Here is a 57,671-nt window from a genome sequence, read left to right as displayed (position 1 = left end):
CTTGGCGTAGTGACGTTCGACGTAGTACTGGAGGACGGAGAGCACGGTGGTCAGCACGACGTACCAGACGGTGGCGACCATCAGCAGGGGGACGACCCGGCCGTTGCGGCCGTAGACGACCTGGACCTGGTAGAAGAGTTCGCCGATCGCCATGACGGAGACGATCGAGGTGCCCTTGAAGAGGGAGATGATCTCGTTGGCCGCGTTCGGCAGGATGGAGCGCATCGCCTGCGGCAGCACGATCCGGCGCAGCTGTCGCAGCCGCGGGATGCCGAGGGCGGCCGCGGCCTCCAGCTGCCCCGCTTCCACGGCCAGTACGCCGCCCCGGACGATCTCCGCCGCGTAGGCCGCCTGGTGCAGCGCGAGCCCGAGCACCGCCGCGCTCATCGCGCCGACGAGGTTCATCGTGTCGAAGGTGAAGAAGCCCGGCCCGAACGGGATGCCGAACTGCAACTCCTTGTAGAGATAGGCGAGGTTGAACCAGAACAGCAGCTGCACGATGAGCGGGATCGAGCGGAACGCCCAGATGTACGCGTACGCGACCGCCCTGAGGAAGGGGCTGGAGGACAGGCGCATGAAGGCGAGGACGATGCCGAGCGCGAAGCCCAGGGCGGTGCCGTAGAAGGTCAGCTGGAGGGTGACCCAGACGGACCTGAGGATGGTCTCGGTGGTGAAGAACCGGGCGAAGACGTCCCATTCCCAGCCGGGGTTGGTGACCAGCCCGTGCAGGAACTGGGCGAGCAGCACGGCGGTCGCGGCGACGGCCGCCCACCGCCAGGGATGGCGCACCGGGACGACGGTCAGCCGGCCGTATTCGGTGACGGGATCCTGCACGGTCTCTTTGTCGATGGGTGGATCGCTGGTGAGCGACATGGGGGTTCCTTAAGCGACATGTATACGTACGGGAGGAGGGGCCGCGGTCAGGCGCTGAGGCGGCCGCGACAGGAGAGGTCGCGCAGGAACATCAGCGCGGTGCGTGCGGTGGCGTCGTTCTGGCGGAAGGCCGGGCCGCCGGTGCGGGGCCGGGTGAAGGCGCCGCTGCTGCGGGCGGTGGTGTACGGGCCGAGCGCGAAGCGCCGCGGGTGCGCGAGACCGTCGCGGTCCATGATCCGGCCGTCGGCCGGGTCGACGGAGAGCAGGCCCGTGCCGGTGGTGGCGGCGCCGTCCTCGTACAGCCCGCGGAGCAGCGGGCTGCTGGTGTGCCGGAGCGAGGGGTCCGGGAGTCGGGCCTCGACCAGCGCCCGCGCCTCCACCCGTTCGCCGGGGACGGTGGCGCTGCCGGCCCGGAAGAGCCCCGCCTCCTCGTCGGCCTCCACGGTGACCCCGGCGCCGAGGAAGCGGACGACCCCGGCCCGGGAGAGGGCGAGGAGCTGCTCCAGCCGGGGGCCGGGCGGGCCGGAGGCCAGGTAGCTGAAGAAGCCGTGCCACCAGTCGCCGATGTCGCCGAGCCTGATCAGCTGCCCGTACGCGGAGAGCAGTCCGAGGAAGACCGCGAGGTCGGGGCTGTGGGCCGGGTCGTGACGGCGTGTCAGGTAGGCGCTGATGTAGCCGCGCAGGCCGTCCTGGAGCGCGTCGTGGGAGGCGTGGCGCACCCCGTCCAGCGGGTGGTCGAGCGCCGCCAGGTCGAGCCGGTCGGCGGGGTCGGGCACGGACGCGGCGACGAGGGCGTCCAGTTCGGGGCTGCCCGGCCCGGCGGCGGCGTACTTGTCCTCGAAGACGTCCCGGTCGAGGGTGGTGCGCTCGGGGTGGGCGGTGAACAGCCGGTGGTAGTGGGCGTGGCCGAGCTCCTTGGCGACATGCGGCCACACATCGCGCCGGAAGTCGAGCGGTCCGGGCCCGCTGAGCAGTTCCGCGGTGAGACCGGGGCCGAGGAAGCGCGGCAGGGGCGGCCGTTCGCCCTCCCATCCGTAACCGATCTTGGAGTGGTACGGGACGCCTCGCCGCGATCCGACGTGCAGGACGGGCTCCCGGCCCGAGGGCAGGTACTCCCCGTTCTCGTACCGGCCGCCGCGGCCCTCGGTGAGCAGGACCATCAGGTCGATGAAGGCGAGCCCGAAACCGCGGACGATGACGGGTTCGCCCGCGCGCAGCGCGGTCAGGTCGCTGTCGGCGGTGAAGTCGGGCGGCAGGTGGGTGAGCCCGTGCCGTCCGGCGAAGGCGCTCAGCTCCCGCTGTCCGGCGTCGGGCTCGGCGTCGAGGTGGCCGACGGTGAGGAGGACGAGGTCGGCGAGGAGGGGTTCGCCGCGGCCCTGGAGCCGGACGCGCTGCCGGCCGCCGCGCGGCCCGGTGATCCGCAGGGCCCGGGTCCGGTGCTCGTGCACGGTGATGCCGGGCGGGAGCGCGGCCAGCGCCCGTTCGTACACCCACCGCAGATAGGCGCTCTGGAGCCGGCGGCTGGGGAAGTCCTGCCCCGTGAGCTGCCGTATCTCCGCCAGTACGGCGGGTGCGGCGTCGACGGTGATCCGCCCGGCGCGGACGTCGTCCGCCCAGGCGTCCAGGGCGGGGCCGGGCACGACGGGGCCGTCCTGCTGCACCGTGTCGTCGGTGAACATCGTGACGTCCTCGGCCATGGAGTTCATCCAGAGCAGCGGCGACTGGTCCTGTCGCCATATCCGGCCGCCGCCCGGCGGGTGCGGGTCGACCAGGTGGATGTCGAGCCGGAGGCCGGGCGACAGGCCGGCCGCGTTGGCGGCGATGCGCTCGATGACACCGGTGCCGCGCGGTCCTGCGCCGATGACGACGAGGGCGGGGGTGGTTCCGGGAGCGGGGGTGCCGGTCACCGGGTGCCCGCCGTGCCGCGTGCGTAGTGCCGTTCGACGTAGTGCTGTCCGATGCCGAGGAGCGAGGTGACGGCCACGTACCAGAGGGTGGCGACGAGCAGCAGCGGGATGACCTGGTAGGTGCGGTGGTAGACGAGCTGCACGGAGTAGAGCAGGTCCTGTACGGCGATGATGCTGACGATCGAGGTGCCCTTGAGGGTGCCGATCAGCATGTTCCCGGCGGGCGGCACGATGGAGCGCATGGCCTGCGGGAGCACGATCCGGCGGAGCCTGCGCCAGGGTCCCAGCCCCAGTGACTGGGCGGCCTCCACCTGTCCGCGCTCGACGGAGAGGATGCCGCCGCGCACGACCTCGGCGGCGTACGCGGCCTCGTGCAGGGTGAGTCCGACGACGGCGACGGTGACGGGCCCGAGGAGGTTGACCGTGCTGACGCCGAGGATCTGCGGGTACAGGGCACCGATGTTGAACCAGAACAGCAGCTGGACCAGGATCGGAGTGGACCGGAACAGCCAGACGTACCCCCAGCCGACCGCCTGGAGCACGCGGTTGCCGGAGAGCCGGAGGACGGCGAGCAGGGTGCCGAGCGCGAAGCCGAGGACCATCACGAGCGCCGTGAGCCAGAGCGTGAGGCCGAGTCCGCGCAGGACGGAGGCGGTGGTGAGGTACTGGCCGACGACGTCCCACTGGAAGGCGTCGTTGCGGATGACGGAGCCCAGCGCCAGTGCGAGGAGCACGAGGACGGCAACGGCCGCCGCCCACTGGCCTGTCCGGCGGACCGGGACGACGCGCGGCAGGGCGGCGGCACCGGTCTTGGCGGGCGGTACGGGAAGAGGAGAGGGAGGCAGGACATCTGTCTGCGCGGACATGCGAAGGCTCCGTGGATGCAGAGATCGAACACGGGGCGTGCCTTCACACCGGACACAACGTGGACCGGGCCCCTCAGCGCCGGTCCGCCTCCGAGGTAAGCGGTGCACGAGGCCTGTTGTCAAGGCTGTCCACACTATGAGCCGTACGTCTCATGTCAGTTGACGCGCAACCGGATGACTGCTCCACTTGGGCCATGCATTCGCAGCAGTGGCTGGTCACCCGCTCCCACATCGACTTCGGTCGCGTGTGGTCCTCTTCCTGTTGAGCTGACTCCCTGCGTTTCGTTCTCATCCGCTCGCGCCCCTGTCCGCGTTCGAGCGCCCCTTCCCGCGTGCCCTCACGTACACAACGCCGCGTCACCCTCCCCTCGCACCGCTGATCTCCCGCCCCGACTCCGAGCCGCTTCCGGCACCGGGGTCCCGGAGGCGTACCCGCACCCGGTCCGGCGTACCCGCCGCATCCGATGAATCCGGAGAAGCCCCGCCATGCCCCGAACCCGCCATACCGCCGCCTTCGCCCTGATCACCGTCGCCGCGCTCACGCTCACCGCGTGCGGATCGGACGGTCCGGCGGCCGCGCCGGGCGGTGGTGCGGGGGCGGCGGACGCCGGCCGGGGGAAGATCCCGACGGCCGACGTGGTGTCGGCGGTGAAGAAGGACGAGGCCGCGGCGGCGCTGCTGCCCGCGGACGTCCGCTCCTCCGGCACGCTCAGGATCGCCTCCAGCGTCGGCGCCCCGCCCGGGGCCTTCTATCCGGAGGACGGCAGGACCGCCGCCGGCGCGGACATCGACTTCGCGGACGCCGCGGCCAGGGTGCTCGGGCTGAAGCTGAAGCGCGAGGTCGCCTCCTTCGAGGCGATCCTGCCGGCGCTGGGCAGCGGGAAGTACGACCTGGGCACGGGGAACTTCGGGGTCACCGACGAGCGGCGCAGGACGATCGACTTCGTGACGTACATCAATGACGGCCAGGGCTTCGCGGTCCGCGACGACAGCGGGCTGAAGAAGGTCACCGACCTCACCCAGCTCTGCGGTCTGACCGTGGGCACCGGGGCGGGCACCACGTTCGAGGTGACGCTGGAGGAGAACAAGCACCTGTGCGGGAAGGCGGGCAGGAAGCCGTACGAGGTGAAGACGTACAACGACCAGGCCGCCATCTGGATCTCCCTCCAGCAGGGCCGCAGCGATGTGGTGATGTCCACCATCAACGGGCTCCGCTACGCGGTGACCCAGCAGGAGGGGCTCCGCTTCCTCAACGAGTACAAGCGGCTCGACGTCGGCTTCGCCTTCAGGAAGGGCACCCCGCTGGCACCGGCCTTCCGGGCCGCGGTCAACAGCCTCCGGGCGGACGGCACGTACGACCGCATCCTGAAGAAGTGGGGCACCACCGAGTCGGCGATCACCAACCTCGCGGATCTCCCCGCCCGAGCTGAAGTGACCCGCGGCGGCGGGGCCGCGGTCACCGGCCGTCCCGGCGGCCGCGTCCCGCCCGCGTCCTCAGCAGTCGCACCCGCAGTCGCAGTCGCAGCAGCAGCCGTCGCCGCAGGAACTGCAGCAGTTGCAGGCGTCGCAGCAGCCCCCGCAGTCGCACTGGCGGCAGAGCCCTTCGCGTTCCTGCCGGGACCAGGGGTCCGAGAAGGACCCGCAGCACATCTGGCAGGTGCAGGCGAGCCCGGCCCACACCAGGCATCCCGCGATCAGCCCGCGCCGGTCGCGCGGCGGCTCGGGCGGGGGCTGCGGCGGGGAGGCCGGGCCACCGGGCGCCGGTGCGTACGGATGGCCCGGCGGCGGCCCGAACGCGCCCTGGTGCGAACAGGACGAGGAGCCGAACGCCCGGTCCACCGAGCGCCGCAGCTCGTGCGCGAGCAGCACATGGACCAGCTGGCCGTCGGCGAACTCCGCGTCGCGCAGCGCCAGCCGTACGCCGTGCAGCGCGTCGTCGCAGAGCCGCCGGGCCTCACCGAGCGGGGTGCCGGTCGCGGTGAGCGGGTTCCAGGCTCCCGACGCCGCGTCAGCTTCCCGGTCCTCCACGGCATCCAGCAGATGCGCGAGCCGTCCGAAGAGCCGGCCGGCCTCCGCGAGCGGTTCGGCGTTGTGCGGCTTTCCCGCGAGTACGGCGGTGTGCGCGAAGGCCGCGGCGGTGGCCGTCTCGGTGGGTTCGGTGACGGTCAGCAGCGGGGTGCCCGGCCCGGCGAGCGCCTCGATCCCGGTCTGCCGGTCCACCGCGTCGACCAGCAGCGAGGTGTCGAACCCGAGCGCGGCGCCGGTGCGTGCCCCGGCCCGGTCCCAGCTCGCGGCGACCCGGCGGGCGGCGGCGGCGACCGGCCGGCGGGCCAACAGGCCGTCCCGGTCGGCGACGTGGTCGCGGACCTTCGCCGAGGCCAGGACGAGCGAGACGGCCGCGGCGAGCCTGGCTCCCTCGCCCCGGGCGACCGGGGCGGTCCGCAGGGAACGCAGCGGACAGGGGCCCGCGGTGCGCCGCCCCGCCGGGGTGCGCACCGACTGAGCCTCCGTCAGGACCGAGACGATCAGGCCGTCATAGTTCGTCACGATTCGGGCGAACTGTCCGTGGTCCGCGCGCAGAGCGAGGCAGAGCCCGCACAGATGCGCCATCCACTCCGTCCTGAGTCCCTCGGAGAGCCGATGGGTACAGGGCCTGACGATTCCGAACACGACGATCCCCCGAGAGCCGTTCAGCGGGCGCGCGCCACTCGTGCACCCGCGCGTCGTGCATCGTATCGAGTGCGCAGTTCACCCGTACGTCCCCCATGTCACCCGTACGGACCGGTGCATCATATTTTCCTTCCGCAACCGTCCGCATGCAGGAGGAACCCTGACGAACCGCCACATGTTCTGCACCAGTACCGTCACGAATCCCCTGCGCGCCGACTATCCACTTGGCGCGGTATCCGCATCATGGACGACCATAGGGATACGAAAGAGATGCGGAACGCCAAGGAACCGCGGTGAGAGGAGGCGTCCATGGGATCGGTGCGCAAGGCGAGTGCCTGGCTGGGCCTCGTAGAGGACAACGACGATCGGTACTACGACGACGAGTACGCCGGGGGTGCGGAGACCGGGACGGGCGGCCAGGCCTGGGTGACCGACCCGCGGGTGCAGGTGGCCGCCGAGACGGCCGACGAGCAGGACCGCCGGATCGCGACCGTGACCCCGGACAGCTTCCGGGACGCGCGGGCCATCGGCGAGCTGTTCCGGGACGGCGTCCCGGTGATCGTGAACCTCACGGCCATGGACCCCGCCGACGCCAAGCGCGTCGTGGACTTCGCGGCGGGACTGATCTTCGGTCTGCGCGGCTCGATCGACCGGGTGGCCACCCGGGTCTTCCTGCTGACCCCGGCCGACACACAGGTACTCAACGGCGAAGCCGCCGGCCGGAAGGCCGACGGCTTCTTCAACCAGAGCTGAGCAGGGCGCTCGCCGGACAGGTCCGGCGGCGTCCCGTTTACCGGAACGCGTCCAGACCGGTGAGCGCCTTGCCCAGCACCAGCTGGTGCATCTCCACGGTGCCCTCGTAGGTGAGCACCGACTCCAGATTCGTCGCATGACGCATCACCGGGTACTCCAGAGAGATCCCGTTGGCGCCGAGAATCGTGCGCGAGGTGCGGCAGATCCCGATCGCCTCCCGCACATTGTTGAGCTTTCCGAAACTGACCTGTTCCGGGCGGAGCCTGCCCGCGTCCATCCGGCGGCCCAGATGGTGGGCGAGCAGGATGCCCTTGTGCAGTTCGACGGCCATGTCCGCGAGCTTGGCCTGAGTGAGCTGGAAGCCACCGATCGGCCTGCCGAACTGTTCCCGCGTCCTCGCGTAGTCGAGGGCCGCCTCGAAGCTGGCGCGCGCCGCGCCCATCGCCCCCCAGACGATTCCGTAGCGGGCGTGGCTGAGGCAGCTGAGCGGGCCGCGCAGACCCGCGGCACCCGGGAGCACCGCGTCGGCGGGCAGCCGTACGCCGTCCAGGACCAGCTCGCTGGTGACCGAGGCGCGCAGCGACCACTTGTGCCTGATCTCCGGCGTGGTGAAGCCGGGGCTGCCGGCCGGCACGACGAAGCCGCGGATGCCGCTGCCACCGTCGTCGTCGCCCGTCTGCGCCCAGACGATCGCGACCCCGGCCACGGAACCGTTGGTGATCCACATCTTGCGGCCGGTGAGGATCCAGTCGTCCCCGTCGCGCTTGGCGTACGTACGCATCCCGGCGGGGTCCGAGCCGTGGTCCGGTTCGGTCAGGCCGAAACAGCCGATGATCTCGCCCGCCGCCATGCCGGGCAGCCAGCGCCGCTTCTGCTCCTCGGATCCGAAGCGGTGGATCGCGTACATGGCGAGGGAGCCCTGGACGGAGACCAGGGAGCGGATCCCCGAGTCCGCCGCCTCCAGCTCCAGACAGGCCAGCCCGTACTGGACGGCGGTGGCGCCCGCGCAGCCGTATCCCGTCAGGGACATGCCCAGCGCACCGAGCGAGCCCAGCTCGCGGGCCAGCTCGCGGATGGCGGGCAGCTCGCCGTTCTCGTACCACTCGGCGATGTGCGGCAGGACCCGGTCGGCGGCCCAGGCGCGGACGGCGTCCCGGATCGCGAGGTCCTCGGGGTCCAGGAGATCGTCGATGCCGAGGGGATCACCCGCGTCGAACGGCGGAAGCTTCGACGGCTTCTCCCGCTGCGGCGGGTTCGCGGACTCGGTGGTGGACATCAGGATGCCTCCGGCGGCTCGCACGGTGCCCGGAGGGCCCTCGGGACGCCCGCGGGCCCTCCGGAAAATAGTGCCGCGTCAGGCAACCTTCGCCTCGTCGCGACGCCCGGCACGCACTCTCGCCGCACCGGTCGAAAGTCCAAGTACGTCCAGTACGAGGACTTCCGTCCGGCACGCCGAGAGCACGCACCAAACGCCGCTCCTTGACGGCAAAGGTTGTCTGACGCGGCACTAGCAGTGATAGTCAGGGCGTCGTGCGCTGACGTTACGGCTCAGTGTGCCGCGCGTCCAGAGCCGGTGGCCTCGGCCGGTTCGCGCCGCGCGGGCAGCGCGATCCGCCGTCCCGGACGGTCCTGGGCACCCGCCGCGGCGGGCGCGGGAACACGGGGCTCCTCCGCCGGGCAGGCCTCCCGCGCGGTGCAGTCCATCACCCTGGGCAGCCGCAGCGCGGCCAGCGCCCCGAGGAGCAGCAGCCCCGCGCTGACGAACAGCGTGATGTGCAGCCCGTCGATGAAGGCATGCCGGGCGGTGGACCGCAGCAGGTCGCCCAGCGGGCCGCCCAGCTGCGCCGACACATGGTAGGCCTCCCCCAGGGAGTTCGCGGCCGCCGCGCCCGCCTTCGCGGGTACGCCCGTGTCGCGCAGCGTGGCCAGGCCGGGGGCGTACGCGGCGTTCATGACGCTGCCGAGCAGGGCGATCCCCATGCCCGCGCCCAGCTGGTAGGACGTCTCACCGATCGCCGCCGCGCCCCCCGCCCGGTCGGCGGGCGCCTCGCTGAGCATCGATTCGTACGCCCCGAAGAGCGTGGACTGGAGCCCGAAGCCGAGCAGGACGAAGCCGGCCGTCAGCAGGACGGGCCGGTCGTGCTGCCCCATCAGGGTCAGCAGCAGGACGGCGGCCGCGGTGAGGACGAAGCCCCAGCCCACCATCCGGCGGGGGCCGACGCGGCGCAGGGTGTACGAGCCGGTGACGCCCGCGGCCATCGCCGCGAAGGTCAGCGGCAGCAGCCGCAGTCCGGTCTCCAGGGGGCTGAGGCCGAGTACCAGCTGGAGGTACTGGACGGCTATCAGCTCCAGGCCGACCAGGGCCAGCATGGCGAGCACGATGCAGCCGACGGCCGTGCTGAAGGCGGGCCGGGCGAACATCCCGACATCGATCAGCGGATGCGTGCGCCGCTTCTGGCGGCGCACGAACACGATCAGGAGCGCGGCGCCGGCCATGAGCGGGACGAGGGTGGCCGGGCCGATGAGGCCCTCGCCGCCGCCGACCCGCTTCACCCCGAGGACGACGCCGAGCACACCGGCCGCCGCCATCAGCGCGCCGACCACGTCCCACGGACCGTCGTCACCGCCGCGCGACTCGGGGAGCAGCCAGCGGCCGATCGGCAGGATCAGCGCCATCAGCGGGATGTTGATCAGGAAGACCGAGCCCCACCAGAAGTGCTCGACGAGGAAACCGCCGATGACCGGTCCGGTGGCGGCCCCCACCGCGGCCACCGCGGTCCAGACCCCGATGGCCGTGGCGCGCTCCCGGCGGTCGGGGAAGACCTGGCGGAGTATCGACAGCGTCGCGGGCATGATCATCGCGCCGCCGACACCGAGCAGGGCGCGCGCCGCTATCAGCACGGCGGGGGTGTCGGCCATCGCGGCCATCGCCGAGGCCACGCCGAAGAGCGCGTACCCGAAGAGCAGGACCCGCCGTCTGCCGATCCGGTCACCGAGAGTGCCGAAGAGGATCAGCAACGAGGCACAGACCAGCGGATAGGCGTCCACGATCCACAGCAGGCCGACGGCGCTGGGCCGCAGGTCCTCGGTGACCGCGGGCACCGCGACATGGAGCACGGTCGCGTCCAGCGCGACCAGCAGCAGACTGAGACAGAGAACGACGAGGACGACCCAGCGGTTGGCGCCGTCGGCAGCTGCGCGCAGCCGGACCCCGGCCGTGGTCGTCGCGGACATCTACGTACCTCCCAGAGAGTCCCTCGCGCTCGGCAGACCCACCGGGGACCCGGTGCACGGTGTCCCGCAGGCCCGGCATCGACGGGCGAGTGAGCCGTCAGCGTACGCGAGTTCGCCGTGGTCACACGTGGTCCACCTCATACGCCGGTGCGCCACCGAGTGTGGCGTACGCCACCCCCGCGCCCCGCGGCGCCCCCTCCGCGAGCCCGCCCCGGGACCCTTCCGGGGCGGTGCGGGACGGCCGCCGGCCGCGGGCCCGGCGGATGAACCGCGCCTCCCGTGACCGGCCGGACGCATTCCCGAAAACCCCGAAGCGGAATTGCCGGGCCGTTCAAACACCCTTACGAAGCGGACGCGCGGGCAATTGATCACAAGATCACGGATATTCTCCGCCGTGCCGCGAATACCCGCCGCCCCGAGGCACGGTCCACATCACATCGTCATCACAAAGCGGCCGGATCGGCCTGGTCACACACTCACTCGCTGTAACGTCGATTGGGTGCGTACCGACATCTTTGCCCGGCTGGACCGGGAGCCGGAACCGCCGAAGATAGAGGCACCGCGGATGAGCCGTCACCGCATCGCCCTCTTCGGCGGGACGTTGGCGTTCTATGTCGCCATCGTCGTCGCGGTGCTGGTCTCGTCCGGGCTGGTGGCCCTCGACTGGAAGGTCATGCTGTTCCGGCCCTATCAGCAGTGGCCCGAACTCCACGCCTTCCTCGACTACTACGTCGTGCTGGGCCAGCGCGGCCCCACGGCCGTGATGATCGCCAGCTGGCTGGGCTGGCGCTCCTGGCGGCAGCACACGATCCGGCCGCTGCTCACGCTCGGCTGTTCACTGCTGCTGCTCAATGTGACGGTGGGTGCGGTCAAGCTGGGCCTCGGTCGGCTCGGACCGCACTACGCGACCCAGATCGGCTCCGCGGAGATGTTCGCGGGCGGCGATATATTTCCTTCCGGACACACCGCCAACGCCGTGGTGACCTGGGGAATCCTCGCGTACCTGGCCACCACGCCGCGGGCCAGGCGCTATCTGTCCGCCCTGTCGGCGACGGTCTCCCTGGGCGTGGGCCTCACCACCGTCTACATCGGCACGCACTGGCTCAGCGATGTCCTGCTGGGCTGGGCGGCGGGACTGCTGATCCTGCTGGCCCTGCCGTGGTTCGAGCCGCTGATCACCCGCGCCGAGCTCTGGATCTTCTCGGTGCGCGAGCAGTGGCGGCAGCGCCGTCGCTCCGGCGCGCCGGCTCCGGCGCCCGCGCCCGTCGCGGCCGGCGCCCCGCGGACGGTGCCGCTGCCCCAGCCGACAGGCTGCGAGAGCGTCGCCGCGGAGGACGGGAGCGCCGCGACGGTCCCGGCAGCCGGAGCGGTAACCGCCGCCGGACAGGGCGCCGCGCACCCCGGCGTGGGGGCACGGGCGCGGGCGCACGCCTCGCACCCGGCGCACCCGGCCCGTTCGGAGCGCACCCCGGTCACCCCGGCGGGCACCCGTCGCCCGCCGCACGCGGACCGCACACCGCGCGGCAACACGAGCCCGGCCCGCCCGATGACGGGCGGCTGAGCCGCCCCCGGACCGCGGGGACGGTACGCACCAGCCTCTCCCCGCATGAGCGAGGGCCCCGGCACACCTTGGATTCCAGGGGCCCTCGCTCGCGCCTGCGGTGTCCCGGCCGGCCCCCCGGCTCCCGGGCGCGTCCGCTCCGGGGCGTGCGCCGGGGCTCAGCCCACCCAGCAACGCGTCACGGTCGAGTCCTCGACCTGGAAGTTGATGCGTCCGCCGCGGAACTCCATGGTGAGGAACGTGCCCGGCGGCACGGCCCTGACCGTGGTCCAGCCACGGGATCTGGCCCGCCGCTCGGCGGCCTCGGCACCGAGGCCGACATACGACTCGGGGACATCGTCCGGCTGTACGGGAGGGGTCGGTATGGATGCCATGCCTCTCACCGTAGGCGGCCTCGGACCGTGACGGAAGGCGGGGCCCCGACGGTCCGTGTCCCATCCCCGCATGCCGTGCCGGTCACGCTTGTGTCACAGGATCCCCACACTCGTTTACTTCGAACTATTCACCCGAACAGGCAGCCTGAACGGGTGATCGTTCCTTTCCGTACGCCGGGAAAAGGGCCCGTGAACCGGGAGCGCGGAAATGCCTTCCTGGACCATGGGCATGACCCGTCTTTCCGCTCGGCGCCCGGAACCAATTCACCCGAATGCCCATAACCCCGGGAATTCATACGCCCTTATGCAGGTCTTATATTCCCCACACGCTTCCCACACTCCGCTCCACCCGCGTGCACTATCGGAATCTCGCCATCCGAGAAGCGGCGGCAGCGGACCGCGACACGGCCGGCCGGCGACATGCCCGGCCCGCGCGGCGGCTCCGCCCAGGCGGACCCGGGGCGGCTCCGCTCAGGCGGATCCCTTCTTCCGGATCGTGTCCGCGGCCTTGTAGCGCAGGGCGTACGCCCCGTCCAGCACGGTGCCCCTGGAGCGGTGCACCGCGGTACGCAGGGCACTCTGCGTGCGCCCCCGGCTCCCGTGCCCGGCCAGCTCGGTGAACAGGTTCTCGTGGCGTTCGGCGATCCGGGCCGGACCGAAGCGCTCCGACGCGGCCAGCGCCGCGGCGCCCATCCGGTGCCGCAGCCCGTCGTCCTCGATCAGTTCCAGCAGCGCGGCGGAGACCGCCGCCCGGTCGCCCACCGGCACCAGGCGCCCATCGGCCCCGTCCTCGATGATCTCGGCCGGACCGTGCGGGCAGTCGGTGGCCACGACCGGCAGACCGCAGCGCATCGCTTCGACGATCGTCATGCCGAACGACTCCCGGTCCGAGGTGACGGCGGCGATGGACGCCTTGGGCCACTCGGTCTCCATCGGGTGGACGGAGCCCATCAGGACGACCCGGTCGCCCAGACCGAGCTCGCCGATGAGGGTGCGCAGCGTCCGCTGCTCATTGCCGGTGGCGTCGCCGGCACCGTAGATCCGCAGCCCCCAGTCGGGGCGCACCGCGCTCACCTCGGCGAAGGCCCCCAACAACAGGTCGTACCGCTTGACCTTGTGCAGCCGGCCCGCGGCGACGACCCACTTCAGGTCGCCCCCCGCGGGCGGGCCCGCCGGAGCGGGCACGCTGTTGGGGATCGCCTCGATCCGTACGCCGTCCAGCCGGAGGCTGCTGCGGTAGTCCTCGGCGTCGGCCCGGGTGACGGTGGTGACCGCGTCGAGCAGCTCGTAGCGGTGGGCGATCTCGCGGCGCAGCCGGTAGCTGTGGCTGTCCAGCGTGAGGTGCTCCTGGGCCACGCGCACCGGACCCCGGCGGGCCTGTCTGCTGATGTGCACATTGAGGCCGGGCCGGGTGCCGACGACCACGTCCGCCGCCAGGGAGCGCAGATGGGCCGCGATCCTGGTGTCGGTGAGTCTGCTGTACTGCTTGTGCCTGGTGTCGCCGCGGGGGAACACCGCCGCGGGCCTGGCGCATTCGGCCGCGTCGCCGTCGTAGGCCGCGCTCTTCTTCCGCAGGTCGACGAGATGGCGCACCGTCACCCCCGGCGGTGCGCCCAGCGCGGGTGCGTCGCGGTGCCGGAAGACCGACACGATCTCGATGTCGTGCTGCTCGGCGAGCGCCCCCGCGAGATTGAAGGTCGTACGGATCGTTCCCCCGATGCCGTACGCGTTGTGAAGCAGGAATGAAATGTGCATGTCGTCGTCGTATCCCCCTGATCGACTCGGTCCGATGGGGACTGTACTGGCCGCCCACCGCTCGCACAGAATCCGAACAGCGCCCTCGGGCGGGTCGCGCGGGCCGGTGGCGGACCATCCCAAGTCCCTTACGGGACCCGCGCGTTCACGGAATGACCGGGTCCGGATAGTCGCCCGCCCGGACTCCGGCGGACCGCTCCGGCCGGTCGGCGTGCCGGTGCGGCGACCGGTCTCCCGTATCCGCACGCCCAGGCGCGTGACCCCGGCCGCAGATCCCGCGTTGTCTCTTTCATGAGCCGGGAACCGCCCGGCTCACGCACCGAGTCCGAGGAGCCACCCGTGCCGCGCATGCTCGACGTCAGCGAGGACGTACGCGCCGAGATCGGCGACGCCGAAGCCGACCGGCTGCTCGTCGGCGACAACGCCCCAGGCAGTTACGACTGCACCTCCTGCCGTACTCCCGGTGACTCCGACCAGGAACGCACCAGCACGGTGCTGTTCATCGGCGACGAGACCGCCGTGCTCGCGTTCGCCCACGCGACCTGCATTCCTTCGCAGGTCGTCCAGGTCGCGGAGGACCAGCTCCAGGGAGCGGTGCGCAGCATCACCGGCAGCGAACCACAGAACCCGGAGGGTCTCATGCCCGAACAGGCCGTCCTCGGCATCACCAGCGGCCTCGTCCTGATCGAGGACGATCTCCGTCCCGCCCTGGTCGTGGAACCGACCGGCCCGGTCGCCCGGCCGGGCACCGACGGCAGCGGGGGCGACGCCTTCCTCCAGCTGCTGCTGGAGCAGGGCTTCCGCTCGGCCCCCGACATGAACCGGCTGCCGGCCGTCCTGCCCGGCTGGTCGGTCCTGCTCGCCATGGGCCAGCTGCACGCCGTGCTGCAGCCGGGCACCGGCGGCGCCCCGGTCGCCTGGTGGCAGGCCCATCAGCCGCTCCAGGTCACCGAGGGGTGGCGGGCCGCGGTCAACAAGTCGCAGACCGTCCTCGTCTTCGCCGCGCCGGCGGGTTCGATCGGCCAGCAGCCGCGCGAGGACCTGCTCCGCGACGCCCTGGAGAAGGCCGCGGTCAATGGCCTCCTGGTAGCCGCGGCCATGCCGCTGGCCGGGACCTGATCATGCCCGTCCCTCCGGGGCGACCCCGCCGAACAGCGATTTCTCCGCCGGGACCGCATCCGACGGGCGGTGAGGTCGTTGGCACCTACGTGCACTCATACGACTCCTCCCGCCAGCACCAGCGTCAGATCCCTGCCATGCGTCCCGCGCAGGATCCATCGGAGGGCAAGTCCCCCACCCCGATCTACGACGCGCTGTACTCCGAGTACCGGCGCTCGTTCCGGGCGCTGCCCGGTGATCGGAGCGGTGAGGAGAATCTCGGCTTCGCCGCCTTCGGCTCCGGGCTCTTCGGCAGCCGTTCCCCCCTGGGCGGCCATTCCGCCACAAGCGGGCACAGCGGTCAGAGCGGCCACAGCGGCAGCGGTCAGGGCGGGCACGGCAGCACCCCCGGCGGCGGTCTCGGCTCCTGGCAGCGGGTCGGACGGCACGCCGGACGGGCGCAGCCCGCGGCGCTGCCACCGGGGCCGAGGGCCCGGGAGTACTGACCGGCGTACCGCGCAGGACGGACGAAGCCCCGGACCGCTCGCTCGGGCGAGCGGTCCGGGGCTTGTCGTCGCACGGGGCGGCAGGCTGCCGCCGTGGCCGGCTACTTGTTGCGGCCGCGCTTCTCGCGGACCCGGACCGAGATGTGGATCGGGGTGCCCTCGAAGCCGAACTCCTCCCGCAGCCGGCGCTCGACGAAGCGGCGGTAGCCGTGCTCCAGGAAGCCCGAGGCGAACAGGACGAAGCGCGGCGGCTTGGTGCCCGCCTGCGTACCGAACAGGATCCGGGGCTGCTTGCCGCCGCGGACCGGGTGCGGGTGGGAGGCGACGATCTCACCGAGGAAGGCGTTCAGCCTGCCGGTGGGAACACGGGTCTCCCAGCCCTCGATCGCGGTCTCGATCGCCGGGACGAGCTTCTCCATGTGGCGGCCCGTGACGGCCGAGACATTGACCCTCGGGGCCCAGGCGACCTGCGCCAGCTCCGTCTCGATCTCGCGCTCCAGGTAGTACCGGCGCTCCTCGTCGAGGGTGTCCCACTTGTTGAACGCGACGACCAGGGCGCGCCCGGCCTCCACGGCCATGGTGATGATGCGCTGGTCCTGGACGCTGATGGACTCGCTGGAGTCGATCAGGACGACGGCGACCTCGGCCTTCTCGACGGCGGCGGCCGTACGCAGGGAGGCGTAGTAGTCCGCGCCTTCCTGGAGGTGCACGCGGCGGCGGATACCGGCCGTGTCGATGAACTTCCAGGTGATGCCGCCGAGCTGGATCAGCTCGTCGACCGGGTCGCGAGTGGTGCCCGCCAGTTCGTTGACGACGACACGGTCCTCGCCCGCCACCTTGTTCAGGAGGGAGGACTTGCCGACGTTCGGGCGGCCGATCAGGGCGATCCGGCGGGGACCGCCGAGGGTGCCGTCGCCGAAGCGCTGGGCCGGGGCCTCGGGCAGGGCTTCGAGGACGGCGTCGAGCATGTCGCCGGTGCCGCGGCCGTGCAGGGAGGAGACCGGGTAGGGCTCGCCGAGGCCCAGCGACCACAGGGCGGTGGCGTCCGCCTCGCCGCTCTGGCCGTCGACCTTGTTGGCGCAGAGCACGACGGGCTTGCCGGCCCGGCGGAGCAGCTTGACCACGGCCTCGTCGGTGTCCGTGGCGCCGACGGTCGAGTCGACGACGAAGACGACCGCGTCGGCCGTCTCGATGGCGTACTCGGCCTGGGCGGCGACGGAGGCGTCGAGGCCCAGCACGTCCTGCTCCCAGCCGCCGGTGTCGACGACCTTGAAGCGGCGCCCGGCCCATTCGGCCTCGTAGCTGACACGGTCGCGGGTGACGCCGGGCTTGTCCTGGACCACGGCCTCACGGCGGCCGATGATCCGGTTCACCAGGGTCGACTTGCCGACATTGGGGCGGCCGACGACGGCGAGCACGGGAAGCGGGCCGTGACCGGCCTCACCGAGGGCGCCCTCGACCTCTTCGAGGTCGAAGCCCTCCTGCGCGGCGAGCTCCATGAACTCCGCGAACTCGGCATCGCCAAGTGCTCCGTGCTCGTGGTCCGAGCCGTCGGAGTGAATCTGGTCGTTCATGAAGTCCGTTCCTCTTTGCATCATCATCGATGGACCGCGGTCAGCGCGGTCCACTACTCACGTCTCGCCTGACGCCCGGTGAGGCGTCTGGCACTTTCCAGGTGGGCGGTCAGCTTCCCCTGGATCCGCAGGGTCGCCTCGTCCAGCGCCTTGCGCGTCCGCCGCCCGCCGCCGTCACTCGCGTCGAAGGCGTCGCCGAAGACGACATCGACCCGGCTGCGCAGCGGCGGCAGCCCCCGTATCAACCGTCCGCGGCGCTCCGTGCTTCCCAGGACGGCCACCGGGACGATGGGAGCCCCGCCGCGTACCGCGAAGTACGCGAGTCCGGCACGCAGCGAGGCGAAGTCTCCTTCGCCCCGGGTGCCCTCGGGGAAGATCCCCAGGGCCCCGCCGTTCTCCAGCACGCCCAGGGCGTGGGTGATGGCGGTACGGTCGACGGTCGTACGGTCCACCTTCAGCTGACCGATTCCGCGCAGGAACGGGTCGAGGGGGCCGACGAACGCCTCTTTCTTGATCAGGAAGTGCACCGGCCGCGGCGCGGTGCCCATCAGCATCGGTCCGTCGATGTTGTGGGAGTGGTTCACCGCGAGTATGACGGGTCCGGCGGCGGGCACCCGCCACGCGCCGAGGACCCGGGGCTTGAAGAGCCCGTACATCAGGCCGATCCCGATGCCCCGCCCGACGGCCGCTCCGCGCGGCGTGGGCGCCCCCGTGACATCGGTCACCCCTCGGCCCGCTTCTCCCCGACGAGGGTGACGACGCACTCGATGACCTGCTGAAGGGTCAGCTCGGTGGTGTCCACCTCGACGGCGTCGTCCGCCTTGGCCAGCGGCGAGGTCTTGCGGCCGGAGTCGGCGGCGTCCCGCTTGATCAGCGCCTCCTTGGTGGCGGCGAGATCGGAGCCCTTGACCTCGCCGCTGCGGCGGGCGGCGCGCGCTTCCGGCGAGGCGGTCAGGAAGATCTTGAGGTCGGCGTCCGGGAGCACCGTGGTGCCGATGTCGCGGCCCTCGACCACGATTCCGTGCTCGGCGGCCGCGGCGATGGAGCGCTGGAGCTCGGTGATCCGGGTGCGCACCTCGGGGACCGCGCTGACGGCGCTGACCTTGGAGGTGACCTCCTGGGTGCGGATGGGGCCCGAGGCGTCCTCGCCGTCGACGGTGATCGTCGGGGCGGACGGGTCCGTTCCGGAGACGATGACCGGTTTGTCGGCGGCGGTCGCCACCTCCGCCGCGTTCCCCACGTCGATACCGTTGTTCAGCATCCACCAGGTGATCGCCCGGTACTGGGCGCCGGTGTCCAGGTAGCTCAGGCCGAGCTGGGCGGCGACGGCCCTGGACGTGCTCGACTTGCCGGTGCCGGAGGGCCCGTCGATGGCGACGATCACTGAGGCGCTTACGGTTTCCACGGTGGTGGACACCTTCCTGGTACACGGGTGAGGGCGAACGGGCCGCACGGAGGGCCACACACCAGGTTACCGAGTGCCGGGCGGAGCCTTGTACCCCGTGCGGCCGGGGCCGCTCACGGGCGCAGGGACCAGCCCCGCTCCTGGAGCGACGCCGCGAGCACCGCCGCCGCGTTCGGCTCGACCATCAGCTGGACCAGGCCCGCCTGCTGGCCGGTGGCGTGCTCGATGCGGACGTCCTCGACGTTGACCCCGGCGCGCTCCGCGTCGGCGAAGATCCGGGCCAGCTCGCCCGGCCGGTCGCCGATGAGTACGGCCACGGTCTCGTACGACGCGGGGGCCGCGCCGTGCTTGCCGGGCACCCTGACCCGGCCCGCGTTGCCGCGGCGCAGGACGTCCTCGATGCCGTCGGTGCCCGCGCGGCGTTCGTCCTCGTCGGCGGACTGGAGGCCGCGCAGCGCCCGTACCGTCTCCTCCAGGTCGGCGGCGAGACCGGTCAGCACATCGGCGACCGGGCCGGGGTTGGCGGAGAGGATCTCCACCCACATCCGGGGGTCGGAGGCGGCGATGCGGGTGACGTCCCTGATGCCCTGGCCGCACAGGCGTACGGCGCTCTCGTCGGCCTCCTCCAGCCGGGCGGCGACCATGGAGGAGATCAGCTGCGGGGTGTGGGAGACGAGGGCGACGGCGCGGTCGTGGGCGTCGGCGTCCATCACGACCGGGACGGCGCGGCAGAGCGCGACCAGCTCCAGGGCGAGGTTGAGCACCTCGGTGTCGGTGTCCCGGGTCGGGGTGAGGACCCAGGGGCGGCCCTCGAAGAGGTCGGCGGTGCCGGCGAGGGGGCCCGAGCGCTCCTTGCCGGACATCGGATGCGTACCGATGTAGGGCGTGAGGTCGATACCGAGGGCTTCCAGCTCGCGGCGCGGGCCGCCCTTGACGCTGGCGACGTCCAGGTAGCCGCGGGCCACTCCCTCGCGCATGGCGGTGGCCAGCACGGAGGCGGTGTGGGCGGGCGGTACGGCGACGATGGCGAGGTCGACGCGGCCCTTCGGCGCCTCGTCCGAACCGGCGCCGAGTGCCGCGGCGGTGCGGGCCGACTCGGGGTCGTGGTCGACGAGGTGGACATGGATGCCGCGGCCGGCGAGGGCGAGGGCGGCGGAGGTGCCGACCAGTCCCGTTCCGATGACGAGGGCGGTTCTCACTGGGCGATGTCCTTGCGCAGGGTGGCGGTGGCGCCGAGGTAGACGTGCTGGATCGCGGCCCGGGAGAGCGGGGTCTCCACATGGGCGAGTATCCGCACGACACGGGGCATGGCCCCGTCGATGTCCAGCTCCTGGGCGCAGATCAGCGGGACGTCGACGATGCCCAGGCCCCTGGCGGCGGCGGCCGGGAAGTCACTGTGCAGGTCCGGGGTGGCGGTGAACCAGATGCTGATCAGGTCGTCGGCGCCCAGGCTGTTGCGCTCCAGGACGGCGGTGAGCAGGGCACCGACCTGCTCGTCCATGTGTCCGGCCTCGTCCCGCTCCAGCTGGACGGCTCCGCGGACCGCTCGTACCGCCACGTCGTACTCCTCGCCTCTTCGTGTCTCAGCGTCTGGGTGTTCCGGCGTCTTCACGCACGGTGTGTTTCAGCCTAGAGGTGCGGCGGGCCCCCGGGACACCGTGCTCTGTCCGTGAGACGGGCGGTGGCGCGGACGGCGGGAGCGTCCGCCGGACGGGTGCCGTCGCGCACGGCACCGCCGGGTCGCTTCGCGTGCGCGGTGCGCGGCGCCACGATGGCCCTCCCGGGCCGGTCCCGCGCCGCGCCCGCTGCCCGCCGAGAAGATCACCGTCTCCGGCGGGATCATCCGGACGGCCTGACTCCCCCGCCCGCGCCGCTCCCGGCACCGCGCCGCTCCCGGCCGGTACGTCCGTGGCGGCCGGGAGCGGCGCACCTGTCAGGCGGCCGGGCGCCCGAGGTCCGCCAGCAGGGCGGCCTCCGCGACCTCCGGATGCCCGCTCGCGCACAGCGCGTCCAGCCGGTCCGTCCACGGCCGCGCCCAGGAGGCGGCCGAGCCCGCCCGGACGACCAGCTGCACGGCGGCGAGTCCGGCCGTGACCGTGCCGTGCCGGCGCAGCGTCTCCACCACCGTCGCGATGGTCTCCACGGACTGGGCGTTCCCCGGCATCCGCCGGTGGCCGAGCAGCGGGTCCAGACAGCCGGGCCGCTCCCCCGCCAGGCCGAGCCAGCGCTCCCAGCGCTCCGGCGAGGCGTCCGAGGACGCCAGGGCCGCCAGCGCCGCCAGCAGCGCCGCCCGGGAGGCGGAGTGTGTCAGTCCGGCCTGCTCCAGCGCGTCGGCGACCGCGTCCAGCGCACCGGCCGGGCGGTCGTCGTACGGGGTGATCTGCCCGTTCAGGACCCACAGCGCGCCGCGCCGCACTTCGGGGGCGGTGCCCCGGGCCTGCGCCACCAGGATGCCGAGGACGGTGACCAGTTCCCGGTGACGCGGGCCGGGAGAGGCCCCTTCGCACAGCAGGTCCACCGCGACGCCCCGGACCTCGCGCGGGCGCTCCGGGTCGGTGGCCACGGTGGAGACCGTCGCGCGCACCACCGGGTCGGCGCGGGCGGGCCCCTTCAGCGCGCGGGCTGCCGGAAGGGCGGTGTCCCGCTCCGCGGTGGCCGCCGTGCGGGCCAGGAACCGGTACAGGGCGCCTGCGGCCGGGGCCCGGTCGGGGCGGGCGGCGAGGACCCGTTCGCGTACCGCCCGGTGGTGCAGCCGGGCGGCGAGCCGCTCCCCGACGCCGGGATCGTCCATCCGCTCCGTCAGCGGGCCGGCCATCGCGGCGTGGACGTCACGGTGCTGGTCGGGTGCGTCCCAGCCCGCGAGCACGGCGGCGAACGCGGCCGGTGAGCCCAGCGCGGACAGCCCCCGGACGGCCGCCTTCCGGCTGCCGACGGACCGGCCGGTGTCCCGCACCATCCGGGCGAACCGGGCCGTGGCCTCCCCGTCGGGCACCGTGCCGAGCAGCAGCGAGGCCCCGGCCATCGCCGCCCGGCCCCGGACCCCGCCGCTTCCGGCGCGGTCGAGCAGGAAGTCCAGCGTCGCCGGGTGTGCGGCGACCCCGCCGCGCTCGGCGGCCCGTGCCCCCAGCGCCGTGCAGGCGGCCGCCGCGACGGGCTGCGGCGCCCCGGCGGCCAGTGCGTGCAGCGCCCCGGTGTCGCCCAGCAGGGCCGCCGCATCGGTCCGTTCCCGCAGGGGTACGCCGTCGTCGGCCGCCACCCGGGCCAGCCGGGCGTCGAGCAGGGCGCGCTGGTGCGGCAGCCACCGTCCGAGCCCGCTGCGCGTCTGCCGGGGTGCCCAGCGCGGTGGCAGTCCCGGTCCGATGACGGTGTCGAGGAGATCGGTGCGGCGCCGGGCCACGATCTGCCAGACCTCCGGCGCGGCCGCGAAGGACACGTCGGCGGCGAGCAGTTCGGCGCACCGCCGCTCGCGGGTGGCCGGGTCGGCGAGCCACAGCGCGGCGGCCCGCCGTCCCTGTTCGCCGCGGGGATCGCCCAGGGCCGCGCGCCCCACCGCCGCGTCGAGCCCGGGGAGCCGTGCGAGGTGCCGCGCGAACAGGCCCGCGTACAGCAGCAGCCGGCCGGGGGCCGGTCCGCCGCCGTGCTCGTGGACCGCGAGCACCCCGTCGCCCGCCATGTCCAGCGGGCGCACCTCCCCGCTGCCGCGCGGATCGGCCAGTACCTCGACGAGCAGCCCGATGACGGCCGCCGCCCGCCCGGGGTCACCGGCGCGCACCGCGGACCGGGCGGTGCGCCGCAGCCACTGTCCGGCGGTCCGAAGCGTCGCGGCCGTCGAGTCGCGGGACTGGACGGTGGTCATCGCGGCGTCGCGCAGGGCGGCGAAGGGGGCCGCGTCCAGCAGCGGGCCGGGGGCCTCGCCCGCCGCGAGAAGGGCGCTGTGGCGCACCTCCTCCTGGTCGTGCCAGGCCCGCTCGCAGGAGAGGAGCACGCGGGCGTACGCCTCCGGATCCTCCTGATCGTTGACGCAGCGCAGCAGGGCGGCCCAGGCCAGGGCCCGCTCCGCCGGGCGGTGGGCGGCGCTCAGCTCCCGCAGGATCGGTTCCGCCTCGGGCAGCGGCAGCAGGGACGCGAACCGGCTGCGCGGGAAGGCGCGGCGTCCGGTCCGCCCGGTCAGCAGGCGGCCGACGAACTCCGTCCGGTCCTCGGGGGCCAGGGCGGAGACGGGGCCGAGGTGACCGGTCCAGTTGCCCTCGGCCATCCGCGCCTCGACCGTGCGGCGGCGTACGTCCGGTGGCAGCAGGGCGAGCAGGGGCTCCGCCGAGGTCCATCGTTCGAACGGGCCGCCGGCCCGGTGCTCCACCCGCAGGACATCCGCGAGCAGGGCGGTGTCGTCCGGCCCGCACGCCTCCAGCGCACGGCGGGCCCGCCGGGACAGCCCGTCGGGGGCGAGCGGGATCCGTTCGGTTCCGGTGCGCCGCAGGGAGGCCGCCACGGCGGCGGGTTCCCTGAGCAGCACCGCCGCGGCCGGCCCGGTGACCAGGTGCGGGGCACGCTCCAGGAGCAGTGCGCCGGCGGCCGGATCACGTGCGGTGAGACGGCCGGTCAGGTAGCGGTTCCGGTCGCGGAGCCGGTCCGCCTCCCAGCGGTCCGGGCCGTCGGCCGGGGTGCTGTCGGCGAGGTGGGCGGCGAGCGCCAGTGGCGCGGTGCGGGCCAGCGCGTGCAGGACCGGCCGCGGCACCCCGGACAGCCGGGGCAGCCATCGGGCGACGGCCGCGGAGGTACAGGCGGGCAGCAGCCTGGCGGTGTCGTCGTCGCCGTGGGCCGCGTGGATCCGCGGCAGCAGCAGGTCGGCGAGCGCGTGGCGGCGGGACAGCCTCAGCACGCGGTACGTGTCGTGGCGTACGGCTCTCAGGGGGCTCAGGGCCACGGATTCCAGGGCCTGTTCGGGTACCGGCAGCCGGATCGCGGCGGCCAGGGCGCGCGGGCGCAGCACCGGGTCGGCGAGGGCGTGGGCGACGGCTTCGAGATCGCGGCGGACCACGGCCAGGAACAGCGCCAGCCGGCGGTCGTCGGGGTCCGCGGTGTCCAGGGCCGCACGGGCGGCGCGATAGCCGGCGTCGTCCAGGGAGCGGGTGTGTACGGCGATGGCCCGCATGCGGGCCGGGTACGGAAGGTGGTCGAACCGGGCGTACAGAACGGCGGCTTCTTCTCTGCGGGACGTGGGTGGGTTCACGGCGCTCACCGGGTGGGGGTGAGCCGGACCTTTCGGATCATCGTCATGGTGGCGATGGTGGCACCGGGGAGCGTCGGCGCGCAATGATTTTCGGGCGCGGAACGGCCGTCGCTCACGTACTGTCGCGCAGATGACCAGCGCCGGAGCCGAGAACCTCGTACGCGACCACACGATCTACTCGTGCGTGATGGGATCGCGCGCGTTCGGACTCGCCACGGACGGGAGCGACACGGACCGGCGCGGGGTCTTCCTCGCCCCCACCCCGTTGTTCTGGCGCTTCGAGAAGCCGCCGACGCATGTCGAGGGGCCGGCCGACGAGCAGTTCTCCTGGGAGCTGGAACGCTTCTGCGAACTGGCGCTGCGGGCCAACCCGAATGTGCTGGAGTGTCTGCACTCCCCGCTGGTGGAGCGGATCGACGACACGGGCCGCGAACTGCTCGCGCTGCGCGGGGCGTTCCTGTCCCGGGTCGCCCACCGGACGTTCGTCCGCTACGCCCGGGGCCAGCGCGGGAAGCTGGACGCGGACGTCAGGCAGTACGGCGCACCGCGCTGGAAGCACGCGATGCATCTGCTGCGGCTGCTGGCGAGCTGCCGGGATCTGCTCCGTACGGGCGAGCTGACGATCGAGGTCGGTGACGCCCGCGAGGAGCTGCTGGCGGTGAAGCGCGGGGAGGTCCCGTGGGCGGAGGTGGAGACCCGGATGAACCGGCTGGCCGACGAGAGCGACGAGGCGGCCGCCCGCTCCCCGCTGCCGGCCGGCCCGGACCGGGCCCGGGTGGAGGATTTCCTCGTCCGGACCCGGCGGGCGTCGGCGCGGAGGGCCGCCTGAGGGACCCCGGCGCGGGCCGTCCGCCCGAGCGGGGTCACTCCCCCAGCCGGGCGCGCACGACCAGTTCGTTCAGCGCGTCGAACTCCGTCACCGCGTCCGCCAGCAGCGACCTGGTCCGCGCCTCGTCCAGGACCCGGTGCAGCCCCTCGACGTCCCGCTCCACCGCCGTCGTGTCCAGCTCCCGCGCCGCCCCGTGCTCGGCCTCGGCCTTCGCCGCGATCAGGTCGGGCAGATACGCCGGGGCGGCCACCTGGCCGAGCAGCGTCGGCAGATGGGCCAGTACCCGGCCGCTGCGCATCAGATGGATGCCGGTGAGCAGCGCGCGGAAGGTGTAGAGCAGCGGTTTCAGCTCACCGGTCTTCCCGAAGAGCCGCCACTGGGTGCCGGCGAACCCCCGGTAGTGGTGCGCGTGGTTGCGGGTCAGCACGCCCGGGGCCAGGGCGCACAGCTCCGCGTGGAGCGGGCTCGTGTGCACGACGAGCGGGGACAGCAGCTGTTCCAGCACATATCCGTTGGGCCGCAGCATGAGGCGGGCGAACTTGCGGAGGTCGTGTGTGACGAGATCCATCTCGACCCCGTCGCGGACCCACATCCGGGTGCGTGTCTCCTCCGGTTCCCGCAGCCCGACCAGGTCGTGCGGGGGCAGGATATGGACCCCCCGAAGGTCCACATCCGAGTCCTTGGAGGGGAATCCGTACAGATGGGCGCCGGAGACCGTGGCGAAGAGCAGCGGTGCCGGCTCGTCGGCGAGGACCGGGCCGAGGTCGGTGACCGGCAGCCCGGCCCGCTGGAGGAGGGTGGTCGCGGTGGTCATGGCTCACGAGTCCCAGAGCGCCGCCAGCGACAACAGGTCGCTGCGGTACTCGACGCGTTCGGACCATTCCTTGGGCCAGGCGCCCGCGCCCAGGTGTGCCCCGGCCAGCGCACCCGTCAGACAGGCCAGCGAGTCGGAGTCGCCCCGGGTGCACGCCGCCCTGCGCAGGGCGGTGACGGGCTCCTCGGGGAAGAGCAGGAAGCAGTGGAGGGCGGTGGCGAGGCCTCCTCCGCCACCCAGCCGTCTCCGGTGGCGAGGCAGGGGTCGGTCTCGGGCGACGGGGAACGCAGGGCGTCCCGGACCCTGCCCAGCGCGGTCAGGCACTCGTCCCAGCCGCGCCGGATGTACGCCGCGGGCGAGGCGTCGCCCGCGTAGCGCCAGAGGTCTCCGAGCCACCGTTGCGGGTAGCGGCCGCTGTTCTCGTACGCGTACGAGCGCAGCTGCCCCACGAGTCCCATCGGTTCCGCGCCCTGTGCCAGCAGGAACACCGCACGCGCCATCAGGTCGGAGGCGGCCAGTGCCGTCGGGTGGCCGTGGGTGAGGGCGGCCTGGAGCTGGGCGGCACCGGCGCGCTGCTCCTCGCTGAGGCCGGGTACGAGTCCGATGGGCGCGACCCGCATATTGGCGCCGCAGCCCTTGGAGCCGGTCTGACTGGCCTCCTGCCAGATCCGGTCACCGTCGAGCAGATGACAGGCCTTCATGCAGGTGCGTCCCGGGGCCCGGTTGTTGTCCGGTGAGTGGTACCAGTCCACGAACTCCTCACGGACCGGGCGGACCAGCCGCAGCGGGGTGAGCGGTCCGCGGTCCATCGCGGTGCGTATGCCGCGCCCCAGCGCGATCGTCATCTGGGTGTCGTCGCTGACGACCGCGGGCCGGGGCAGCGCCATCCGCCGCCACGGCCCGTACGCGGCGAGGATGGAGGGCACGTCGTCGAACTCGGTGGGGAAGCCCAGTGCGTCGCCGAGCGCGAGCCCGGTCAGCGCACCCGTGGCCGCCTGTTTGGTGAGGGTCCTGGTCGCGTTCATCGCGTTGTCCGTCCTTCCGGTCGCAGGAGTGGAGGGTGCAGGGCGGTAGCGGCACCCGCCCGGTACAGAGCGGCCGGTTTCCCCCGTCCGCCGGTGCGGCGCGGCGGCCCTTCGACGGCCTGGACGAAGCCGGGCACGTTGAGGACCTTGCGCCGGAAGTTGGGGCGGTCGAGCTCCACGCCCCACACGGTCTCGTACACCTGCTGGAGCTCGCCGAGGGTGAATTCCGCGGGGCAGAACGCCGTGGCCAGACAGGTGTATTCGAGTTTGGCGCCGATCCGGTCGTAGGCGTCGGTGAGGATCCGCCGATGGTCGAAGGCGAGGCCGCCGGGGCCGTCCGCCTCCCACCAGCGCGCGTGGGCCGCGTCCCCGCCGCCGCGCGGCTCGGGCAGGTCGGGCAGGAGTGCGGCGTAGGCGACGGAGACGACCCGCATCCTCGGGTCGCGGTCCGGTTCGGAGTAGGTGCGCAGCTGTTCGAGGTGGAGGCCGCGGACGGTGTCCTCGCCGAGGCCGGTCTCCTCGGCGAGTTCACGGCGGGCGGCCGTCTCGGCCGACTCACGGGGCAGGACGAAGCCGCCGGGCAGGGCCCAGTGGCCCCGGTACGGCTCCTCGCCGCGCTCGACGAGCAGGACGTGCAGCCGGCCCGCCCGGACCGTGAAGACCGCGAGGTCCACGGTGACCGCGAAGGGGGTGAAGGCGTGCGGGTCGTAGCCCTCCGGGGCGCCGGGGGCGGGCTCGCGGCGGCCCCGCGCCCGCGCCGCGGAATCGTCGTCCGCGATGCTGTTCACCGCCGCTCCGGAAGGGGCGCGGCGAAGTTCCACCCGGCGGCGAGCAGCGCGTCCACAGCGGCGACGGCCGTCTCCAGCCGCGTCTCACGCGGACCGGTGACCTCGATGAACTCCCTTCCGGTACGGGTGAGTTCGGAGCGGAACCGGTCCGTCATCCAGGGCCGCAGCTCCTCGCCGTCGCGGAGCCCGTCGTCCTCGAACGCGACGCCCTCATGGTCGGTGAGCAGCCACAGATGATGCCGGACCCGGTCCGCGATCTCCTCGACGAGCGGGTTGCGGCCACCGACGTACCGCTCGTGCCACACGGTGGTGGCGAAGGAGTCGGTGTCGCAGAACAGCACCGGGGATCCGGTGCGCGCGGCCGCCTCCTCCGCGGCGTTCTGGGCCTTCGCGATGAGCGGGAAGTCGTCCGTGGTGAAGGCGACGTCCTCCCACTGCGCGCCGGGCCACCGGTCGCGCAGCGCGGCCAGCTTCTGTTCGCTGTACTCGCGCCCGTACTCGGCGACGTACCCGGTCCGCGCCCAGATCCCGCCGCGTGCCCGGTAGTGCTCGGCGAGGGCCCGCGCCAGGGTGGTCGTGCCGGTGGACTCGGCGCCGACGACGACGATCCGGCGGGCGAGGGCGGCCTTGACGGGCGGTTCGAGGAAGTCCCAGCAGCCGGCCGGGTCCTGGCGCACGGCCGTTCCGGAGACCGGGAAGAGAGTGCGGCCGGGGTCGACCGCGACGGACGCGGCGCCGAAGCGCCGGGCCAGCTCCGCGCCGTAGGACTCCGAGGTGAAGACGGCGTCGACCGGCTCCGGGACCGCACCGGTGAACACCGCCATGTGCGCGTCCCAGATCGCCGGGTCCGTGAGGTCCATGCGGGTGTTGTCGACGGCGCCCACCACCCGGACGTCCGGGTGCACCTCGCGCATCCAGGCGACCCGGTCGGCGAGCGGGACGGACTCCACGGAGGCGGCGCAGACCAGGACCGTCAGCCGCTCGCAGCGGTCGCGGGCGGTGCGGACGAGGTGGTGGTGACCGGCGTGCGGCGGATAGAACTTGCCGAGGACCAGGCCGTGCGCGAAGCGCTTCATACCGCGGCCACCTCCGCCGGGCGGTTCCGGCCCGCGGCGAGGTCACGGCTCCAGCCGCGCAGCCCCATGACACAGAGCGTGAGGAAGCCGACGTACAGCAGGGAGGTCAGATAGAGCTCCTTGTACGCGTACAGCGGGATGTACACCACGTCGGCGGCGATCCACAGCCACCAGGACTCGACCCGCTTGCGGCACTGTCCGTACGTCGCCATCAGCGACAGCGAGGTCGTCAGCGCGTCCCAGAAGGGCACCGTCGAGTCGGTGGCCCGGGACAGCAGAAGCGTGAGCGCGAGCGTCCCCACCGCCCCCGCCGTGAGCAGCCAGGCCCATTCGGTGCGGGTCGTGGTGCGCACCGGCAGGACGGACGTCCCTGGTCCACCCCCGTGGGTCCAGGTCCACCAGCCGTACACGGCGAGGGTGATGAAGACGAGCTGGAGGCCCGCGTCGGCGTACAGGCCGGACTGGGCGAACAGCAGGATGAAGAAGAGGTTGTTGGCCATGCCGATGGGCCAGTTGGCGATGTGCTGGCGGGCCACGAGCCAGACGCACAGCGCCCCGCTGCCGAAGCCGAGCACCTCGGTCCAGCTGACCGGGGTGTCCAGGACCGTCACCAGGGGTTGCTGCAGGGGATCGAGGAAATCCGCGAGACTCACGCCCGCCTCCTTAATAGTCACTCTGACTATAAAGGCGGAACGGCGACAGCGAAAGGCCCGCGGCCGGTTCCTGTCCGGGATCTGACAGGAACCGGCCGCGGGCCTTTGGGACGGACGGGGCGGCTACAGACCGACCTCGCGCATCAGCATGCCGACCTCGGTGTTGGTGAGACGGCGCAGCCAGCCGGACTTCTGGTCGCCCAGCGGGATCGGCCCGAAGGACGTCCGCACCAGCCGCTCGACCGGGAAACCGGCCTCGGCCAGCATGCGGCGCACGATGTGCTTGCGGCCCTCGTGGAGGGTCACCTCGACCAGGTAGTTCTTCCCGGTGTTCTCCACGACCCGGAAGTGGTCGGCGCGGGCGTACCCGTCCTCCAGCTGGATGCCGTCCTTGAGCCGCTTACCCAGATCGCGCGGCAGCGGGCCCTGGATGGCGGCCAGGTAGGTCTTCTTCACGCCGTACTTGGGGTGGGTGAGACGGTGGGCCAGCTCACCGTGGTTGGTGAGCATGATGATGCCCTCGGTCTCGGTGTCCAGCCGGCCGACGTGGAAGAGCCGCGTCTCCCGGTTGGTGACGTAGTCGCCGAGGCACTGCCGGCCGTCGGGGTCCTCCATGGAGGAGACGACACCGGCGGGCTTGTTCAGCGCGAAGAAGAGGTACGACTGGGTGGCGACCGTCAGGCCGTCGACCTTGATCTCGTCCTTGTGCACATCGACGCGCATGCCCTGCTCGACGACGATCTCGCCGTTGACCTCGACCCGGGCCTGGTCGATCAGCTCCTCGCAGGCACGCCGCGAGCCCATGCCCGCCCTGGCGAGCACCTTCTGCAGGCGCTCGCCCTCCTCCTCGGCACCCGGGTGGGTCTTGGGCAGCTTGATGTCGGGCTTGTTCGCGTACCTGTCCCGGTTGCGCTGCTCGATCTTGGCTTCGAGCTCGCGCGGACGGGCCGGGGCGCCGTACGGGGCACGCCGGCCGCGGCCCGCGCTCTGCGAGGGCTTCGGGCCGCCCTTGGCACCGCCGCGCGCCGCCGCGCCGCGGCCCTTGCGCAGACCGCCGTCGCCGCCGGGCTTGTCGGCGCCCACGTCGTAGCGGCGCTCCTCGGGACGGGGACGGCGGGGCCGCTGCTCCTGCTTGTCCTCGCGCCCGCCCTGACCACCGCCGGGACCGCCGCCCTGGCCCTTCGGCCGGAAGGAGCCGCCGGAGGATCCGCTGCCGCCCCGGGGGTTCCGGCCACCGCCGCCGCTGCCACTGCTGCCACCGCTGCGGCCGCCGCTGCCACCACTCCTGCCGCCGGTGCCGCCGCCGCTCCTGCCGCCGCCGTTGCCGCCGCCGCTTCCGCTGTTCCTGCCACTGCTTCGCATCAAAAATCCGTCTTGTCGTGTGCGTGAGTATCCGGGGTGTCCGGTGCGTCCGGATCGAACGACGGCACACCCTCTAGCGTCTCAGCCTCGATCGCGTCCGCCTCCGGGAGGAAGGGCGCGAGCTCCGGGAGCTCGTCCAGGCCTCGCAGGCCCATACGCTCCAGAAAGTAGTTCGTCGTCCTGTACAGGATCGCACCTGTTTCGGGTTCCGCGCCCGCCTCCTCGACCAGACCCCTCTGCAGGAGGGTCCGCATCACGCCGTCGCAGTTCACTCCGCGCACCGCCGAGACCCGCGAACGGCTCACCGGCTGGCGGTACGCGACCACCGCGAGCGTCTCCAGAGCCGCCTGGGTGAGACGGGCGTGCTGGCCGTCCAGGACGAAGCCCTCGACGGCGTCCGCGTACTCGGGACGGGTGTAGAAGCGCCAGCCGCCCGCCACGAGCCGCAGGTCGAAGCCCCGGCGCTGCACGGTGTACTCGTCGGCCAGCTCCCGCAGCGCGTCCGCCACGGCCCTGCGCGGCCGCTGGAGGACCTTGGCCAGGTGCGCCTCGGTGGCGGGCTCGTCGACGACCATCAGGACCGCCTCCAGGGCGGGCTTCAGATCGAGGGCCGCGACCGTACCGGGTACCGGCCCCCCGTCGCCCTCCCGGCCGCCGCCGTCCCGGTGCTGCGTGCTCATGTCTCCGCGTCCTCCTCGGCCGCCGCGTGGATCTCCTGGTCGAACTCGTCCGTGACCGCGGGCTCCGCCCCCTCCCCGCCGCACCAGCGCACGAGCAGCTCGCCGAGCGCCTCCCGCTGGTCGAGGGTGACGGCCTTCTCCCGGTACAGCTCCAGGAGCGCCAGGAACCGGGCGACGACCGTGAGGGTGTCCGGCGCGTCCTCGGCGAGCGCCCGGAAGCTCACCTCGCCCGCCCCGCGCAGCCGCGCCACCACGATCCCGGCCTGTTCGCGCACGCTGACCAGCGGTGCGTGGATGTGGTCGACGTACACCTGGGGTCTGGGCCTGGGCTGCATCGCCTTCACCGCGAGCCGGGCGAAGCCCTCGGCGCCGATGCCGATGACGACCTCGGGCAGCAGCTCGGCGTGCTGGGGTTCGAGGCCGACGGTACGGGGGTGGCGGCGGGCCTCGGACTCCAGCCGGGTGTGGAAGATCTCGGCGATCCGCTTGTACGCGCGGTACTGGAGCAGCCGCGCGAAGAGCAGGTCCCGGGCCTCCAGGAGTGCCAGGTCCGCCTCGTCCTCCACCTCGGCGGCCGGCAGCAGCCGGGCGGCCTTCAGGTCCAGCAGGGTGGCGGCGACGACGAGGAACTCGGTGGTCTGGTCGAGGTCCCAGTCCGCTCCCATGGCGCGGATGTACGCCATGAACTCGTCGGTGACCCTGGACAGGGCCACCTCGGTCACATCGAGCTTGTGCCGGGAGATCAGCTGGAGGAGAAGGTCGAAGGGCCCCTCGAAGTTCGCGAGCCGCACCGTGAAGCGCTTGTCGTCACCGCCGGAACCTTCCTCCGCCGCGGGCTCGGGCGCTGCCGCGGGCTCGGGCGCTGCCACGGGCTCGGCCTCTGCCGCGGGCTCGTGCTCGGGCTGCTCGGCCAGGGGCTCGTGCTCTTCCAGGGGCTCGGCCCCGGTCCCGGGCTCTTCCACGGGCTCCGGCTGGGCCACGGGTACGGGCTGCCCGGCCACGGTCTCCGGCTCGGGCACGGTGCCCGCTGCCGGCTCCGGCACGGCGCCGGGCTCGGACCGCGGGTGCCCGGCCGCGACAGCACCGGGCCCGGGGCCGAGCTTGCGGCGGCGCGGGCTCGCGGGGTCGTCGGTGGTGGGCATCGCGGTCCAGGTGGTGCGGCGGGAACACGGGCGGGCGGTGGCGGCCCCGGCACGGGCGGCGGGGACGGGGGGCCCGGACGGACCCCCCGGCCCCTACGGGCGTGGAGCCGGGCGCGGCTGCCGGCCGGCCCCTCCCGGGCAGGCTACCGGCGCCGGACCACTCAGCGGCCGCGCAGCCGCCGTACGAGAATGCTCGCGTCGCCCCGGGACTCCAGATCGGCCAGCACCACCGCGACGGCCTCACGCACTATGCGCCCGCGGTCGACGGCGAGCCCGTGCTCGCCGCGCAGGACGAGGCGGGCGTGTTCGAGGTCCATCAGTTCCTCGGCCGACACATAGACGGTGATCTTCTCGTCGTGGCGCTCCCGGCCGCTGGGCCGGCGGTTGGCCCCACGCCCTCCGCCGCGCCTGCGCTGCTGCTGGGCGGCGGAAGCCGGATCCTGGGAGGCGGCGGGGGTCTGAGCGGCGGAACGCGTCGCCGGGACGGTCTTGGCGCCCGGCGCGGACCGGTCGCCCTCGGCGCCGCGGCTGCGCGACTCGCCCCCGTCGGCGCCCGCCGCCGAGTGCTCCTCACGGGTCCGGGCCGCCGGACGGCCGGAAGGGCCACTGCCGGCCCCTTCCGGGCCCGGTGCGTCCGCCGGGGCCTCGCCCTCACCCGCCGGGGCGGGCACCCGCCCCTCGCTGTTCGCCTTGCGTCGCCGGTCCGCGGGGGATGAGGCCTGGAGCCCCATCCCACCGGTGGTACGGAACAGTTCGTCGGCCCCCGGCAGACTCACTCGGCGTGACACCGGGCGAGCACCTCCCTGGCGAGCTGACGATAGGCGGCGGCGCCGACCGAGTTGGAGGCGTACGTGGTGATGGGCTCGCCGGCGACCGTGGTCTCCGGGAAGCGCACCGTACGGCCGATGACCGTGTGGTAGACGTGGTCGTCGAAGGCCTCGACGACCCGCGCGAGGACCTCGCGGCTGTGCACCGTACGGGAGTCGTACATGGTGGCGAGGATGCCGTCGAGCTCCAGCTCCGGGTTGAGCCGCTCCTGGACCTTCTCGATGGTCTCGGTGAGCAGTGCCACGCCACGGAGAGCGAAGAACTCGCACTCCAGCGGCACTATGACCTTGTGAGCCGCCGTCAGCGCGTTCACCGTCAGCAGGCCCAGCGAGGGCTGACAGTCGATCACGATGTAGTCGTAGTCGGCCATCAGCGGCTTCAGCGCGCGCTGGAGCGTCGACTCCCGGGCCACCTCGCTGACCAGCTGCACCTCGGCGGCGGAGAGGTCGATATTGCTCGGCAGCAGATCCATGTTGGGTACGGCGGTCTTCAGCAGGACCTCGTCGGCCGACATGCCCCGCTCCATGAGCAGGTTGTAGACCGTGAGGTCGAGCTCCATCGGGTTGACCCCGAGACCGACCGACAGGGCACCCTGCGGGTCGAAGTCGACGAGCAGGACGCGGCGTCCGTACTCCGCGAGTGCCGCGCCCAGGTTGATGGTCGACGTGGTCTTGCCGACGCCGCCCTTCTGGTTGCACATCGCGATGATCTTCGCGGGGCCGTGATCGGTCAACGGACCCGGGATCGGGAAGTACGGCAGGGGCCGCCCGGTCGGGCCGATCCGCTCGCGGCGCTGGCGCGCGGCGTCGGGCGCGAGGGTGGCCGCGTACTCCGGATCGGGCTCGTACTCGGCATCGGGGTCGTAGAAGTGCCCCTCGGGCACCTCGGCGAAGTCGGCGAAGTGGGCGGAGTCCCGGCCACTCTCGTTGCCGGCCATGGCGTTCACGTGTAGGCCGTCCATCATCTGGGGGGCTGTCGTCATGTGCTGTTGGGTGGCGAAGGTGCGGACAGCGACGGAGCCGACAGCTTCGAGCCCGATCGGGCCCTGACCCCGTGCAGGCATCCCTGGTTGACCACCCCCGGGAGTAAATGTCGACTCATTCACAAGTCGTCTTACCTCCTTGGACGTGACCAGGAAACTTATCGATAGGTCAGCGTGGCACCATGCCGACGATTGGCGACTCTATGGCGTGTCACCGGTCCGCAGCAACACAATCCGCCGGACCCGGCCCGTTGTGTCGGCAATCGAACACCCCTCTGTCAAGGGTGCACAGCGAGCAAGGCTCACATTTCGCCGCTGCACGAAACGGGTAAAGAGTTACGTTCGAGACGAGTTGCACGGGGACGCCACGGGGCCCGATACGCCTGCGGCCGGACCTTGCTCGGCAAGGTCCGGCCGGACGTAAGAGGTTGACGGAAGGTGTTGACCCGTCAGCCGAGAAGGGTGCTCAGCTCGACGTGCGGGAGCTCGTGGGCCTCGGCCACCTCACGGTAAACGACCTGCCCGTCATGGGTGTTGAGGCCCTTGGCGAGGGCGGCGTCGCGGCGCAGCGCCTCGGCCCAGCCCCGGTTCGCCAGCTCCACGATGTACGGCAGCGTGGCGTTGGTGAGGGCGTAGGTGGAGGTGTTCGGAACCGCGCCGGGCATGTTGGCGACGCAGTAGAAGACCGAGTTGTGGACCATGAAGGTCGGCTCGGCGTGCGTCGTCGGGTGCGAGTCCTCGAAGCAACCGCCCTGATCAATTGCAATGTCGACAAGTACACTTCCGGGCTTCATCTTGGCGACAAGCTCGTTGGTGACCAGCTTCGGCGCCTTCGCGCCGGGGATCAGCACGGCACCGACGACGAGGTCGGCCTCGACGACGGCCTTCTCCAGCTCGAAGGCGTTGGAGACGACCGTCTGCACCTTGGTGCCGAAGATCTTGTCGGCCTCACGCAGCTTGTTGATGTCCTTGTCGAGCAGCGTGACGTGGAAACCGAGACCGACGGCGATCTGGGTGGCGTTCCAGCCGGAGACACCGCCGCCGATGACGACCGCCCTGCCCGCCGCCGTACCCGGGACACCGCCCGGCAGCACACCGCGGCCACCGGCCGAGCGCATCAGGTGGTACGCGCCGACCTGCGGGGCCAGCCGGCCGGCGACCTCGGACATCGGGGCGAGCAGCGGGAGCGCGCGGTTGGCGGTCTCCACGGTCTCGTACGCGATGGCGGTGGTGCCGGACTCCAGCAGCGCGTCCGTGCACTCGCGGGAGGCGGCGAGGTGGAGGTACGTGAAGAGGGTCTGGCCCTTGCGGAGGCGGTGGTACTCCTCGGCGACCGGCTCCTTGACCTTCAGCAGCAGATCGGCGGCGGCCCACACCTCGTCGGCGGTGGGCAGGATCCGCGCCCCCGCGGCGACGTACTCCTCGTCCGTGATGGAGGAGCCCGCCCCGGCGTTCCGCTCGACGAGGACCTGGTGGCCGTGACGGACGAGCTCATGCACTCCGGCAGGGGTGATCGCCACCCGGAACTCGTTGTTCTTGACTTCGCGGGGGATGCCGACCTTCACGTCGATCACGGTCCTTGGCTCGGGGGGCTACCAGGGCATAACTAGACATACCCGGATATACACAGAGTAAATGGAGACGCCGCGAAGGAACGCGGCAGAGCCAGTCTAATGAAGGACTTCACGCTGTCTAGCCTTACAAAGCATTAATTTTCAGTCGCGGCACTACGGATTTCGTAGGTAGATCCCTCCTCAGCCAGCAATCTGTCGGCTGTACCCCTGTGCAGCCCGGCCGCCGCCGGGTCCCCGAGCCGGTCCAGCGTGTCGGCCAGCCTGAGCTGGAGCGCCGCCTGAAGCCGCACGTCCCCGGCCCGCCGGGCCAGCTCGACGGCCTCCCGGCAGGTGTGCAGCGACTCCTGCGGCCGGCCCGCGTACTCCTGCACCCGCGCGGCCTCGCTGAGCGCCCGCGCCTGGGCGGGCACATCGCCGAGGCGGCGGTAGCCGGACGCCGCCGCCCGCCAGTTCCGCAGCGCCTCCCCGTACCGCCCGGCGTACGTGTGCACGGCACCGAGCCGCCCGTACAGCCGCGCCTCGTCCGCCCGCTCCCCCTGGGTGAGGCGCTGGGCGAGCGCCCTGCCGTACCAGTCGGAGGCCCGGTGGAAGTCCCCGAGCTCCGCATAGGCACCGCCCACGGATTCCATCGCGCGTCCCGTCGCGTACGGGTCCTTCGCCTCCCGCCCCGCGTCCAGCGCGGCCCGGTAGCGGGCCAGCGCCTCCCCGGTCCGGCCGGTCCTGGCATCCAGATCGGCGAGATTGAGCAGCGCGGCGGCCCGCTCACGGGGCAGATCCCGGCGCTCGGCCACGTCCAGGACCAGGCCGTGCAGCCCGTACAGCTCGGGCGCGGCGGCCTCGGTGCCCCGGTGGGCGGCCAGCGCGCGCACCAGCGCGGCCACCAACCTGCGTGCCAGGGTGTCGAGTTCACCGTCCTCGACGGCGATCCTGGCCGAGGCCAGCAGGGCCGGCTGGCGGATCCGCAGCCATTCGGCGGCATCCTCCGAGCTGGGGAAGCGCAGCGAGCGGGGCAGTCCGGCGAGCTTGCGGCGGGCGGCGGAGCTCTCCGGTTCGGTGATCGCCCGGCAGGACTGGAGCCGGCGCACCGTCCGCTCCAGCATCCTGGCCCTGGCCAGCTGGATCTCGGCCGGGCGGTCGGACTCCTCCAGCAGGGCCCGCAGCAGCGGGGCCAGGCAGCCGGGCACCTCGTACTGGGGCTGCTGCGCGCCGTTGCTCCGCAGCAGCCCCAGCCGTACGAAGTCGTCCAGCGTCGTCTGGGCGGCCGGCACCGAGCAGCCGGCCAGCGCGGAGGCGGTGTGGGCGTCGGCGAGACCCGCGGGCGCGAGCGCGAGGAAGCGCAGTATCCGGGCGGCGGCCTGCGGGAGGGACTCGTGGACGAGGCGGAAGGCGCGGGCCAGCGGACGTGCCCCGGCCGGCCGCTGCTCCCCGGTGTCCGGCAGCAGGTGCAGCCGCTTGGCGGCATCGGCGACCGAGGTCCCCGGACGGGCCGCGAGCCAGCCGCCGATCAGGACCAGGGCCGCGGGCTGTCCCCCGCACTCCTCGCCGAGGGCCTCCGCGGTCAGCGGGTCGACGGTGATGCGGACCTGGCCGATGATGCGGCCGAGCAGCCGCACGGCGGAGCCCGCGTCGAGCCCGCCGATGGTGCAGGGGCGTACATCGGGGATGCCGGTCAGCGGGCCCGTCGCGGTGGCGACGACCAGACAGTCCGGGCTGTCCGGGAGCAGCGGGTCCACCTGTTCGGCGTCCACGGCGTCGTCGAGCACCAGCAGGACCCGGCGTACGGCCAGGGCCTCGCGCACCATCTCGGAGAGTTCGTCCTCGTCGGCACCGGCAGGGGCCGTCAGGTCGAGCAGGCCGAGGATGTCGCGGGCGGTGCGTTCGGTGGGCACCCGTCCGCCGCCGGGCTCGGTGAGCCCGGCCCGGAGCACCCCGTCGGGATAGTCACCGGTGGCCAGGAGCCGCCGCGCCAGTTCCGCGGCGAGTGCGCTGCGGCCGGAACCCGGGCGCCCGGCGATCAGCAGGACCCGGGACCGCGGTGTCTTGCGGCCTGCCAGCGTGTCCAGACCCGCCCGCTCGATGTCGGCCCGGAGGGCCTTCAACTCGCGCTCCCGGCCGAAGAATTGGGGTGGGGCGGCGCCGGACGGCTCCTCGGTCCCCGCAGGCCGGGCCGGGCCGCTGGTGTCCACCGCCTGATCCGTCACGAGCCACGCTCCACTTCGCTGCACGCGGTGCCCGCCGGGACTCCGGGCGGGACCGTCCGAGCGTAGTTCAGGCGTGCGGACGATCACGGCGGAGCGTGGCGGGAAGGTCCCCCGATCGGATCAGCGTTCTTTGCGATCGTCCGACCGGAGGCTCCGCCCGAAGCCCGGGACAGCTGGGTACCCGAGAGCCGTTCCCGGACCCGGGACAGCCGGACCGTTCGGACCTCGGGCAGCCGGGCCGTTCGAACTCGCCGGGCAGCCGGGCAGCCGGGCCGCTCAGGCCTCGAACGGCCGGGCCGGCCAGGGCGCCCCGGCCGGCCGGAGTGCGTCCACACCCTCGCCCGCGAGTGCCGCGGTGAGTGCGAGCACGCCCACCACGAGGCAGTTGTTGTGCAGGTCCCCGGCGAGCACGCCGCGCACCAGCTCCGTCAGCGGCACCCTGGCCTGCTCCATGTCGGCCTCCTCCTCGGAGACCGCGTACCGCTCGCCCTCGGCCTCGGAGAGGTTCCGGGCGAGAAAGACGCGTACGGCCTCGTCGCAGCCGCCGGGAGTGGTGTAGACGTCGGTCAGCACCCGCCACTCCTCGGCCTTGACGTGCGCCTCCTCGTAGAGCTCGCGCTGGGCCGCGTGCAGCGGGTTCTCACCGGGGATGTCCAGCAGCCCGGCCGGGATCTCCCAGAGCTTCTGGCGCACCGGATGCCGGTACTGACGCAGCACCAGCACCCGGTCCTCCTCGTCGATGGCGAGGACGGCCACGGAACCGGGGTGGACCTGGTAGTCGCGGCGCGCGACGCTGCCGTCGGGCATCACCACGTCGTCGGTGCGGACGCTGGTCTTGTTGCCGGTGAAGGGGGTCACGGTCGCGGTGACCTGCCACTCCTCGGGCGTGTCCTGGAAACCCATGTACGTCCTCCCACGAACAAACGGAAACCGGGGCACGCGTCCGCAAGGACACGTACCCCGGCCAACCGTAGTGCCTCGGCCCTACTCGCCCGTCCCACGGGCGGCCAGCCGGCGCTCCACGGCCGCCTTCACCAGGCCCGCGAAGAGCGGGTGCGGGCGGGTCGGGCGGGAGCGCAGCTCCGGGTGCGCCTGGGTGGCGACCAGGTAGGGGTGCACCTCACGGGGGTACTCGACGTACTCGACGAGCTTGTTGTCCGGGGAGGTGCCGGAGAAGACCAGTCCGGCCTTCTTCTCCAGCTCGGCGCGGTAGGCGTTGTTGACCTCGTAGCGGTGGCGGTGACGCTCCTCCACGTACGGCTGGCCGTCGTACGCCTCGCGCACGAGCGAGCCCTCGGCGAGCTTGGCCGGGTAGAGGCCGAGCCGCATGGTGCCGCCCAGGTCGCCCGCGCCCTCGACGTAGGCGAGCTGCTCCTCCATCGTGGAGATGACGGGGTGCGAGGTGGCGGCGTCGAACTCGGTCGAGTTGGCGTCGGGGATCTCGGCCAGGTTGCGCGCCGCCTCGATCACGATGCACTGGAGGCCCAGGCAGAGGCCGAGCAGCGGCACCTTGTTCTCACGGGCGTACTGGATGGCGCCGATCTTGCCGTTGACACCGCGGTCGCCGAAGCCGCCGGGTACGCAGATCGCGTCGACGTCGGCGAGCTGCTTCGCGGCACCCGCCGGGGTCTTGCAGTCGTCGGAGGCGACCCACTTGACCTTGACCCGGGCCTTGTTGGCGAAGCCGCCGGCGCGGATGGCCTCGGTGACCGAGAGGTAGGCGTCGGGCAGGTCGATGTACTTGCCGACGAGCGCGACGGTGACCTCGTGGTCGGGGTTGTGGACCCGGTCCAGCAGGTCGTCCCAGGTGGTCCACTCGACGTCGCGGAAGGGCAGGTCGAGCTTGCGCACGACGTAGGCGTCCAGGCCCTCGGTGTGGAGCACCTTCGGGATGTCGTAGATCGACTTGGCGTCCACGCAGGCCACCACGGCGGCCTCGTCCACGTCGCACATCAGCGAGATCTTGCGCTTGATGGCGGTGGGGACGTCACGGTCGGCGCGCAGCACGATGGCATCCGGCTGAATACCGATGTTGCGCAGCGCCGCGACGGAGTGCTGGGTGGGCTTGGTCTTCAGCTCGCCGGACGGGCCGATGTAGGGCAGCAGCGAGATGTGCACGACGAAGACGTTGTCGCGGCCGACCTCGTGGCGGACCTGGCGGACGGTCTCCAGGAAGGGCAGCGACTCGATGTCGCCGACCGTGCCGCCGACCTCCGTGATGACGACGTCGACGTCGTCGGTGGCCATGCGGCGGATGCGGTGCTTGATCTCGTTGGTGATGTGCGGAATGACCTGGACGGTGTCGCCGAGGTACTCGCCGCGCCGCTCCTTGGCGATGACCTGGGAGTAGACCTGGCCGGTGGTGACGTTGGCCGAGCCGTCGAGGTCGACGTCGAGGAAGCGCTCGTAGTGGCCGATGTCCAGGTCGGTCTCGGCGCCGTCGTTGGTGACGAACACCTCACCGTGCTGGAAGGGGTTCATCGTGCCGGGGTCGACGTTGAGGTAGGGGTCGAGCTTCTGCATGGTGACCCGAAGGCCACGCGCCTTGAGCAGGGCACCCAGGCTGGAGGCAGTCAGACCCTTGCCGAGGGAGGAGGCGACACCCCCGGTGACGAAGATGTGCTTGGTCGTCGTGGATGTGGGCTGCATAGCCAAAGGGGGCTCCCGTGGTCGCGATGATGAGGTGCGTACCGGCCGCCCAACCGGAGAATCCGGGGGTGCCGTCGCTGCGGTTCGGGGGCCTCGTCCGCTGTCGCGAACGACCACCGGTCCACGGGCTACCAGGGTAACAGCGACGGCGGGAGGCTGCTTCCGGCCACAGCCCTCACACTGGCATCACAGGTTCACCGCACTGGTTTCACGTCCCACCCGTTCGGCTCAGTTGTCTTGCGAAGACCGTGGCGCGGATCTTGCTGGTGCGTCGTATCCTGCTCAAACATTCGCTGCCGAGCCGGCCTGCCAGCGGCACCACCCCAGCCCGCACACCGGTTGCAAGAGCTCGTCGGTTTCTCTACGACCCCCCCTTTGACCAGCAGTAAGAGCCCTCAGGGGCGACATGGCCGTTCGACTGGAGATGCACGTGGCCGGGCGCATCGAGGATTACGCACTCATCGGAGACATGCAGACCGCCGCCCTGGTCTGCCGGGACGGCACAGCAGACTGGCTGTGCCTGCCCCGCTTCGATTCTCACGCCGTCTTCGCAGGACTGCTGGGCACCGAGGAGCACGGCTTCTGGCGTCTGGGACCTGCGCGGGCGGAGGGAGCCGAGCCGCTGTCCGCGGACCGGCGCCGCTACCGCGGCGAATCCCTCATCCTGGAATCGGAGTGGGACACACCGCGCGGCACCGTACGCGTGACCGATTTCATGCCGCCGCGTGACGGCGCACCGCAGCTCATCCGGATCGTGGAGGGCGTCAGCGGCCGGGTGCCGATGCGCTCGGAGCTGCGCATGCGGTTCAGCTACGGCCGGGTGACCCCCTGGGTCCACAAGGTCGACTCCCGTACCGTCGCGGTGGCGGGCCCGGATTCCGTCTGGCTGGACACCGAGGCCGACACGTACGGCAAGAACCTGACGACGTACTCCGACTTCACCGTGGCACCCGGGGACCGGATCACGTTCACGATCAGCTGGCAGCCCTCGCACCACCAGCCGCCCGCGCTTCCGGATCCGGAGGGGTCCCTGGAGGCGACCGAGCTGTTCTGGCGCGACTGGGTCGAACAGTGCACGTACCACGGGCCCTACCGGGAGGCCGTGGTCCGCTCGCTGATCACGCTGAAGGCCCTCACGTACGCCCCGACCGGCGGGATCGTCGCCGCCCCCACCACCTCACTGCCCGAGGACATCGGGGGCTCGCGCAACTGGGACTACCGCTACACCTGGCTCCGCGACGCCGCCATCACCCTCTCCTCGCTGCTGCGCACCGGCTACCGCGAGGAGGCCCGCGCCTGGCGCGAGTGGCTGCTGCGCGCGGTCGCGGGCGACCCGGAGAACCTGCAGATCATGTACGGGATCGCCGGGGAGCGGGAGTTGGGCGAGGCCGAGCTGGACTGGCTGCCCGGGTACGAGAACTCCGGCCCGGTCCGGGTCGGCAACGGCGCGGCGAACCAGCTCCAGCTCGATGTCTACGGCGAGGTCACCGAGGCGCTGCACCTGGCGCACATGACGGGCCTGACCCGCAACGACTACGCGACGGGGCTCCAGCTCAAGCTGATCGAGTATCTGGAGAAGCACTGGTTCGAGCCGGACGAGGGCATCTGGGAGGTGCGCGGGCCGCGCCGGCACTTCGTGCACTCCAAGGTGATGGCGTGGGTCGCGGTCGACCGCACGATCAAGCTGATCGAGTCCGGGGACGCCGAGGGGCCGCTGGAGCGGTGGCGCGAGCTGCGCGAGACCATCCACCGTGATGTCTGCGAGCGGGGCTACGACAAGGACCGCAACACCTTCACCCAGTCCTACGGGTCGAAGGAGCTGGACGCGTCCCTGCTGCTGATTCCGCAGATGGGCTTCCTGCCGCCGGACGACAAGCGCGTCATCGGCACCATCGAGGCGATCCAGCGGGAGCTGTCCACGGAGGACGGCTTCGTGCTGCGCTACCCCACGTCCGGCGAGGACGCGGGCGTGGACGGTCTGGAGGGCGACGAGGGCGCGTTCCTGGCCTGCTCGTTCTGGCTGGCCGACGACCTCGCGATGATCGGCCGGGTCGACGAGGCCCGCCGGCTCTTCGAGAAGCTGCTGTCCCTGCGCAACGACCTGGGCCTGCTGGCCGAGGAGTGGGACTCCCGGCTCCAGCGCCAGGTCGGCAACTTCCCGCAGGCCTTCAGCCATGTGCCGCTGATCGACACGGCACTGCGGCTGACGGCCAGCGGGGCGTACGTCGGCTGACGCGGCGGGGGATCCCGGATCCCCCGCCCGTTCGGGACAGCCCTGGGAAGAGGCTGTCCCGTCGCCGCGCCCTTAGGCTTGAAGGGTCTTCTGCAGCACCCCTCGAAGGGGGGCAACATGACGCCCCGCAGCAGCGGTGACGGCCCCGGCGGGCTCGCCGGGCTCCGTGAGGATCTGACCGGCGACGCCTTCGCGCCCGGCGATTCCGGGTACGACGAGGCCCGGACCGTCTTCAACAGCATGATCGACCGCCGGCCGGCGGTCGTCGCCCAGTGCGTGTCCCCTGCGGACGTGTCACGGGCGCTCCGCTTCGCCCGTGACAACGGCCTGGAGATCGCCGTGCGCGGCGGCGGCCACAGCGTCGCCGGAATGTCCGTGAGCGACGGCGGCCTGGTGGTCGATCTGCGCCGGATGCACGACGTGACCGTCGACCCGCGAGCGGCTTCGGCGCGGGTCGGCGGCGGCGCCACCATGAGCGACCTGGACCGGGCGACCCAGCCGTACGCACTGGCGACCACCGGCGGCCGGGTGTCCACCACCGGCGTGGGCGGATTCACCCTGAGCGGCGGGTCGGGCTGGCTGGAGCGCAAGTTCGGACTGGCCTGCGACAACCTGCTGGCCGCCGAACTGGTCACGGCCGACGGCGGGAGCGTACGGGCCAGTGCCGAGGAGCATCCCGACCTCTTCTGGGCGCTGCACGGCGGCGGCGGGAACTTCGGCGTGGCCACCTCGCTGACCCTGCGCCTGCACCCGCTGCCCGCGATGAGCATCGTGTTCCTGCTGTTCCGCCCGGACGACGGTCCCGCCGTCCTCACCGCCTACCGGGACCTGATGGACTCGGCCCCCGACGAGGCGGGCGGAGGGTGCCTGTACCTGACCGGGCCGCCGGAGGATTTCGTCCCCGCGCACCTCGTCGGAAAGCTGACCTGCGCGGCACTGCTGACCTGGGCGGGCCCCGAGGCCGAGGCACGCGCGGCGGCCGCTCCGCTGCTCGCCCTCCCCCACGAGGCCGAGATCGTCACCGAGATTCCGTACGCGGAACTCCAGTGCATGCTCGACGACCCGCCGGGGATGCGGAACTACTGGTCCGCCGAATACCTGAACGCGTTCCCCGATGCCGCCGTGGACACCTTCTGCGCCGACGCCGGAACGATGCCCGTCCCCTCCGGCTCCCAGCACGTGCTGTTCCCCCTGGGCGGAGCCGTCGCCCGGGGCTCCGCCGACCACCCGCTGCCCTGGCGCACGGCTCCCTGGGCCGTGCACCCCTTCGGGGTCTGGGAGAGCCCGGACGACGACGAGCGGGGCCGTGAGTGGGTCCACCGGGTCCGCGACGACTTCCGGTCGTGGGCGAGCGGCGCCGTGTACCTCAACTTCATCGGCCATGAGGGTCAGGCCCGCGTCGTGGCCGGTGTGGGCACGGACAACTACGCGAGGCTCGCGGCGGTGAAGGCACGGTACGACCCGGACAACGTGTTCCGTCTCAATCACAACATCGAGCCCGCCACCGCCGGCGCATGACGCGGACACCGGCCGCCCGGTAGCTTCCTGACCAGGGCTGTCGCCCTGTCGTACGCGAGTGGAAGCACGAGGCCGGATCCTGTGGAGAGCCAAGGCGGAATCACCGTCCGACGCGCGCTGGAACTGCCCGGCCTGCGCGGCGGGCTCCCGGAGGTGGTGGCCGGTGCCGAGCGGCTGAACCGCACGGTGCGCTGGGTGCACGCGGGCGAGGTGCCGAACATCGCCTCGCTGCTCAAGGGCGGCGAGCTGCTCCTCACCACCGGTCTGGGGCTCGGTACCCGGCCGGCCGAGCAGCGGGCGTTCGTCCGCAGGCTCGCCGACCGCGGCATCGCCGCCCTCGTGGTCGAACTGGGCCCGCGCTTCAGCAGACTGCCCGCCTCCATCGTGGACGCGGCGCGCGCGGCCGGACTGCCCCTGGTCCAGCTGCACCGCGAGGTGCCGTTCGTCGCGGTGACCGAAGAGGTGCACACCGAGATCGTCAACGGGCACTACGCGCTGCTCCAGCAGGCCGAGGAGGTGCACCGGCGCTGCACACAGGCGCTGCTCGGCGGCGGCGGTGTCCCGCAGGTCCTCGGGATCCTGGCGGACTTCACCGCCAACCCGGTCTTCCTCGAAACGCCCGACGGCCAGCTCCTGTACGCGGCGGGCACCGGCACCGGCCCGGTCGGCGCCGACCCGCTCCAGGTCTGGGACGGCATGCGCGGCGGCCGGGCGGCCCGCGAGACACCGCCGGCCGGCGCGGTGCTGGTGGATGTGCCCGGCGGCGGTCCGGGTGCCGGTTCGGTGCGGGCGAGGCTGGTGCTGCTCGCCGTGTCCGGCCCGCTCGTGACGGTGCACCGCATGGCGGCGGAGCGGGCGGCGGGCCTCCTCGCCGTCGTCCTGATGCAGGCCCGGCAGGAGGAGGAGCTGGCGGCCCGCGGCCGGGGCGACTTCCTCACCGACCTCGCGGAGGGCCGGATCGCCCCGGAGGACGCGCCCGCGCAGGCCCGTGTGCTCGGCTTCAAACCCGGCGACACCCCGCTGCTCCCGGTCGTGATGCGGCTGGCCCCCGAGCTGTCCCCCTCGGGCAACTGGGCGCTGCTGGCCCGCGCGGTGCTGGAGGAGCTGTCCTCCGTGGGTGTGCCGGTACTGCTCGGGGTGCGTCCCGTGGAGGGCCGGGTACCGCTGCTGCTGGGCCTGCGCTCGGAGTCGGAGCGCACCGCGGTCGCCGACCGCGTGGCGACCGCGCTGCGGACGGGCGTGGAGCGGGCCGGGCTGGAGCGGGCGGGGGCCCATCCGCCGGTCGTCGTGGTGGGCGTCCCGGGCGGCTGGGCGGCGGCCGGGGCCGGGCTGCGGCACGCCGCGGAGACGGCGGCCGCGGCGCAGGGGCTGAGCGACCGCCCGTGGTACGACGCCCGGCGTCTGGACATCGATCTGCTGCTCTGGCGGCTGCGGGACCATCCGGACCTGGCGGCGTTCGTGGACCGGGCGATCGGCCCGCTGCGCGACCACGACCGCACCTCGCGCCCCCCGCTGCTGCCCACCCTGGAGGCGTATCTCGCCCATGCGGGCCGCAAGGCGGAGACGGCGCGCGAGCTGCATCTGAACCGGCAGACGCTCTACAACCGGCTGGCCCGCATCGGCGAGCTGCTCGGCACCGATCTGGACGACCCGCAAACGGTACTGGCCCTGAGCCTGGCACTGCGGGCCCGCCGCCACGCCGGCTGAGCCGGTCCCGCCGCCCGACGGCCCCGGGGTGAGCCTTTCACCGGCACCCCGGGCACCCGGCGCTCCCCGGGCTCCGGCTCACCACAGCCGGACCGCCGCCGACGGCTGCGCCAACTCGTCGTACACACTCAGCACTTGGGCGATCGTGTCGTCCTCGGTGGGCCAGCCCGCCGCCTGCACCCGCCCCTCCCGGGCCAGTTGCTCGCACCGCGCCGGGTCGCCGAGCAGCCGTACGACGGCACGGGCGAGCGCCTCGGCGTTCCCGTACGGGACCAGTTCGGCGGCGTTCCCGACGAGCTCGGGGACCCCGCCGACCGCCGTGGCCACCAGCGGCACGCCCAGCCGCAGCGCCTCCTGCGCCAGCGGCGACCGGGCCTCCCAGCGGCTGGGCAGGAGCGCCACATCCGCGGCGGCGAGCAGTTCGCCGACGTCCTCCCGGCACCCGATGAGGGCGACGGGCAGTTCCTCGTCCCTGATGCGCCGTTGCAGGGCCGCCCGGTCCCGCCCCTCCCCCGCGATGATCAGCAGGGGCTCGGGGTCGAGCTCCCGCCACACCCGGGCGGCGTCCAGCAGGGTGTGGAATCCGCGGTGCGGTACGAGACTGCCGACGGCCATCAGCAACGGCCGCCCCACCGCCCCCAGTTCGGCCCTCGCCTTGCCGTCGGGGGCCGGGCCGGGGAACCGGGCGGGCGGCACGCAGACCGGTGCGAGCCGGGCGTCGCGGGCGCCCCGGCTGCGGGCCCGGTCCACCAGATCCGACGAGGTGGCGAGCACAACGGCCGCCGCCCGCGCGGCCCTTCGCTCCAGCAGATGCAGCATCCGGCGCCGGGCGCCTTCGGCGTGGGTACGGGTGTGCCAGGTCACGACCAGGGGAACGGTCCGGCCGCTGAGGGCGAGCGCGGTGCGCACGGCCGCGTGCAGCCCATGGGCGTGAACGACGTCCGCGCCCGCGCAGGCGGCGCGCAGCGCGGCGACGGCGGCCGGATCGCTGCGCCGGGGCACGGGGGCGAAGCGGGCGCCCGTGGCAGGGAAGTCATAGGCACGGTCCACCGCTGCGGGGGCGCAGACAGTGACCTGCACCCCTCTGGCGATCAGCCCCGCGGTCAGCGAGCTGACGTGCGCGCTGCTGCCCGCACTGCCGCCGCCCAGGACTTGGACCGTACGCAGCTGTGACACGTCGAATGGCTCCCGGGGCTCCCGAGTCGGTGGTGGGCACTGCGCCAAGGATGCCAGTCCGTACGCACGTTCCGGGACCGCAGGAACGTTGCTGCCGCACCTCCATCGACAACCGGACACACGTCATCACCCACATGGGTGAGATCCATGGCGCGAAATTGCCAGCTCCGGTACGGACCGCCGGGCCGCGGGGACACCGCGAACGTCAGGGCGGCCGGGTGACGGGCCGTTCCCCCGTCACCCGGCCGCCCCTGACCGCCGCCCGCTCCGTATCCGCCGGCTCCGCATCCGCCGGCTCGTATCCGTCCGCTATCCGTCGGCGCGCGCCGTGGCCAGCAGCTCCTCGGCGTGGGCACGGGCCGTTTCGGAGTCCTCCTGGCCGGCCAGCATCCGGGACAGCTCCCGTACCCGGTCCTCGCCCTCCAGGACCGTGACACCGCTGCTGGTCACCGAGCCGTCCACCGTCTTCTCCACCAGCAGCTGGCGGTCGGCGAAGGCCGCCACCTGCGGCAGGTGCGTGACCACCACCACCTGCGCCGACCTGGCCAGCTTCGCCAGCCGGCGGCCCACCTCGACGGCCGCCTTGCCGCCGACTCCCGCGTCGACCTCGTCGAAGAGATAGGTCGGTACGGGGGCGGAGCCCGCGAAGACCACCTCGACGGCGAGCATCACCCGGGACAGCTCACCGCCCGAGGCACCCTTGGCGATCGGCCGGGGCGGCGCCCCGGGGTGCGGGGCCAGCAGCAGTTCGACCTCGTCGGCGCCGGACGGGCCGTACAGGACGCTCCGTCCGCCGATGTCGATGCCGGAGTCCTCGTCCGGCGCCTCGGTCTGCCGGATGGCGAAGGAGACCCGGGCGTGCGGCATGGCGAGGGAGGCCAGCTCGGCGGTCACCGCGTCGGCGAACCGCGTCGCCGCCTCCGTACGGGCGTCGGTCAACGCCTGCCCGAGCCCGGACAGTTCGGCGCGCAGCGCGTCCCGCTCGGCCGTCAGCTCGCCGATCCGGTCGTCGTCGCCCTCCAGCTCGGTGAGCCGCCCCGCGCCCTCCTCGGCCCAGGCCAGTACGGCGGTGATGTCCTCGCCGTACTTACGGGTCAGCGCCGTGAGGGCGGCCCGCCGCTCCTCGACCGCGGCGAGCCGCAGCGGATCGGCGTCGAGCTGGTCCGCGTACCCGGAGAGTTCCCCGGCCACATCGGCGAGCAGGATGGAGATCTCCCCGGTCCGTTCCGCCAGCGCGGCCAGCACCGGGTCATGGGCCCGTACCGCGTCCAGGGACCGCCCGGCGGCCGCGACCACGGTCGTGGCGTCGACGCCCTCCGGGTCCTCGGGGTCACCCACGAGCGCGGTGTGCGCGAGGGCGGCCGCGGAGGCGAGGGCCTCCGCGTGACCGAGTCGTTCGGCCTCGGCGGCCAGTTCGGCGTCCTCCCCCGCCAGCGGGTCGACCGCGGCGACCTCGTTGAGGCCGAAGCGCAGCAGATCCGCCTCCTGGGCCCGCTCCCGGGCACGGGTGATCAGCTCGTCGAGCTCCGAGACGACGGCCCGCAGCCGCCGGTAGGCCCCCCCGTACTTGGCGTACGGCACATCGACGCCGCCGCCCGCGTACCGGTCCAGTGCCTGCCGCTGCCGCGCGGGCTTGAGCAGCCCCTGCTGGTCGGTCTGCCCGTGCACGGCGACCAGCTCGTCGGCGAGCTCGGCCAGCACCCCCACGGGCACGGATCTGCCCCCGAGGTGGGCCCGGGAGCGGCCCTCCGCCGAAACGGTACGGCTGATCAGCAACACCCCGTCGTCGAGTTCCGCGCCGGCCTCCTCGGCGCGCAGCGCGGCCGCGTCGCCGTCGGAGACGGTGATCCGTCCCTCGACGACCGCGGCCTTGGCGCCGATCCGCACCAGGGCAGGGTCGGCGCGCCCGCCGAGCAGCAGCCCGAGACTGGTGACGACCATGGTCTTGCCGGCCCCGGTCTCGCCCGTCACCGCGGTGAAGCCGGGTGACAGCTCCACCACCGCGTCGTCGATGACTCCGAGCGACCGTATCCGCATCTCCTCCAACACGGACATGACCTTACGAGGTCCGCGGCCCGGTGTGCGACGGCCCCCGGTCGTTAATTCACTCTCCCGGGCACCCGAAGGCCCCCCGCGACGGAGCACCGGAAGATCAGTTCGGAGCGCCCCGCCAGCCCGACACGGGCAGCGCGAACTTCGCCACCAGCCGGTCCGTGAACGAGGCCTGATGCAGCCGGGCCAGCCGCACGGGCACCGCCCCGCGCCGCACCTCGACACGCGCGCCCGCCGGGAGTTCGACGGTCCTGCGCCCGTCGCACCAGAGCACCCCGTGCGGGGTGTGCGGCTGGACCTCGACGGCCAGCACGGACGTGGGCGAGGTCACCAGCGGCTTGGCGAACAGGGCGTGCGCGCTGATCGGAACCATCAGCAGCGCCTCGACCTCGGGCCACACGACGGGCCCGCCCGCCGAGAAGGCGTACGCCGTCGAACCGGTCGGGGTGGCGCAGACGATCCCGTCGCAGCCGAATCCGGTGACCGGCCGGCCGTCGATCTCCAGGACGACCTCCAGCATCCGGTCGGGCGACACCTTCTGCACGGCCGCCTCGTTGAGCGCCCAGTCGGTGTGGACGATGTCACCGTTGCTGTGGACGACCACATCGAGCGTCATCCGCTCCTCGACCTGGTACGCACGGGTGACGACCCGGTCGACCACCTTGTCCAGGTCGTCGCGCTCGGCCTCGGCGAGGAAGCCGACCCGGCCGAGATTGACCCCGAGCATCGGGACGCCGGACGCCCGGGAGAACTCCGCGCCCCGCAGCAGCGTCCCGTCACCGCCGAGGACGATCAGCAGTTCGCAGCCGTCCACGGCCCCCGGTGTGGTGTCCGTGACCGTCTCCACGGACGGCGGCAGCGGCAGATCGGCCGCCTCGGTCGCCAGGACCCGTACGCCGAGGCCGCTGCGCAGCAGCCCCTGGACGACGAGCTCCGCGCTCCGGATCGCGGCCGGACGGCCGGTGTGTGCCAAAAGAAAGACTGTTCGTGCCGCATTCGTCGTCAACGAGGCCCCTCCGCCACTGCACGGTCGACATCCGCGGGATCCAGCTCAGGTGCACCGGCCCGCAGCCACAGAAAGTACTCGACATTGCCCGCGGGTCCGGGCAACGGGCTGGCCGTCACGCCCCGGACGCCCAGCCCCAGTCCCCAGGCCCGGCGCGCGACTTCCCGTACCGCCTCGGCCCGCAGCTCCGGGCTGCGCACGACGCCGCCGGTGCCCAGCCGCTCCTTGCCCACCTCGAACTGCGGCTTGACCATGAGGACCAGGTCCGCGTCGGGGGCGGCGCAGCGCGCGAGGGCGGGCAGCACGAGCCCCAGCGGAATGAACGACAGGTCACCCACGACCAGGTCCACCGGCTCGCCGTCGATCGCCTCCAGGGTCAGCTCCCGCACGTTGGTGCGGTCCTTGACGGTGACGCGTTCATCGGACCGCAGCGACCAGGCGAGCTGCCCGTAGCCGACGTCGACGGCCAGGACGTGTCCGGCCCCGGCCCGCAGCAGGACATCGGTGAAACCCCCGGTGGACGCCCCGGCGTCCAGCGCGCGCCGCCCCTCGACCGTCAGTCCGAGGGGTACGAAGGCGGCGAGGGCGCCCGCGAGTTTGTGCCCGCCGCGCGAGACGTACTCGGGGTCGCTGTCGTCCTTGGTGACGACGACCGCGGCACTGGTCTCGACCTGGGTGGCGGGTTTGGTCGCGGTGTTACCGCCGACGGTCACCCGCCCTTCGGCGATCAGCTGGCTCGCGTGCTCACGAGAGCGGGCGAGCTCTCGGCGCACCAGCTCGGCGTCGAGACGGCGACGTACCACTCCTGCCACGTTCGGTTCAGCTCCTGTTGTCGTACGAGGCCATCGGCGCGGGCCCGGGTGCGGGTGCCGGACGGGTGTCCAGCGAGGTCAGCGCAGCACGCAGCCCACGGTGTACATCCTCGTACACATCGATGTGCCCGTCCGCCTGGAGGTGGTCGGCGTCGGCCAGCCGCTCCAGCTGGGCATCGACGTCGGCGCTGCCGGTGGAGGTGCGCCCGACGCCGATGGGTGCGGGGCCGGCCGGCTCGCAGGAGGGCGCGTCGGCGGGCCCGACGGCCGCCGGGGCCGTCGCCGGCTCCCCGGGCGTACTCGCGGGCGCCGTCTCCGGTCCCGGCATCCAGTCGCTCATGCCGAAACGCTACCGCGACGGGCCGGTGTACCGTCGATCATGATGGCGACCATGGCGGAGTGCCGCAGCGCACTCGACAGACTTTCCGAGAATCTCGCAGGAGCCGACGGCGACGTACGCAGCGCTGCTGCCCTCGACCGTTCGCTGAGCTGCCACATCAGGGACCTCGACATCACGTTCACCGGACGATTGACGGATGGCCGGATCCGGGTGCTCGACACGGTCGAGGGCCCGCCCCGGGAGAAGGCCGGGATCCGGCTCGCCATGACCGGCGACGACCTGGTGGCGATGGTGAACGGCGATCTGAACTTCGCCAAGGCGTGGGGATCGGGCCGGGTCCGCCTGGAGGCGGGCTTCCGGGACCTGCTGAAGCTCAGAGCACTGCTGTGAGGGGCGGGGACACCTCCCCGCCCCTCGTTCGGACCGTCCGCCGCTCGTTCGGACCGTCCGCCGCTCGCTCAGACCGTCCGCGCCGAAGCCTTCACCGCACCGAGCCGTCGTCGGCTCCCCCGTCGGCGCCCGTACCGCTGCCCGTTCCCGCCCGGCGCTTCCTGCGCGCGGCGGGCACCACCAGCGGCGTGCCCGTCTCCGGATCGTCGATCACCTGGCACCGCATCCCGAACACCCGCTCCACCAGCTCCGCCGTGACGACGTCCGACGGCGCCCCCTCGGCGAGGACCTCGCCGTCCCGCATCGCGATGAGATGGGTGGCGTACCGGGCGGCGTGGTTCAGGTCGTGCAGCACCGCCACGAGCGTGCGTCCCCGCGTCTCGTGCAGCTCGGCGCAGAGGTCGAGCACATCGATCTGGTGCTGGATGTCGAGATACGTCGTCGGCTCGTCGAGGAGCAGCAGCGGGGTCTGCTGCGCGAGCGCCATGGCGATCCACACCCGCTGACGCTGACCGCCGGACAATTCGTCGACATAGCGATCGGAGAGCTCGGCCACGCCCGTCGACTCCATCGACTCGGCCACGACGCGCTCGTCCTTCGGCGACCACTGACGCAGCAGCCCCTGGTGCGGATACCGGCCGCGGGCGACGAGGTCCGCGACGGTGATGCCGTCCGGGGCGATGGAGGTCTGGGGCAGCAGCCCCAGCGTCCTGGCGACCTGCTTCGCCGGCATCCGGTGGATGGTCTGCCCGTCCAGCAGCACCTGCCCGGCGCTCGGCTTCAGCATCCGGGCGAGCGCACGCAACAGCGTCGACTTGCCACAGGCGTTGGGCCCGACGATCACCGTGAAGGAGTTGTCGGGAATCTCCACCGAGAGGTTCTCGGCGATGATCCGCTGGTCGTAGCCAAGGGTCACCGAGTCCGCGGTGAGGCGCTGCATGGTCGTACTCCCGGAATCGATGGGCGGGCTCCGCGCGGTGCGCGCGCCGGGCGCGAGCCGTACGGAGGGGCGGGCAGAAGGGCGGACAGGAACCCTGGAGAACCGCAGACCACCGACCACCGGCAAGTTAGGTTAGCCTACCCTCCACCTGGAGGCCGTTCCCCGGAGCCACCGGCCGGCCCTCCTACAGTCCGAGTACGGCGATCGACTTCCCCGCGTCCAGCCCGCACGAACCCTCGCCGGCGAAGGTCCACGCGGCCCCGCACAGCGCCCGCAGCCCGTCGAGCACGTCGTCGTTGCCGTCGCCGCCCTCCAGCACCAGGGCCTCCTCGCGTACGAAGGCCGTCCAGTCCCCGCACCGGAACACCTCACCGGCCACCGTCACCTCGGGCTGCCCCGTCAGCAACCCCCGCAGGTCCCGGTCCACATAGGTCGGCCGGTGGTGCGGCCCGGCGGCCAGCAGCCGCGCCGCGTCGGTCACGCCGGTCAGCACGAGCAGCGAGTCCACGCCCCCGTTGAACGCCCCCTCGATGTCCGTGTCCAGACGGTCGCCGACCACGAGCGGCCGCTCGGCCCCGGTCCGCAGCACGGTCTCACGGTGCATGGGGGGCAACGGCTTCCCGGCGACCTGGGGCTCGGCGCCCGTGGCGATCCGTACGACCTCCACCGCGGCACCGTTTCCGGGCGCGATACCGCGGGCACTCGGAATGGTCAGATCCGTGTTGGACGCGAACCACGGCAGCCCCCGGGCGATCGCGTAGCTCGCCTCGGCGAAGCGCCCCCAGGCCATGTCCGGCCCGCCGTACCCCTGTGCCACCGCGACCGGTTCGTCGTCGGCGGAGTCCACCGGCACCAGACCGCGCTCGCGCAGCGCGACCCGCAGCCCCTCCCCGCCGATCACCAGCACCCGGGCACCGGGCGGCAGCTGATCCGACATCAGCCGGGCCACCGCCTGCGCCGAGGTGATCACATCGGCGGGTTCGGCCGGTACGCCCAGCTCGGTCAGGTGCTCCGCCACCGCGTCCGGTGTCCGCAGCGCGTTGTTGGTCACGTACGCGAGATGCATCCCGCCGTCCCGCGCGGTGCCCAGCGACTCGACGGCGTGCACGATCGCCTGCCCGCCCGCGTACACCACCCCGTCCAGGTCGAGCAAGGCCGTGTCGTACGCCTCGCTCAGCGCCGTGCGACTTGCGCGCGGCCGGGACGCGTACTGCTGGTCACTCATATGTTCTCGCTCCTCGATACATGCTTCTCCCCCGATCATCGCGCATGCGCCGAGCGCACATACGATGCAGTAATGAACACATCAGGTCCCGCCGTGCCAGGGCTGCGGCTGATCCCGTTCCGCGGACTGCGATACGTCCCCGAGCAGGTGGGCAGCCTCGCAGCGGTGACCTCGCCCCCGTACGACGTCGTCGTCAGGCCCGACGGACTGCACCACCTGGAGTCGGCGGACCCGCACAACATCGTCCGGCTGATCCTGCCGCAGGCGGACACCGCCGAGGCCCGTCACCGGCAGGCCGCCGAGACCCTCGGCCGCTGGCTGGCGGAGGGCGTCCTCGCCCCGGACCCCGCACCGGCGCTCTACGTCTACGAGCAGCGCAACAGCGAGATCCTGCAGCGCGGGCTGATCGGCGCCCTGGCGCTCTCCCCCGCGGCCGACGGCATCGTCCTCCCGCACGAGGACGTCATGGACCACATCGTCGAGGACCGGGCGGACCTCATGCGGACGACCCGGGCCCACCTGGAACCGCTGCTTCTCACCTACCGCGGCGACGACCGTCCGACGGGCGTGGCCGACGTCATCGAGCGCGTCACGGACCGCCCGCCCCTGCTCGCCACCACCACGGAGGACGGTTTCAGCCACCGCCTCTGGGCCGTCACCGACCCCGCCGAACGAGCCGAGGCGGAGACCGGTCTCTCCCACCACCAGGCACTGATCGCCGACGGCCACCACCGCTGGGCGACGTATCTGCGGCTCCAGCGCGAGCAGACCGCGCCCGGCCCGTGGGACTTCGGCCTGGTCCTCCTCGTCGACACGGCCCGCTACCCGCTCCAGGTCCGCGCCATCCACCGGCTGCTGCGCGGCCTGCCGGTGGCGGAGGCGGTGGCGGCCCTCACCGGCCTCTTCCGCGTACGGGAGACCGACGGGCCGCTCCCCCACGCCCTCGACGCCCTGGCGGGGGCGGCGGCCGAAGGCAACGCGTTCCTCCTCGCCGGCAACGGCGGGTTCCACCTGGTGGACCGCCCGGACCCCGCGCTCCTGGCCCGTACGGTCCCGGCCGACCGACCGCCGGCCTGGCGCACCCTGGACGCGACAGTCCTGCACTCCACCCTGCTGGACCACGTCTGGCGAATCCCCGACGCCCCCGAACACATCTCCTACATCCACGACACCGCGGCCGCCGTCGAGCAGGCCGAACGGCTCGGGGCCACGGCCGTGCTGATGCACCCGGTACGTGAAGAGGTCGTCCGGGACCTGGCCAGGCAAGGCGTGACCATGCCCCGCAAGTCGACGTCCTTCGGCCCCAAGCCGGCGACGGGCCTGGTACTGCGCAGCCTCGCCATCGACTGAGGACTCCGGAAACGGAAAAGGGCGGCACTCCGGAAGGAGTACCACCCTTTCTTCACCGTTTGTTACGCCTTGGCGGAACCGTCCGCCTCGTCGTCGCCCTCGTCGTCTTCGTCCTCGTCGTCTTCTTCGTCCGAGGCCTCAGCGACATCGAGGTCCCCGTCCGGGGCCGCGCCGGCGTCCGCTTCCGCGCCCGACGCCTCCTCGTCCCCGAGGGCGTCCACGAACTCCACGCCGTCCAGCTCGGCGAGCCGGTCCGACGCGTCGGTCGAACCGTCCTTGTCGGCCTCCAGCGCCTTCGCGAACCACTCACGTGCCTCGTCCTCGCGCCCCGCTTCGAGCAGGGCGTCCGCGTACGCGTAGCGAAGACGCGGCGTCCAGGGCTGAACGGAACTGGAAGCGAGCTCGGGGCTCTGCAGCGTGACGATGGCGGCGTCGATCTGCCCCATGTCCCGGCGGGCCCCGGCCGCGACGAGACGCATCTCGACCTGCCCGGCCTTGTCCAGCTTCTGCACCTCGGGCTCACCGGCCATGGCCATGGCCCGCTCGGGCCGCCCCAGCCCACGCTCGCAGTCGGCCATGACGGGCCACAGGTCCACGGACCCGGTCATCCGTCGTGCCGCCCTGAACTCCGCCAGCGCCTCGGCGTACTTCTGCGTCGCGTAGGCCGCGAAGCCGGCCGCCTCACGCACCGCCGCGACCCTCGAAGCCAGCCGCAGGGCGATGCGTGCGTAGGCGTATGCCTGCTCGGGGTCCTCGTCGATCAGCCGGGCCACCATGACGAGGTTGCGCGCGACATCCTCGGCAAGGGTCTTCGGCAGGCTCATCAGCTCCTGCCGCACGTCCTTGTCGATCTCGTCGCCGGTGACGTCATCCGGGATCGGGAGGCGCTTGATCGGGTCGCGGTCGCGGTCCCGGTCATCACGCCGCCCGAAGCCACCGCGGTCGTCGCGCTGCTGACCACCGCGGTACCCACCACGGTCATCATCACGACGCGGCCCACGATCACGGTCACGGTCGTCGCGACGGAAGCCACCGCCGGTGCCGCCACTGCGGTTGTCGTCGCGGCGGAAGCCGCCGCCGGAGGGGCGGTCGTCGTCGCGACGCGGCCCACGCGGCCGGTCATCACGACGCTCGAAACCACCACCGGGACGCCCACCACGGTCGTCACGGCGGAAGCCACCACCGGTGCCGCCGCCACGGTTGTCGTCGCGACGGAAGCCGCCGCCGGAGGGGCGGTCGTCATCGCGACGCGGCCCACGATCACGGTCACGGTCGTCACGACGGAAACCGCCACCGGCGCCGCCACCACGGCTGTCATCACGACGGAAACCACCACCGGTGCCGCCACCGCGGTTGTCGTCACGGCGGAAGCCGCCGCCGGAGGGGCGGTCGTCGTCGCGACGCGGCCCACGCGGCCGGTCATCACGACGCTCAAAGCCACCACCGGGACGCCCACCACGGTCATCGCGCTGCTGACCACCGCGGTACCCACCACGGTCATCATCACGACGCGGCCCACGATCACGCTCACGGTCGTCACGACGGAAGCCACCACCAGCGCCGCCACCACGGCTGTCATCGCGGCGGAAGCCACCACCGGTGCCGCCACGGTTGTCGTCACGACGGAAACCACCACCGGTGCCGCCGCCACGGTTGTCGTCGCGGCGGAAGCCGCCGCCGGAGGGGCGGTCGTCGTCGCGACGCGGCCCACGCGGCCGGTCATCACGACGCTCGAAACCACCGCCGGGACGCCCACCACGGTCGTCACGGCGGAAGCCACCACCGGTGCCGCCGCCGCGGTTGTCGTCGCGACGGAAGCCGCCGCCGGAGGGGCGGTCGTCATCGCGACGCGGCCCACGCGGCCGGTCATCACGACGCTCAAAGCCACCGCCCGGACGCCCACCACGGTCATCGCGCTGCTGACCACCGCGGTACCCACCACGGTCATCATCACGACGCGGCCCACGATCACGGTCGTCGCGACGGAAGCCACCACCGGAACCGCCACTGCGGTTGTCGTCGCGACGGAAACCGCCACCCGTGCCACCACCACGGCTGTCGTCACGACGGAAACCACCGCCGGCGCCACCGCCACGGCTGTCATCGCGACGGAAACCGCCACCGCCGCCCGAGGGCCGGCTGTCATCACGGCGGAAACCACCGCGGTCGTTGTCACGTCGAGGCGCTCCGGAACCGGACCGGTCGTCACGACCACCGCGGAAACCGCCCCGGTCACCACCGTCCCGGCGACGCGGCTCGCGCTCCGGACGATCGTCGGGAGAGTTGGTGGACATGGGTGTGACTCCTGTCTTCGGGTACCACAGACATTCTCGCGCAGCCGACGATCCGACGCGCTTCGACAAAAACAAAAGGACCCTTGGTCCCAGCGTGAACGCTGGGACCAAGGGTCCTTGAAAGATTGTTCGGCGGCGTCCTACTCTCCCACAGGGTCCCCCCTGCAGTACCATCGGCGCTGAAAGGCTTAGCTTCCGGGTTCGGAATGTAACCGGGCG

General features: G+C 72.6%; 46 protein-coding genes, 1 rRNA gene and 2 pseudogenes (1 of these 49 running past the window's edge). 11 read left to right on the top strand and 38 right to left on the bottom strand.

Features of this window, described 5'->3' with window-relative positions:
• The 3 genes in view from ACIGJO_RS34700 to ACIGJO_RS34690 are tightly spaced (at most 47 nt apart) and all read right to left on the bottom strand, a layout consistent with a single transcriptional unit that may run on beyond the window.
• On the bottom strand, window positions 1-873 hold the 5' portion of the coding sequence (locus tag ACIGJO_RS34700; RefSeq protein ID WP_399965209.1) for an amino acid ABC transporter permease. The gene continues 15 nt to the left of window position 1, outside the view; 873 of the gene's 888 nt are visible here — the first part of the coding sequence; the start codon lies at window positions 871-873; its stop codon lies off the left edge, out of view.
• A 47-nt stretch (window positions 874-920) separates the two neighbouring features.
• On the bottom strand, window positions 921-2,780 hold the full coding sequence (locus ACIGJO_RS34695) for an FAD/NAD(P)-binding protein (protein WP_399965207.1): 1,860 nt from the start codon (window positions 2,778-2,780) through the stop codon (window positions 921-923).
• The gene (locus tag ACIGJO_RS34690; protein WP_399965205.1) at window positions 2,777-3,646 is read right to left on the bottom strand and encodes an amino acid ABC transporter permease; all 870 of its coding nucleotides are present in this window, start codon (window positions 3,644-3,646) and stop codon (window positions 2,777-2,779) included. The genes ACIGJO_RS34695 and ACIGJO_RS34690 overlap by 4 nt, the downstream gene beginning before the upstream one ends.
• Before the next feature lie 486 nt (window positions 3,647-4,132).
• Here ACIGJO_RS34690 and ACIGJO_RS34685 point away from each other — a divergent pair.
• Window positions 4,133-5,081, top strand: a pseudogene (locus ACIGJO_RS34685) (ABC transporter substrate-binding protein).
• Window positions 5,082-5,140: 59 nt separating this feature from the next.
• On the opposite strand, the gene ACIGJO_RS34680 reads toward ACIGJO_RS34685, so the two are convergent.
• Window positions 5,141-6,316 (bottom strand): DUF5685 family protein, encoded by a 1,176-nt coding sequence (locus tag ACIGJO_RS34680; protein ID WP_399965203.1) that lies wholly within the window; start codon window positions 6,314-6,316, stop codon window positions 5,141-5,143.
• A 309-nt stretch (window positions 6,317-6,625) separates the two neighbouring features.
• On the opposite strand from ACIGJO_RS34680, the gene ACIGJO_RS34675 reads away from it, so the two are divergent.
• On the top strand, window positions 6,626-7,069 hold the full coding sequence (locus ACIGJO_RS34675) for a cell division protein SepF (RefSeq protein WP_399965200.1): 444 nt from the start codon (window positions 6,626-6,628) through the stop codon (window positions 7,067-7,069).
• 37 nt (window positions 7,070-7,106) lie between these two features.
• Here the strand turns inward: ACIGJO_RS34675 and ACIGJO_RS34670 are convergent, their stop codons facing one another.
• Window positions 7,107-8,345 carry an acyl-CoA dehydrogenase family protein gene (locus tag ACIGJO_RS34670; protein WP_399965198.1) on the bottom strand — a complete coding sequence of 413 codons (1,239 nt, stop codon included), beginning with the start codon at window positions 8,343-8,345 and terminating at the stop codon, window positions 7,107-7,109.
• A gap of 272 nt (window positions 8,346-8,617) precedes the next feature.
• Window positions 8,618-10,303 (bottom strand): MFS transporter, encoded by a 1,686-nt coding sequence (locus ACIGJO_RS34665; protein WP_399965195.1) that lies wholly within the window; start codon window positions 10,301-10,303, stop codon window positions 8,618-8,620.
• A 499-nt stretch (window positions 10,304-10,802) separates the two neighbouring features.
• On the opposite strand from ACIGJO_RS34665, the gene ACIGJO_RS34660 reads away from it, so the two are divergent.
• On the top strand, window positions 10,803-11,864 hold the full coding sequence (locus tag ACIGJO_RS34660; RefSeq protein ID WP_399965193.1) for a phosphatase PAP2 family protein: 1,062 nt from the start codon (window positions 10,803-10,805) through the stop codon (window positions 11,862-11,864).
• A 158-nt stretch (window positions 11,865-12,022) separates the two neighbouring features.
• Here the strand turns inward: ACIGJO_RS34660 and ACIGJO_RS34655 are convergent, their stop codons facing one another.
• Window positions 12,023-12,238, bottom strand: coding sequence for an I78 family peptidase inhibitor (locus ACIGJO_RS34655; RefSeq protein WP_399965191.1), 216 nt, complete (start codon window positions 12,236-12,238; stop codon window positions 12,023-12,025).
• A gap of 471 nt (window positions 12,239-12,709) precedes the next feature.
• Window positions 12,710-13,993, bottom strand: coding sequence for a glycosyltransferase family 4 protein (locus ACIGJO_RS34650; RefSeq protein WP_399965189.1), 1,284 nt, complete (start codon window positions 13,991-13,993; stop codon window positions 12,710-12,712).
• 339 nt (window positions 13,994-14,332) lie between these two features.
• Between ACIGJO_RS34650 and ACIGJO_RS34645 the strand changes: the two genes are divergently transcribed.
• Window positions 14,333-15,112, top strand: a complete 780-nt coding sequence (locus ACIGJO_RS34645; protein WP_399965187.1) for a hypothetical protein — start codon at window positions 14,333-14,335, stop codon at window positions 15,110-15,112.
• 137 nt (window positions 15,113-15,249) lie between these two features.
• Complete coding sequence (locus ACIGJO_RS34640; RefSeq protein WP_399965185.1) at window positions 15,250-15,597, top strand: hypothetical protein; 348 nt, start codon at window positions 15,250-15,252, stop codon at window positions 15,595-15,597.
• Between the two features lie 101 nt (window positions 15,598-15,698).
• Here the strand turns inward: ACIGJO_RS34640 and der are convergent, their stop codons facing one another.
• From der to ACIGJO_RS34610, 6 genes are all read right to left on the bottom strand, one after another.
• A complete protein-coding gene (gene der, locus ACIGJO_RS34635; protein ID WP_399965183.1) occupies window positions 15,699-17,171 on the bottom strand; it encodes a ribosome biogenesis GTPase Der in 1,473 nt (490 codons plus the stop codon).
• Window positions 17,172-17,224: 53 nt separating this feature from the next.
• On the bottom strand, window positions 17,225-17,896 hold the full coding sequence (locus ACIGJO_RS34630) for a lysophospholipid acyltransferase family protein (RefSeq protein ID WP_399965181.1): 672 nt from the start codon (window positions 17,894-17,896) through the stop codon (window positions 17,225-17,227).
• Window positions 17,893-18,588: a (d)CMP kinase gene (gene cmk, locus ACIGJO_RS34625; RefSeq protein WP_399965178.1), complete on the bottom strand. Its 696-nt coding sequence runs from the start codon at window positions 18,586-18,588 to the stop codon at window positions 17,893-17,895. The genes ACIGJO_RS34630 and cmk overlap by 4 nt, the downstream gene beginning before the upstream one ends.
• 101 nt (window positions 18,589-18,689) lie before the next feature.
• On the bottom strand, window positions 18,690-19,775 hold the full coding sequence (locus ACIGJO_RS34620) for a prephenate dehydrogenase (protein ID WP_399965176.1): 1,086 nt from the start codon (window positions 19,773-19,775) through the stop codon (window positions 18,690-18,692).
• A complete protein-coding gene (gene aroH / locus ACIGJO_RS34615; protein ID WP_399965174.1) occupies window positions 19,772-20,134 on the bottom strand; it encodes a chorismate mutase in 363 nt (120 codons plus the stop codon). Before aroH ends, ACIGJO_RS34620 begins: the two co-directional genes overlap by 4 nt.
• 375 nt (window positions 20,135-20,509) lie before the next feature.
• Window positions 20,510-23,806, bottom strand: a complete 3,297-nt coding sequence (locus ACIGJO_RS34610; protein WP_399965171.1) for a hypothetical protein — start codon at window positions 23,804-23,806, stop codon at window positions 20,510-20,512.
• Window positions 23,807-23,936: 130 nt separating this feature from the next.
• On the opposite strand from ACIGJO_RS34610, the gene ACIGJO_RS34605 reads away from it, so the two are divergent.
• Complete coding sequence (locus ACIGJO_RS34605; RefSeq protein WP_399965169.1) at window positions 23,937-24,635, top strand: DNA polymerase beta superfamily protein; 699 nt, start codon at window positions 23,937-23,939, stop codon at window positions 24,633-24,635.
• A 34-nt stretch (window positions 24,636-24,669) separates the two neighbouring features.
• On the opposite strand, the gene ACIGJO_RS34600 is transcribed toward ACIGJO_RS34605, so the two are convergent.
• The 14 genes and pseudogenes from ACIGJO_RS34600 to ACIGJO_RS34535 all read right to left on the bottom strand — a co-directional run bounded on the left by ACIGJO_RS34600 (window position 24,670) and on the right by ACIGJO_RS34535 (window position 40,409).
• Window positions 24,670-25,449: a DNA polymerase beta superfamily protein gene (locus ACIGJO_RS34600; protein WP_399965166.1), complete on the bottom strand. Its 780-nt coding sequence runs from the start codon at window positions 25,447-25,449 to the stop codon at window positions 24,670-24,672.
• 3 nt (window positions 25,450-25,452) lie between these two features.
• Window positions 25,453-26,474: pseudogene (locus tag ACIGJO_RS34595) on the bottom strand (ADP-ribosylglycohydrolase family protein).
• Window positions 26,471-27,253, bottom strand: a complete 783-nt coding sequence (locus ACIGJO_RS34590) for an NUDIX hydrolase (RefSeq protein ID WP_399965229.1) — start codon at window positions 27,251-27,253, stop codon at window positions 26,471-26,473. Before ACIGJO_RS34590 ends, ACIGJO_RS34595 begins: the two are co-directional and overlap by 4 nt.
• A 5-nt stretch (window positions 27,254-27,258) precedes the next feature.
• Entirely contained in the window at window positions 27,259-28,338 is a 1,080-nt protein-coding gene (locus tag ACIGJO_RS34585) for an AAA family ATPase (RefSeq protein WP_399965164.1), read from the bottom strand.
• Window positions 28,335-28,991, bottom strand: coding sequence for a nicotinamide riboside transporter PnuC (gene pnuC, locus ACIGJO_RS34580; RefSeq protein WP_399965162.1), 657 nt, complete (start codon window positions 28,989-28,991; stop codon window positions 28,335-28,337). Before pnuC ends, ACIGJO_RS34585 begins: the two co-directional genes overlap by 4 nt.
• Window positions 28,992-29,114: 123 nt before the next feature.
• Entirely contained in the window at window positions 29,115-30,353 is a 1,239-nt protein-coding gene (locus tag ACIGJO_RS34575; protein WP_399965160.1) for a pseudouridine synthase, read from the bottom strand.
• Complete coding sequence (scpB, locus tag ACIGJO_RS34570) at window positions 30,353-31,033, bottom strand: SMC-Scp complex subunit ScpB (protein ID WP_399965158.1); 681 nt, start codon at window positions 31,031-31,033, stop codon at window positions 30,353-30,355. The genes ACIGJO_RS34575 and scpB overlap by 1 nt, the downstream gene beginning before the upstream one ends.
• Window positions 31,030-32,175, bottom strand: coding sequence for a segregation/condensation protein A (locus tag ACIGJO_RS34565; RefSeq protein WP_399965156.1), 1,146 nt, complete (start codon window positions 32,173-32,175; stop codon window positions 31,030-31,032). The genes scpB and ACIGJO_RS34565 overlap by 4 nt, the downstream gene beginning before the upstream one ends.
• A 161-nt stretch (window positions 32,176-32,336) precedes the next feature.
• A complete protein-coding gene (locus tag ACIGJO_RS34560) occupies window positions 32,337-32,951 on the bottom strand; it encodes a hypothetical protein (RefSeq protein ID WP_399965227.1) in 615 nt (204 codons plus the stop codon).
• On the bottom strand, window positions 32,948-34,066 hold the full coding sequence (locus tag ACIGJO_RS34555; RefSeq protein WP_266929476.1) for a ParA family protein: 1,119 nt from the start codon (window positions 34,064-34,066) through the stop codon (window positions 32,948-32,950). The genes ACIGJO_RS34560 and ACIGJO_RS34555 overlap by 4 nt, the downstream gene beginning before the upstream one ends.
• A 368-nt stretch (window positions 34,067-34,434) precedes the next feature.
• On the bottom strand, window positions 34,435-35,550 hold the full coding sequence (ald, locus tag ACIGJO_RS34550; RefSeq protein ID WP_399965225.1) for an alanine dehydrogenase: 1,116 nt from the start codon (window positions 35,548-35,550) through the stop codon (window positions 34,435-34,437).
• 143 nt (window positions 35,551-35,693) lie between these two features.
• A complete protein-coding gene (locus ACIGJO_RS34545; RefSeq protein WP_399965153.1) occupies window positions 35,694-37,760 on the bottom strand; it encodes a tetratricopeptide repeat protein in 2,067 nt (688 codons plus the stop codon).
• Window positions 37,761-38,036: 276 nt separating this feature from the next.
• Complete coding sequence (locus tag ACIGJO_RS34540; RefSeq protein WP_266929478.1) at window positions 38,037-38,663, bottom strand: NUDIX hydrolase; 627 nt, start codon at window positions 38,661-38,663, stop codon at window positions 38,037-38,039.
• A gap of 81 nt (window positions 38,664-38,744) precedes the next feature.
• Window positions 38,745-40,409, bottom strand: coding sequence for a CTP synthase (locus tag ACIGJO_RS34535; protein WP_399965151.1), 1,665 nt, complete (start codon window positions 40,407-40,409; stop codon window positions 38,745-38,747).
• Window positions 40,410-40,839: 430 nt separating this feature from the next.
• On the opposite strand from ACIGJO_RS34535, the gene ACIGJO_RS34530 reads away from it, so the two are divergent.
• From ACIGJO_RS34530 to ACIGJO_RS34520, 3 genes are all read left to right on the top strand, one after another.
• Window positions 40,840-42,642, top strand: a complete 1,803-nt coding sequence (locus ACIGJO_RS34530; RefSeq protein WP_399965223.1) for a glycoside hydrolase family 15 protein — start codon at window positions 40,840-40,842, stop codon at window positions 42,640-42,642.
• Window positions 42,643-42,759: 117 nt separating this feature from the next.
• Window positions 42,760-44,160 (top strand): FAD-binding oxidoreductase, encoded by a 1,401-nt coding sequence (locus tag ACIGJO_RS34525; protein ID WP_399965149.1) that lies wholly within the window; start codon window positions 42,760-42,762, stop codon window positions 44,158-44,160.
• 81 nt (window positions 44,161-44,241) lie between these two features.
• A complete protein-coding gene (locus tag ACIGJO_RS34520) occupies window positions 44,242-45,867 on the top strand; it encodes a PucR family transcriptional regulator (RefSeq protein WP_399965147.1) in 1,626 nt (541 codons plus the stop codon).
• A gap of 78 nt (window positions 45,868-45,945) precedes the next feature.
• Here ACIGJO_RS34520 and ACIGJO_RS34515 read toward each other — a convergent pair whose 3' ends face one another.
• The 5 genes from ACIGJO_RS34515 to ACIGJO_RS34495 form a co-directional block, all read right to left on the bottom strand.
• On the bottom strand, window positions 45,946-47,043 hold the full coding sequence (locus ACIGJO_RS34515) for a glycosyltransferase family 4 protein (RefSeq protein WP_399965145.1): 1,098 nt from the start codon (window positions 47,041-47,043) through the stop codon (window positions 45,946-45,948).
• Between the two features lie 309 nt (window positions 47,044-47,352).
• Window positions 47,353-49,098, bottom strand: a complete 1,746-nt coding sequence (recN, locus tag ACIGJO_RS34510) for a DNA repair protein RecN (protein ID WP_399965143.1) — start codon at window positions 49,096-49,098, stop codon at window positions 47,353-47,355.
• A 97-nt stretch (window positions 49,099-49,195) separates the two neighbouring features.
• Window positions 49,196-50,101 carry an NAD kinase gene (locus ACIGJO_RS34505; protein WP_399965141.1) on the bottom strand — a complete coding sequence of 302 codons (906 nt, stop codon included), beginning with the start codon at window positions 50,099-50,101 and terminating at the stop codon, window positions 49,196-49,198.
• Window positions 50,098-50,913: a TlyA family RNA methyltransferase gene (locus tag ACIGJO_RS34500; protein WP_399965138.1), complete on the bottom strand. Its 816-nt coding sequence runs from the start codon at window positions 50,911-50,913 to the stop codon at window positions 50,098-50,100. Before ACIGJO_RS34500 ends, ACIGJO_RS34505 begins: the two co-directional genes overlap by 4 nt.
• A 7-nt stretch (window positions 50,914-50,920) precedes the next feature.
• Window positions 50,921-51,253, bottom strand: coding sequence for a hypothetical protein (locus ACIGJO_RS34495; RefSeq protein ID WP_399965136.1), 333 nt, complete (start codon window positions 51,251-51,253; stop codon window positions 50,921-50,923).
• A gap of 42 nt (window positions 51,254-51,295) precedes the next feature.
• On the opposite strand from ACIGJO_RS34495, the gene ACIGJO_RS34490 reads away from it, so the two are divergent.
• Complete coding sequence (locus ACIGJO_RS34490; protein WP_399965134.1) at window positions 51,296-51,643, top strand: SCP2 sterol-binding domain-containing protein; 348 nt, start codon at window positions 51,296-51,298, stop codon at window positions 51,641-51,643.
• Between the two features lie 91 nt (window positions 51,644-51,734).
• Here ACIGJO_RS34490 and ACIGJO_RS34485 read toward each other — a convergent pair whose 3' ends face one another.
• Both ACIGJO_RS34485 and ACIGJO_RS34480 read right to left on the bottom strand, forming a co-directional pair.
• On the bottom strand, window positions 51,735-52,583 hold the full coding sequence (locus ACIGJO_RS34485; RefSeq protein ID WP_399965132.1) for an ABC transporter ATP-binding protein: 849 nt from the start codon (window positions 52,581-52,583) through the stop codon (window positions 51,735-51,737).
• Window positions 52,584-52,767: 184 nt separating this feature from the next.
• Window positions 52,768-53,808 carry an HAD hydrolase-like protein gene (locus ACIGJO_RS34480; RefSeq protein WP_399965130.1) on the bottom strand — a complete coding sequence of 347 codons (1,041 nt, stop codon included), beginning with the start codon at window positions 53,806-53,808 and terminating at the stop codon, window positions 52,768-52,770.
• 72 nt (window positions 53,809-53,880) lie between these two features.
• Between ACIGJO_RS34480 and ACIGJO_RS34475 the strand changes: the two genes are divergently transcribed.
• Window positions 53,881-55,158 carry a DUF1015 family protein gene (locus ACIGJO_RS34475; RefSeq protein WP_399965128.1) on the top strand — a complete coding sequence of 426 codons (1,278 nt, stop codon included), beginning with the start codon at window positions 53,881-53,883 and terminating at the stop codon, window positions 55,156-55,158.
• 62 nt (window positions 55,159-55,220) lie between these two features.
• Here ACIGJO_RS34475 and ACIGJO_RS34470 read toward each other — a convergent pair whose 3' ends face one another.
• The 3 genes from ACIGJO_RS34470 to rrf form a co-directional block, all read right to left on the bottom strand.
• The gene (locus tag ACIGJO_RS34470) at window positions 55,221-55,982 is read right to left on the bottom strand and encodes a tetratricopeptide repeat protein (protein WP_399965125.1); all 762 of its coding nucleotides are present in this window, start codon (window positions 55,980-55,982) and stop codon (window positions 55,221-55,223) included.
• The gene (locus tag ACIGJO_RS34465; protein ID WP_399965123.1) at window positions 55,982-57,373 is read right to left on the bottom strand and encodes a hypothetical protein; all 1,392 of its coding nucleotides are present in this window, start codon (window positions 57,371-57,373) and stop codon (window positions 55,982-55,984) included. Before ACIGJO_RS34465 ends, ACIGJO_RS34470 begins: the two co-directional genes overlap by 1 nt.
• A gap of 206 nt (window positions 57,374-57,579) precedes the next feature.
• Window positions 57,580-57,671, bottom strand: a 5S ribosomal RNA gene (gene rrf, locus ACIGJO_RS34460); the annotation flags it as partial.

Source organism: Streptomyces sp. NPDC079020, from assembly GCF_044542225.1.
GTDB lineage: Bacteria > Actinomycetota > Actinomycetes > Streptomycetales > Streptomycetaceae > Streptomyces.
Note: the sequence above shows the minus strand (reverse complement) of the source record. Positions and strands in the feature narration are given on the sequence as shown.

Bases quoted from the DNA above. Each gene is read 5' to 3' on its own strand.
- ACIGJO_RS34605 (WP_399965169.1), top strand. From the start codon at position 23,937: ATGACCAGCGCCGGAGCCGAGAACCTCGTACGCGACCACACGATCTAC.
- ACIGJO_RS34585 (WP_399965164.1), bottom strand. From the start codon at position 28,338: ATGAAGCGCTTCGCGCACGGCCTGGTCCTCGGCAAGTTCTATCCGCCG.
- ACIGJO_RS34490 (WP_399965134.1), top strand. From the start codon at position 51,296: ATGGCGACCATGGCGGAGTGCCGCAGCGCACTCGACAGACTTTCCGAG.
- ACIGJO_RS34575 (WP_399965160.1), bottom strand. From the start codon at position 30,353: ATGCGAAGCAGTGGCAGGAACAGCGGAAGCGGCGGCGGCAACGGCGGC.
- ACIGJO_RS34480 (WP_399965130.1), bottom strand. From the start codon at position 53,808: ATGAGTGACCAGCAGTACGCGTCCCGGCCGCGCGCAAGTCGCACGGCG.
- ACIGJO_RS34640 (WP_399965185.1), top strand. From the start codon at position 15,250: ATGCGTCCCGCGCAGGATCCATCGGAGGGCAAGTCCCCCACCCCGATC.
- ACIGJO_RS34690 (WP_399965205.1), bottom strand. From the start codon at position 3,646: ATGTCCGCGCAGACAGATGTCCTGCCTCCCTCTCCTCTTCCCGTACCG.
- ACIGJO_RS34535 (WP_399965151.1), bottom strand. From the start codon at position 40,409: ATGCAGCCCACATCCACGACGACCAAGCACATCTTCGTCACCGGGGGT.
- ACIGJO_RS34600 (WP_399965166.1), bottom strand. From the start codon at position 25,449: ATGACCACCGCGACCACCCTCCTCCAGCGGGCCGGGCTGCCGGTCACC.
- ACIGJO_RS34555 (WP_266929476.1), bottom strand. From the start codon at position 34,066: ATGCCTGCACGGGGTCAGGGCCCGATCGGGCTCGAAGCTGTCGGCTCC.
- ACIGJO_RS34665 (WP_399965195.1), bottom strand. From the start codon at position 10,303: ATGTCCGCGACGACCACGGCCGGGGTCCGGCTGCGCGCAGCTGCCGAC.
- ACIGJO_RS34670 (WP_399965198.1), bottom strand. From the start codon at position 8,345: ATGTCCACCACCGAGTCCGCGAACCCGCCGCAGCGGGAGAAGCCGTCG.
- recN (WP_399965143.1), bottom strand. From the start codon at position 49,098: ATGTCCGTGTTGGAGGAGATGCGGATACGGTCGCTCGGAGTCATCGAC.
- ACIGJO_RS34525 (WP_399965149.1), top strand. From the start codon at position 42,760: ATGACGCCCCGCAGCAGCGGTGACGGCCCCGGCGGGCTCGCCGGGCTC.
- ACIGJO_RS34650 (WP_399965189.1), bottom strand. From the start codon at position 13,993: ATGCACATTTCATTCCTGCTTCACAACGCGTACGGCATCGGGGGAACG.
- ACIGJO_RS34495 (WP_399965136.1), bottom strand. From the start codon at position 51,253: ATGAGCGACTGGATGCCGGGACCGGAGACGGCGCCCGCGAGTACGCCC.
- scpB (WP_399965158.1), bottom strand. From the start codon at position 31,033: ATGAGCACGCAGCACCGGGACGGCGGCGGCCGGGAGGGCGACGGGGGG.
- ACIGJO_RS34485 (WP_399965132.1), bottom strand. From the start codon at position 52,583: ATGCAGCGCCTCACCGCGGACTCGGTGACCCTTGGCTACGACCAGCGG.
- ACIGJO_RS34470 (WP_399965125.1), bottom strand. From the start codon at position 55,982: ATGAGCCTGCCGAAGACCCTTGCCGAGGATGTCGCGCGCAACCTCGTC.
- ACIGJO_RS34675 (WP_399965200.1), top strand. From the start codon at position 6,626: ATGGGATCGGTGCGCAAGGCGAGTGCCTGGCTGGGCCTCGTAGAGGAC.
- ACIGJO_RS34540 (WP_266929478.1), bottom strand. From the start codon at position 38,663: ATGGGTTTCCAGGACACGCCCGAGGAGTGGCAGGTCACCGCGACCGTG.
- ACIGJO_RS34565 (WP_399965156.1), bottom strand. From the start codon at position 32,175: ATGCCCACCACCGACGACCCCGCGAGCCCGCGCCGCCGCAAGCTCGGC.
- ACIGJO_RS34475 (WP_399965128.1), top strand. From the start codon at position 53,881: ATGAACACATCAGGTCCCGCCGTGCCAGGGCTGCGGCTGATCCCGTTC.
- der (WP_399965183.1), bottom strand. From the start codon at position 17,171: ATGAACGACCAGATTCACTCCGACGGCTCGGACCACGAGCACGGAGCA.
- ACIGJO_RS34655 (WP_399965191.1), bottom strand. From the start codon at position 12,238: ATGGCATCCATACCGACCCCTCCCGTACAGCCGGACGATGTCCCCGAG.